Below are 49,879 nucleotides of genomic sequence, written 5' to 3'. Positions count from 1 at the left end.
TCTTCCTCTCGCCCCACCACCTTCCCCCCGCCCCCCCCCCCCCCCTCACCCTCTAACCTTCATCCCCGGTGGCCGCGCCCCCACCGCCCCGCGCCCACGGTCGCACACATGTGGGTACCGAACGGGGCGCCGGGACAGGCGCCCCGTTCGGCAGAACCGCTCGCGCCTGCCCGGAGCCGACTCCCGGGCAGGCGCGCTTCATGACTCCGGCCAATGTATTCCGGACAGAGTTGCGCTTCCCTCACCAGAATCTAGACGACCGTACTAGACTAGCGTCTATCGCAGCATCGGGCAGCTGCCCTCATGAGCCGATGCGCGAGGCAGACCCGGTCGGCGCCCGCAGACGGACCGATCCGACAGACATCCCACCCCCCGCCCCGCGCACACGGTCACGCCTCCTCCTCATGGTTGGCCGTCACCAGCCGGCTATCGACAACGGAGGCCAGAGTGCCGGTACGACCAGAGCACGGCGTCACCTCACGCGTCACCGAGGACGGGTACCTCGAATTCCTCACCACGGCGGACGGCACCAGCTACCGGTGCAGCCCCGTCGCCGCAGCCATGTGGATCGCTTTGCGCCAGCACAACGGCCAACTCGTCCCGGCGGCCGAGATGCTGGCCGAGCTCTGGTGTACGGACCCGGAGAACACCCGTACCGATATGGACATCTGGGTGAGCGAACTACGGGACGCCGGCCTGGTCCGCGACGAGCCCTGAGCGGGCGGCGGCACCACACCTGCCGGGGCGGCGCGACACCCACCGGGCCGGCGCGGCATCCGCCCGGACGGCGGCGCGGCACCCGCCCCCGTCCGGGCACCCGGTCACCCCTCGATCTCCATCAGACAGCCGGGCCCGAACCCACGGCAGCGCCCTGGTGCAGCACCAGAATGGCCCGCATCGCCTCGGCCAGGTCGCGCCCGGAGGGCGCGGTCTCCGGCGAGAACAGCCAGAGCGACATCACCCCGTTGAGCAACGCGGCGTAGAACCGGCCGAGGGTGACCGCCATCTGCTCGTCGACCTCGCTCTCGTCCACGCCGTGGAAGAGCGCCACGAGCGCCGACCAGCCGAACGGCTGCGCCTTGGAGAGCCCCTGCCGCATCTGCGGCAGGTTCTCCGCATGCACGGCGACCTCCACGCTCAGCGCCCACAGGGGTTTGCGCTCAGGGAAGATCTCGACGATGCGGTTCCAGACCATCTCGAAGCGCTCGATCGTGGACTCCGCGGATTCGAGGTCGGCCCCGATCGCGGTGTCCGGCCCGAACTCGTCCGCCCACTCCTGCATCGCCTGGACGTAGGCCTGCACCAACAGCGCGTCCTTGGAACCGTAGTGGTAGCCGATGGACGCCAGAGCGGTGCCGGATGCCGCCACGATGTCCCGCGCGCTCGTACGGGCGAACCCCTTCTCCAGCAGACAGCGCTTCGCGCCTTCCAGGAGATCTTCACGGTGACCCACAGCACCACCCTTGACTCGAAGCTGTCGGGGCATCTTAGACCGACCGAACTCCGGTGGAACTGCGAAGTGTTGACCTGGCCGCCGAACACAACGGCGCCTCGCCGAGCGTGCAACTTGTGGCCACTAGAGGATACGCCGAGCGTGCGCCACACTCATAGGCGTGTAGCGTACGCACACGCGTTCCATATACGCCACACGTGTTCCATCAGGGCATTTCCCAATGCTCGGGACAAGACAATCTGCAGCGTGGGCCTCGGGGGACAGAGTGGAATTTGCCGAAAGAGAGCCAGAAGTCCAGATACTGCGCACCGCGCTCGGTGAGAGCCGGGGCGGCGCAGCCCGCATCGTCCTCATCGAGGGCGCTGCCGGATGCGGCAAGAGTGAGCTCGTCGACACTCTCGCCGAATGGACCGAAGCGGGCGACGACCTGTCCTTGCGGGCGTTCGGCTCACCGACCGAACGGGAGCTGCCGCTCGGCCTGATGCGACAGCTGACCGGAGACGCACCGGCCGGCGCGCTCCCCGAGGTCTCCACAGCACCGGACGGCCAGCCGCAGGTCAGCGCGATGCGGGAGTTCCAGGCGGCGCTGGAGCGGCTGAGCGCCGCCACGCCCCTCGTCATCTCCGTCGACGACGTGCACCACGCGGACAGCGCCTCCCTGCGCTACCTCCAGCACATCGTCCGGCACTGCCGCTCCACCAGGATGCTGCTCGTACTCACGACTCCCCTGCACCAGGACGGCCAGGACGCCTCCTTCGGTACGGAGTTGCTCCGCAGCCGCAACGTGCGGCGCATCCGGCTGCGGAGGCTGAGCCCCGAGGGATGCCGGCGCGTCGCGGCCGGCTCCCACGGCCCCACACCTCGCGAGGCGCTCTCGGGTGAGCTGCACGCGATCAGCGGGGGCAACCCCTTGCTGCTGCGCGCCCTCCTGGAGGAGTACCGCTCCGCCCCGGCCGGCACGGACAGCTTCCTGCCCGAGCAGGGCGGGCTGTTCGGGCAGGCGGTCCTGACCTGTCTGCGGCACAACGGACCGCACATGCTGGACCTCGGGGCGGCGCTCGCGGTGCTGGGCGACGCCTACACGCCGGAACGGGCCGGCAGGCTCCTGGGCGTCCCGGCGTTCGCCGCCGCACAGTCGGTCGCCTCGCTCTCCGCTTCCGGGATTCTCGACGGTCACCGCTTCCCGCACCCGCACACCGAACGGGCGATCCTGGATCAGGTGCCGGCCGACCGACTGGCCGGTCTGCATCTGCGCACCGCCGAACTCCTGCATCTGGAAGGCGAATCCGTAACCGATGTCGCCAGGCATCTGCTCGCCGCCACCCACATGGGGGGCTCGCTCAACGCCGCCCCCTGGGCCGTGGACGTGCTGCGGGAGGCCGCCGAGGACCTGCTGACGCGCAGCGACCCCGCCCGAGCCACGGAAGCACTCGAGCTCGCCCACGAACTGAGCCTCGACGAGCAGCAGCGGGCCGACATCAAGACCCGGCTCGCGGCCGTCACCTGGCGGGTCAATCCGGGACGCGCGGAGAAGCACCTGTCCGCCCCGCTCGCGGTGCTCCGCTCCGGCCGACTGGCCGTGGAGCGTCTGGCACCGCTGGCCGGACTCCTCACCTCGCAGGGCCGCATCGCCGAGGCCGCCGAGGTGATGTCCATGATCCTCAGGGAGACCGTGGCGGGCGGCGCGGGCGGCCACGAGGGATCCGGACACGGACCCCGCCCGGACGAGATGCCGAGTGCGCCCGTCATGCGGATCGAGAATCCGCGGGGCCCGGGCGAGGGAAGGCCCTCGCCCGGCACCGAGGAGAGCGCGGAGGCCACGGTCGCCGAACGCTTCCTGCGCACGACCGTCCTCACCGACGAGACGCTGGAACCGGTCATGCGCGCCCTGCGGTCCCTCTCCTACTTCGGTCACCCCGAACGGGCCGCCGCCTGCTGCCGCGAGCTGATCGCCGAGGCCGAGCGGCAGAACGCCCCCGCGTGGCAGGCCCTGTTCTCCTCGGCGCTCGCGGCGGTGCTTCTGCGCCTGAGTGATCTGCACGCCGCCGAGGAGTACGCGCGCCGGGCGCTGGACTGCCTGCCCGAGCAGAGCAGCAGCGCGTTCATCGGGAGTCCGACGGCCACACTGATCCGGGCGCGCACCCTCATGGGCGACCACGCGACGGTGGCCCGCCAGCTCCACCAGCCCGTGGCGGACACGCTGTTCAAGAGCACCCACGGCCTGTCCTACCTGCGCGCCCGTGGCCTCTACCTCATGGCGACGCACCAACTCCACGCGGCGCTCGGCGACTTCCTGGAAGCGGGCCGGCTCGCCAAGAGCTGGGGCGTGGACCGGCCGGCGATTCTGCCCTGGCGCACGGACGCGGCCGACGTACTGTTCCGGCTCGGCGAGACGCAGCGGGCCAAGGCGCTCGTGGAGCAGCAGTTCGCCGATCCGGACGCGCGCAGGCCTTGGGTACGCGGTATCAGCTTGCGTCTACGCGCGGTGACTTCGGATCCGCGCCAGCAACTGGCCCTGCTCAATCAGTCGGTCGAGGAGCTGAGCCGTTCCGGCGACCGGGTGGAGCTGGCCCGTTCACTCGTCGCGCTGGGCCGTTCCCTGCGGGCGGTCTCCGAGCCCGCCCGTGCGGACGCGGTGCTCCGCAGGGCCTGGAACCTGGCCCGCGAGTGCGGTGCCGAGTCGCTGTGCGAGGAGATCTCCCCCGAGCTCGGCCCGGAGGACCGGATGCACCGGCGCAGCGCACCGGAGGAGTGCCGCTCCGAACTCGACACCAAGCTGAGCGACTCCGAGCGCCGGGTGGCCACCCTCGCGGCAAGCGGTTACACCAACCGCGAGGTCTCCCTGAAGCTGCACATCACCGTCAGCACCGTGGAGCAGCACCTCACGCGCGTCTACCGCAAGCTCAACATCACACGTCGGCAGGACCTTCCGGTGGACCTCCACCTCACGGTCTCCACAGCCGAAGCGGTCTGATCCGCCGCCGCGCTCCCCGCTGCGGCAGCTCCTGCCCCGCCCCGGACCCGCGCGGCTGCTGATGCCCGGGCCCGGGGACGGCGGGGCGACGTCACGGACGTTCTCGGAACGCCGGACCATGAGGCGCGGCCCCGCCCCACCCCACCCCGGCCCGGCCCGGCCGCGATCGCGCTGCGGGCCGAAGCGAGCGCACCGAAGCGAGCGCACGGGAATGCCGGGAAACCCTCTTCCCTTCATGCGGCATGCCCAAACGGTGTCACACTCTGAACACAAGTAAAGGGACAGTAAATGAAATGCATTAATTGAGTAAATACTGTTGGGTAAGCAACCCCCTCGGTTACGCTCGTGCCGACCAATCCTGCTCCGAATACTCTTGAGTAAATTCCGGACCAGGAGATTCCGCCCTGACTCAGCACCACCGAAACGACCCCGCCCGAGCCTCCTCGCGTTAATTTTTGCCAACCCTTCCGACGCTTTCCGTATCCCCTCCCGCCACTGCACGGACTTACCCTCGGATCACTCGTGAGCGAATTCACGCTCCATTTCTCTTCACGAAATCCAGATGCCCTAGAGTTGATGCCCAATGACCTGCGGGCAAAAGGGGGAGCAGCGAATGCCGGCAGCCAGAGGGTCCCGCTCGGTCGGGGAATGCACGCCACTGGACCACAGCGCATCGACGCAGGGATTCAGCGGGGAAGCGACCCGGTTCGAGCACGAGGACGTCGCCGAGAGCCTGAGCCTGAGTCCCGAGCAGTCGATCGGCGCGGAGCGGGTGCTGCGCCTCCTGGGCCTGATCCGGCCGGACGCCGCCGAGGACGAGCGCGTCGCCCCGGTGGACGCGGAGGAGACCGGGGCACAGCTGGCACGGGCGCTCGGAGCGCGGCTGCGCGACCGTCGCACGGGCCGCCCCCGTGACCACGAGGAGGGCCGGCCGGACCCGGCGGGGCCGCTCTCCATGGCCCCGCCACCGGCGGACGGTTCCGCCGGCATCACGGCCCTGCATACGCTGATCAGCCACATGAGCGCCCGCTGCCAGGAGGAACTCCTCCTGGTCCTGCCCAGCGGCGCTCGCCCCTGCCGGGACTTTCCGGCTGCCCGGACCATCGCCCTGGACCTGCTCGACCGCGGAGTGCGGGCCCGGCTGATCTACCAGCACGCCATACGCGGCGACCTGGTGACCCGGGCCCTGGTGCGGGAGCTGACCCAGCACGGGGCGGAGGTCAGGACCAGCGCCGAGCTGATCGATCCGCTCGTCGCCTTCGACCGTGAAGCGCTCGTTCTGCCCCACTCCCCGGGCTCGTCCCGGGGAGTGGGCATGACGACGGCGGCCGCGGTGCGGGACCCGGCGATGGTCGCGTTCGCCTGCGCCGCTTTCGAGAACCTTTGGAACACGTCAAGCCCGCTCATTCCCGACGCAAAGGATACTCCGCACACCATCGATGCCCTCAAGAAGTCGATAGTGCGCCTTATGGCGATGGGGCACAAAGACGAAATGGTGGCTCGACGGCTCGGCATATCGGTCCGCACATGCCGCCGGCATATTGCGGAAATCATGGATGCCCAGGGAGCGATCAGCCGCTTTCAAGCAGGTGTTCACCTGACCCGGGCGGGCCTCGTCGACGACCCCTTTCCACCGCTCCGGACTTCCGGGACAAGGAAAGAGTCCGACCTGTCGGATAACTGCGGGGGAACGGACGGTGCCACATCTTCGGCATACATGCCCGGAACATCACCCACGTAACGAACCGGACCGTCGCACACGTATCGAATACGGGCCGAAATATCGCTTCACATCACTCCTCGGCCGCCGCTCCCCGTGAACGGCGGCGGCTCCCGGGACCACACCGTGATCCCGGGAGCCGCCGCCGTTCACGCGCCCGCAGACACTCACGCGGGCCCGCAGACACGCACGGGCCCGGTGACCAACGGCATCTGTCCGTCGGCACCGGGCCCGTGCATGTCCGTGCGTGTCGTGCGTGTCCGTCCGTGCTGCAAGCCTTAAGCGGTCCACTCCGACCAGCTCATGTTCCAGCCGTTGAGGCCGTTGTCCGGCTGGATCGTGTCGTCGTGGGAGTTCTTGACGATCACGACGTCACCGATCAGCGAGCTGTTGAAGAACGAGGCCGCCGGGGTGCTCGGGTCACCGGCGCCACGCGCGTCCTGCAGACCGACGCAGCCGTGGCTGGTGTTGGTGGTGCCGAAGATGCCCGAGCCGCCCCAGTAGTTGCCGTGGATGAAGGTGCCCGACGTGGACAGGCGCATCGCGTGCGGCACGTCCTTGATGTCGTACTCACCGCCGAAGCCGACGGTGTCTCCGTTCATCCGGGTCACCCGGAGCTTCTCGCTGATGACCATCTGGCCGTTGTACGTGGTGGTGGCCGGGGCACCCGCCGAGACCGGGATGTCCTTGATCTGCCGGCCGTCCCGGACCACCTTCATCCGGTGCGAGTCCGCGTCGACGGTGCTGACCTGCCGGCGTCCGATGGTGAACGACACCGTCTTGGCCTGCTTGCCGTAGACCCCCGGGCGTCCCTCGACGCCGTCGAGGTCGAGCTTCACGGTCACCTTGGTGCCCGCGGCCCAGTAGTCCTCGGGACGGAAGTCCAGACGGTCGTTGCCGAACCAGTGGCCCTCGATCTCCACGGCGGGCTCGGCCTTCACCTCGATGGCCTTCTCGACGGCCTCCGGGTCGGTGATGCCCCGGGTGAAGTGGATCGAGACCGGCATACCGACGCCGACCGTGGAACCGTCCTCCGGGGTGTACTGCCCGATGAAGGTGTTCTGCGGGACCAGCGTGGTGAAGGTGGTGTCCTTCGCCGACTCACGGCCCTTCGCGTCCTTGGCGACCGCATGGACCTTGTACTTGGTCGCCGAGGCCAGGTGCCGGTCCGGCTCCCAGCTCGCACCGTCCGCCGCGATCTTCCCCGCGACCTCGGCCCCCTTGGGATCGGAGACCTTGACCGTGGCCAGCTTCCCCTGCTCGGCCGAGATCTTCAGTGCCCCGCTCGTGGCGACGGAATCGGACCCGTCCTTCGGCACGATGTTCACGACGGCCTGCGAGGCGGTGGTGTCCCCCGTCCCCGCCCCGTCCGCCTTGCCGCCCTTGCCCCCGCCGTCGGTGTCTCCCCCACCGCACGCCGTCACCAGCAACAGCAGCGCACCCAGCACCAGAGCCGGCAGGCCGGTGGCACCACGCCCCCGCCGCCTGCCGTTCGCCCCGGCCGATGCCCCCGATATCGGCTGCCCGTTCAATGTGGTCGTCTCCCCTCACACGGCCTGGCCCAGCCAAGGCCCCGGGGGCCCGCAGGCCCCCACCCCCGCACGCTGCACATGCGCGCTCATCGAAAGATAATCACACCACCCGTAGGCGGATCGCCCCACTATTGTCACCGTTCCGTCCCAACTCGGCGCAGCAGTTCGCCTGGTCGCGGGCGGTTCGGCCGCCATGGAGCCGGTACGTCGGACGGCGCGGCCGGGAGGGGCCGCGCCGTCGATGAGGAACCGGGGTCGAACGCCCGCGTGTCAGCGGAGTGCGGAACCCGCCTTCCACTGCTTCCAGTCCATGTTCCAGCCTCCCAGGCCGTTGTCCGGAGCGACCTGCTTGTCCTTGGAGTTGACGACCTCGACGACGTCGCCGATCAGTGTCCGGTCGAAGAACCAGCCGGCCGGAGCGGAGCTGCTGCCGCCCTGCACGTCGCGCAGTCCGATGCACCCGTGGCTGACGTTCGTCGAACCGAAGATGTCCTCGTCGGACCAGTAGTTGCCGTGCAGGAAGGTGCCGGACTCGGTGAGCCTGATGGCGTGCGGGACATCCTTGATGTCGTACTCGCCGCCGAAGCCGACGGTCCGCCCGTCCATCCGCGTCACCTCGTGCATCTCACTGACCACCATCTTGCCGTTGTACGTGGTCGTCGTCGGCGAGCCCGCGGTGATGGGGACGGTCGAGACGAGCTGCCCGTCCCGGCGCACCTCCATCGTGTGCGCGGCCGAGTCCACCCGGGACACCTGCTCCCGGCCGACCGTGAAACGAATCGTCTTGCGCTGGCTGCCGTACACGCCCGGCGCGCCCTCCACATCGCGCAGCCCCACCTCGACGGTCACCTCGGTGCCCGGCTGCCAGTAGGAGGCGGGGCGGAAGTCGAGGCGGTCGTCGCCGAACCAGTGCCCCGCCACCTCGACCGCCGGATCGGAGGTCACGCGGATGGCCCGCTGCACGGCCGCCCGACGGGTGACAGGACGGTTGAACTTGAAGGAGACGATCATGCCGGTGCCGACCGTCGACCGGTTCTCCGGCTTGAAGTACCCGATGAAGCGGTGCTCGGGGACCGCCGTGGTGAACGTGGTGTGCCGGGCCGAGCGGTGCCCCGCCCCGTCCGACGCCACCGCGTCGACGCTGTACTTGGCGGCGAGCCCGAGCCGGCCTGCCACCCCCTGCGGGGACCAGGACAGCCCGTCCTCGGCGATCAGGCCCCGTACTTCCTGCTTCTGCGCGTCCTCGATCCGGGTCACCTCGACGCTCTCCAGCCGTCCGTCCGGGACCTTCACCTCGACCCGGCCGTCCGGCGCGACGTCCTCGGCCCCGTCCCGCGGAGTGATCCGGATGGCCTCCTGCGGCGAGCGGGATTTCCCGCCGATGATCGAATCCGTACCCGAGCAGCCGGTCAGAACGGCCAGTACGGCCAGTACGGCGAGCAGTCCCGACCGGGCCGTCACGGCCGCCGGGCTCGCCCCTGTCTTCTTCGCTACGTGGTTCACGTCCCCCCCAACGACGCGGGCGGTCCGGGGGAAACGTGAGTGCGGGCCCCGTCGTGGGCAGAACAAAGGGGACGACCACACTCGGGGAGCCGCGGCCGGGACGCCGCGCGCCGCCCTTTCGGTGCCGGTCCCCACGAGCCGCGGGAGGCGAGCAGGTGTCGAGCGCAGCCGAGCAGGAGGCAGTGCCGAGGACGGACACGGGACCGGATTCGGGACCGGCCGGGGCGGCGGTGGAGCGGGAGCCCGCCGCCGGATCCGGGCGGACCGCCGAGCCGGCCCAGCGGCCGCCCGCCGTGTGGCCGGGGGCGCCGACACCCCTGGGCGCCCGCTTCCGGGTGGGCCCCGACGGGGTCGCGGGCACCAACTTCGCCCTCTGGGCGGGCGGGGCGGAGGCCGTCGAGCTCTGCCTCTTCGACGAGGACGGCACCGAGACCCGGCTCGCCCTGACCGAGCTGACCCACGAGATCTGGCACGGCTTCGTGCCAGGTGTGCGGCCGGGCCGGCGCTACGGCTACCGGGTGCACGGACGCTGGGACCCGTGGACGGGCGCCCGGTGGAACGCGGCGAAGCTGCTCCTCGATCCGTACGCCCGGGCGGTGGACGGCGATTTCACCCTTCCGGCGGAGGTGTACGGCCATGTGAGGGACTGGCCCCAGCAGCATGTCGCCGACACCGTGCGCGACGAACGGGACTCGGCTCCGTACGTCCCCAAAGGGGTGGTCGTCCATGACGACGACGACTGGGCCGAGGACCGCCGGCCCAAGACACCGTGGGCGGACTCCGTCATCTACGAACTGCACGTCCGCGGCTTCACCGCCCGCCACCCGGGTGTCCCCGAGGAGCTGCGCGGCACCTACGCCGGACTCGCGCACCCCGCGGCCATCGGCCATCTGAAGCGCCTCGGAGTGACGGCCGTGGAGCTGCTGCCGGTGCATCAGTTCGCCCACGAGGACCATCTGCTGCGGCGTGGGCTGCGCAACTACTGGGGTTACAACTCCATCGGCTACTTCGCCCCGCACGCCGGATACTCCGCGAGCGGCACGGCGGGCGGGCAGGTCGGCGAGTTCAAGCGGATGGTGCGCGCCCTGCACGACGCGGGCATCGAGGTGATCCTCGACGTCGTCTACAACCACACGGCCGAGGCCGGTGAGCTCGGCCCGATGCTGTCGCTGCGCGGCATCGACAACCGCGGCTACTACCGCCTCCAGTCCGACGCCCGCCGATACGCGGACTACACGGGGTGCGGCAACACCCTGCACGTGGTGCAGCCGAACGTGCTGCGGCTGATCACGGACTCGCTGCGGTACTGGGTGACGGAGATGGGTGTCGACGGATTCCGCTTCGACCTGGCGGCGGCGCTCGCCCGGTCGATGCACGACGTCGACATGCTGTCCCCGTTCCTCGCGGTGATCGCCCAGGACCCGGTGCTGCGCCGGGTGAAACTGATCGCCGAGCCGTGGGACGTCGGCAACGGCGGCTACCAGGTGGGGGCCTTCCCGCCGCTGTGGACCGAGTGGAACGACCGGTACCGGGACGCCGTACGGGACTTCTGGCGCGGTGCCCTGCCCGACGTACGCGATCTCGGCTACCGGCTGACCGGATCGAGCGACCTGTACGCGTGGGGCGGCCGCCGGCCGTACGCCTCGGTCAACTTCGTCACCGCACACGACGGCTTCACCCTGCGCGACCTGGTGAGTTACGAGCAGAAGCACAACGAGGCCAACGGCGAGGGCAACCGGGACGGGACCTCCGACAACCGTTCCTGGAACTGCGGCGCCGAGGGCGAGAGCGACGACGACGGTGTCAACGCGCTGCGCCGCCGCCAGTTGCGCAACCTCCTCGCCACGCTGCTGCTGTCGACCGGGGTGCCGATGCTCGTCGCGGGCGACGAGATGGGCCGCACCCAGGGCGGCAACAACAACGCCTACTGCCAGGACAACGAGATCGGCTGGGTGGACTGGTCACTGCTGGAGCAGCCGCAGTGGCGGGAGCTGACCGAGCTGACGGCCCGGGTGCTCACGCTGCGCCACACCCATCCGGTGTTGCGCCGCCGGGCGTTCTTCTCCGGTCGGGCGCAGGCACCGGACGGGCTGCGGGACCTGGCGTGGTTCACCCGGCAGGGCGCGGAGATGACGGAGGGGGACTGGTACGCACCGGCCGCGACGGTCGGGCTCTACCTCTCCGGCCGCGACATCCCGGGCCGCGACGCCCGGGGCGAGCAGGTGACCGACGACAGCTTCCTCGCCGTCCTGCACGCCGGTCACCGCCCGGCGGAGTTCCTGCTGCCGGGACCGCCTTGGGCCGACGCGTACGAACTGGTCCTGGACACCTCGCGGGAGGACCAGTCCGCCGCACCGGGCACGCTCCACCGGGGCGGCGCGCTCATGACGGTGCCGGCGAGGTCGGTGCTGCTGCTGCGGGTGACGGGGTGAGACAGCGGGTCAGCGGTTCAGCCGGTCAGCGGTTCAGCCGGTCAGCCGGTCAGCCGGTCAGCCGGTCAGCCGGTCAGCCGGTCAGCCGAGGATGCCGCGTTCGTAGGCGACGGCGACCGCCGCGGCGCGGTCCTTGGCACCCAGCTTGGCGAAGACATGGGTGAGATGGGTCTTCACGGTCGCCTCGCTGATGAACAGTTCGGCGGCGATCTCCCGGTTCGTCGTCCCCTTGGCGACGAGTCCGAGCACCTCGCGCTCGCGCGCGGACAGCGACTCGTGGCCGGGCGCGGCCGGGGTGCGCACCCGTGAGATCAGCCGGGACGCCACGGCCGGCGACAGGACCGTGCGGCCGTCGGCGGCGGCACGGACGGCGGCGAAGAGCTCGTCGCGCGGCGCGTCCTTGAGCAGATAGCCGGTCGCGCCCGCCTCGATCGCGGGCAGGGTGTCGGATTCGGTGTCGTACGTGGTGAGGACCAGGATCCTGGAGCGGGCGCCGCGCCGGGTCAGTTCGGATATCGCCGCGACACCGCCGCCGCCCGGCATCCGCAGGTCCATGAGGACGACATCGGGGTCGAGCCGGACGGCCATGTCGACGCCCTCGACGCCGTCGGCCGCTTCACCGAGCACCCGGAAACCGGCGGCCGACTCGAACATGCCGCGCAGTCCGTCCCGCACGACGGGGTGGTCGTCGACGACGATCAGTGTGATGACGCGTGCGGGTTCCCGGTCCATGGCGGTCCACCGTACTGTGCGGGCGCGGGTGGTGCCTCAGTCGTGCCGGACCATCGGGACCCGGGCGCAGACGGCGGTGCCGAGGTCCGGTCCGGTCTCCACCTCGACCGTGCCCGCGATGCGTTCGGCGCGGACCCGCATGCCGCCGAGCCCGAATCCGCCGGCGCCCCGGTACGGCGGCAGCGCGGCCGGGTCGAAGCCGCGGCCGTCGTCCCGTACGTCCAACGAGACCTCGTCGCCCATAAAGGACAGGGTGACGCCGGCCCGGGACGCCCCGGCGTGCCGCGCCGCGTTGGCCAGGGCCTCCTCCGCGATGCGCAGCAGGGTGGCACCGACCTCGTCGTGCAGGGGTTCGACGGTGCCGGTGACGGTGAACTCGGCGCGGACGCCGGACCGTTGCGACCAGGTGGTGACCGTCTTCTCCAGGGCGCGGGGCAGGTCGTCGTGGACCAGGGCCGCCGGGACGAGATCGTGCACCGAACGACGTGCCTCGCCCAGGCTGTGCCTGGCCAGCGCGGCGGCCCGGGCCAGGTGCTCCCGGGCCAGCGCGGGGTCGGTCCGTCCCGTGGAGGTGACGACCTGGAGCTGGGCGATGATGCCGATGAGCCCCTGGGCGAGGGTGTCGTGGATCTCGGCGGCCAGCCGGCTCCGCTCGTCGGCCACCCCCGCCTCGCGTGCCTGCACGAGGAGTTGGGCGTGCAGCCCGGCGTTCTCGGCCAGGGCCTGTTCGAGCTTGGCGTTGGCGGACTCCAGCGCGGTGATGGTGTCGGTCTGGGTACGGGACTGCTCGGCCTCCCGGTCGCCGATCTGGGCGAAGACCATGGTGAGGGTCACGTGCACGGCCAGCACGATGACGAAGACGACCCAGTTCATGAGGGTGACGGGCGGCAGGCCGTTGCCGGACTGCGAACCGGCCATGATGACGGCCGTGATCAGCAGCCCGGCCCGCACGCCGCGTCGCGGGAGGACCCGGCCGGCGTCGAAGTAGCCGAGGACGGCATAGATCGAGAAGAACGGGTTGCACCAGGTCAGCCCCAGGGCCAGCAGCGTGCGGACGACGAAGTAGCAGAGCGCGGCCGGCGATCCCGGGGCGGTCCGGGTACGGCTCCACCAGAGCTGCAGGAGGAGTGCCGTGGGGAGCAGCACCGCGGCAGCGTACACATCCGCGCGGGACATGATGAGCCCGCTGGTCACGGCCGAGACCACGGTGGCCAGGCCCAGCAGACCGTACGGTCCGTGCCGGAAGAACCGCTCCCACCACTGTTCGGCCGTCGTCACACCGGTCATGCCCTTCTCCCCCGTGTTCATGGGTGAAGTCTCCCCCGCGGCGCCTACTCCCATCGGAACGTACGGATGGCGGCCACCGCCGCCAGTACGGTCCACAGAGCCACCACCGCGAGATACGCCCAGCTCGGCCAGGCGCCGGTGGCCGCGCGGTCCAGCACCTGGGACGCCGCGCCGAACGGGGTGACCTGGACGATGCGCCGGAGCGTGTCGGGCATGGTCTGCACCGGCACCCAGACGCCGGCGGTGAACATCATCACGAAGAAGACGACCGAGCCGATGGCGGCCGAGATCTTGGTGGTGCGCGAGACGGCGCAGACCAGCGCGCCCAGCGCCAGCACACAGGCGACGGCCAGCAGCAGCCCGAGCAGATAGCCGAACGGCTGACCGGGCAGCCGTACTCCGAAGGCGATCCGGCCGACGGCGGTCACCAGCAGGGTGGAGCCGAGCGCCGCGGCTCCGTGCAGGACGATCTGCGCGCCGAGCAGGGCGGAGGGCCGCACGGGGGTGGTGGACATGCGGCGCAGGATGCCGCGTTCGCGGTAGCCGGTGAGTACGGGCGGCATCGCCTGGAGACCGGCCATGATCATGGCGAGCAGTACGGCCACGGGTACGTACAGGTCGATGACCCGGCGCCCGCCGAGCGCGTCGTCGTGCTCCCGGAAGGACGGGATCAGGCCGAGGATCGTCATGAGTACGGTCGGGAAGGCGAGGATCCAGAACAGGCTGCCGGGTTCGCGGAGGAAGAGCCGGGCCTCGGACCTCAGGACCGCGAGTGAGGCGCGCGAAGAGGCGGTGCGGGGCACGGGAACGGTGTTCGCTGTGGCCATCTCAGGCTGCCTGTTCTGTCAGGCCGCGCTCGTCCGCGGGGCCGGGGTGTTCGGTGAGGCCGAGGAAGGCGTCGTCGAGCGTGGCCTCGGCGACACGGAGCCGTTGCGCGGTGACACCGAGCCGGGCCAGCAGCGAGATGACGGCGTTGACGGTCTCGTCGGTGCCGTTGATGACGATCCGCCCGTTCCTGTTCTCGCACGACACGGCGCCGGGCAGTCCGGCCAGTTCGGCGTCGGGGAGCGGCTCGGACGGGGTGAAGGAGATGGCCGTCGAGCTGCCGGCCGCGGCGATCAGTCCGGAGGGGGTGTCGAGGGCGGCGATGCTCCCCCTGTCGATCACGGCGATACGGTCGCAGAGCCGCTGGGCCTCCTCCATGAAGTGGGTGACCAGAAGGACCGTGACCCCGCTGTCGCGTACCTCTTCGATCAGCTGCCAGGTGTCGCGCCGGGCCCGCGGGTCCAGTCCGGTGGTCAGCTCGTCGAGGACCACGACCCTGGGGCTGCCGACGAGGGCGAGCGCGATGGAGAGGCGTTGCTTCTGGCCGCCGGAGAGCCGGCCGAACCGTGTGGTGAGTTTGGTGTGCAGCCCGAGACGTTCGGCGAGCGGGCGCCAGTCGGCGGGCTGCGGGTAGAAGGCGCTGTACAGCTCCAGCGCCTCGCCCACGGTGATCTTCGGCTGCAGTTCGCTCTCCTGGAGCTGCGCGCCCAGCAGAAGTGTCACGCGGTCGTGGTCGGCGACGGGGTCGAGACCTGCGACCCGGACCGTACCGGCGTCGGGGACCCGCAGTCCCTCGACACACTCGACCGTGGTGGTCTTGCCCGCGCCGTTGGGGCCGAGGATTCCGAAGATCTCTCCCTCGTCCACGGAGAAGCTCATCCCGTCGACCACGGGGCGGCCGGCGTAGGTCTTGCGCACCCCGTTCAGTTCGATGATTGCCATGCCCGTGAGCATCGCGGGCGAAGGCCCCTCGGCGGCATCCCCCATCGCGCTCGAACCGGCATCCGCCGATCGGTTGACACCGCGCTACGACCGGGCGCCGCCCGGCCCGGCTCCCTCAGGCGCCTGCGCCGGTACCGGCCTTCTCCCCCGCCCCTGAGAGCCGTTCCTCCAGCCGTGTCAGGGCCGCCCGCTCGCCCTCCTTCCTGATCGAGGAGAGCCGGGCGTCGGCCGCGAGCATCGGCAGCATCCACAGCAGGCCCCACGGCCCGAACCCGTCGACCACCCCGGTCGTCCGGAGCAGCGCCCCGGTCAGGGCCGAGAGCGCGACGGAGGCCGCCCAGACCCGACCGCGGTGGCGGGCGATCCAGCGCAGCGGGGCGTTCCCGGGGCCGGAGAGGGCGTCGAGTGTGGCCGCGAGCACGGCTGCGCGCCGGTCCTCGGGCGATGCCCGCGCCGCTTCTGCGGCCCGCGCCCGCGCCCGCGCCCCGTCGATGTTCTGCGTCCGCAGGGCGTCCGCCACATCCCCTGCCTGCGCCTCGACCGCCTGCCGCTTCACGGCGCCCTGGGCCGCGGCCATCCGCAGATCCTCCCAGTAGCTGCGGCACGCCGGACGGCACCGAGTCCTCCCGCCAGGAACAGTTGCTCGCACCGCTCGTTGTACACATCGGCCTCGGTCATGTGTCCCGCCCCTGGTTGCTCACACGGTGGTGGGCACGGTGCACACCGCCCCTCTCCCGGGGCCGGACAAATATGCGGATGCGGTCGGCCGTCCGTCCGTCCGTCAAGCCTTAGCGGGGCGAGGAAAACCACATGAGCGATGTCAGTGGCGAAACGTAGGCTCGCTCCTGATGCCCGAAGAACATGTAGAGCCCAAGGACCGGTCCGCCGCGCAGTCCCTGCTGCGGCTGTGGCCGTATGTGAAGCCGGTACGGAACCGTATGGCCGGCGCCGCCCTGATCGCGATCGTCGCGTCGTGTCTCGGCCTGGTGATCCCGCTCGTACTGAAGTGGATCGTCGACGGCCCGGTAGCGCACCGGGACCCGGGCGGCGTCTGGCTCGGCGCACTGTTCCTGCTGCTGCTGGGGATCACCGAGGCGGTCCTGTTCGGGGTGCGGCGGTGGATGGTGGCGCGTCCGCTGGCCGGCGTCGAGGCGTCGATGCGGGCCGACCTCTACCGGCATCTGCAGCGGCTGCCGGTGGCCTTCCACGACCGTTGGTCCTCGGGTCAGCTGCTGTCGCGCGGCACCACGGACCTGATGCTGCTGCGGATGTTCCTGGTCTTCCCGCTGACCTTCCTGCTGGTCAACACCACCACGATCCTGGTCGGATTCGTGATCCTGCTGATGCAGGAATGGACGCTCGGCCTGGTGCTGCTCGCCCCTGTCGTGCCGCTGGTGATCATCTGCTCCGTCTTCGAGACCAAGTACTCGGTGGTGGCGCGCAGGGCCCAGGACCAGGTGGGCGATCTGACGACGGTGGTCGAGGAGAGCGTGCTCGGCGTCCGCATCATCAAGGGCTTCGGCCGGCACCGCAGCCAGGCCCTCGCCTTCCGGGCGCTCTCCGAGCGGCTGCGCACCACGGAGATCGGCAAGGCGCGGCTGCTCGCGGGCATCTGGGCGCTCATCACGACGATTCCCGAACTCGCGATCGGGGCGGCGCTGGTGCTCGGCACGATCGAGGTCGCGGACGGCGGTCTTTCGGCGGGCACCCTGGTCGCCTTCCTCTCCACCGCGCTGGCGCTGCGCTGGCCGGTGGAGTCGATCGGCTTCCTGCTGGCCATGAGCCAGGAGTCGGCGACGGCGACGGAGCGGTTCTTCGAGGTGATGGACGTGGCGGAGGAGGCGGACACGGCCGTGCCCGGCGGCGCCGACCGGAACGAGCACCCCGAGGCCGGCGGCATGGTCTTCGAGAGTGTCGGGTTCCGCTACCCGGACGCGGACGAGGATTCCGTACCCGTCCTCACTCGGATCGATCTGCGGATCCGGCCCGGCGAGACGATGGCCCTGGTCGGGGCCACGGGATCCGGGAAGACCACGCTCACCGCGCTCGTCCCCCGGCTGCACGACGCCACGTCCGGCAGGATCACGCTGGACGGCGAGGACATCACCACCATGCCGCGCGAACGGCTGCGCGAGCTGGTGTCGGTGGCGTTCGAGGAGCCGACCCTTTTCTCGGCGAGCGTCGGGGAGAACGTGCTGATGGGCGCGGGCGGCGCGGGCGAGCAGGAGCTGCGGCGGGCGCTGTCGGTCGCGCAGGCCGACTTCGTCCACGACCTGCCGCACGGCATCGGCACCCAGGTCGGCGAGCAGGGCCTCAGCCTCTCCGGCGGACAGCGCCAGCGCCTCGCACTCGCCAGGGCCGTCGTCGGCCGGCCGCGTTTCCTGGTGCTCGACGACCCGCTCTCCGCGCTGGACGTGCACACGGAGACGCTGGTCGAGGCGGCGTTGAGGCGCGTGCTGGAGGAGACCACGGCGATCGTGGTCGCGCACCGCCCGTCCACGGTGATGCTCGCGGACCGGGTGGCCCTGTTGTCCGAGGGCCGCATCACCGCGGTCGGCACCCACCAGGAACTGCTGCGCAGCAACGCCGAATACGCCTGGCTGATGTCCGGGGCGGGCGTCCCGGACGGCGGGGAGCCCACCGGGGCGCCCCCTTCGGGCACGACGGCCGATGACCTTCCGGGCGTGCACGCCCCCGCAGAGGAGAGCAGCACCCGATGACGAGCACCACGACCGGGCGTCCCACCGAACCGGGCGACGGCCGGGACGAAAGAGACAACAGGGCCGAGAGGGACGAGAGCGGGAATCCGGCGGGCCCCGGAACAGTGGGGGGCACGCCCGTCGAGCGGCCCGGGGACCCCTTCGACCGCGACGACCTGCCCACTCCGCCCGGCGCCACGCGCACGCTGCTCGTCTCGCTGCTGCGGCCGTTGCGGGGCCGGGTCGTGGTCGCCGCCCTGTTCCTGCTGATCCAGCAGGCCGCGGTCCAGGCGGGGCCGTTGCTCGTGGCGTACGCCATCGACAGCGGGGTGCCCGCGTTCCGGGACAAGGACTACGGGCCGCTGATCGCGGTGGCCCTCGGCTACGCACTCTGCTCGGCCGGCGCGGGCGCCATGCAGTACGCCTTCATCCGGGCCTCCGCCCGGGTCAACCAGGACGTGCTGCTCGATCTGCGCGGCCGGATCTTCCGTCACGCGCAGGCGCTGAGCGTGGACTTCCACGAGCGGTACACCTCGGGGCGGCTGATCTCCCGTTCCACCACCGATGTGGAGTCGCTGCGGGAGCTGCTCAGCGAGGGCCTTCAGGAACTGATCGGAGTCGTTCTCTCCTTCGTCTCCATCTCCCTGATGCTGCTCTGGCTGGACTTCGGCACGGGCGCCGTCGCGGTGCTGTCCTTCGTGCCGCTGTACCTGCTGGTGCGGCTGTACCAGCGCCGGGCCGCGGTGATCTTCGCTTCGCGGTCGACGGCGATCGCCGCGGTCATCGTGAAGTTCGCGGAGACGATGAACGGGATCCGTCCGGTCCAGGCCTTCCGCCGCGAGCCCGTCAACGACGAGGTCTTCCGGAAGCTGAACCACGAGCACCGGCGTACGAACGGCGACGCGATGCTGGAGAACGCGCGATACGTCGTCGGGTCCCGGCTGGTCGCCAACACCGCCGTGGCCGGAATCGTCCTGTGGGGTGCCTACCGCGTCGCCTCCGGAAGCCTCGCCCTCGGTGTGCTGGCCGCGATGGTCCTGTATCTGCGACGGCTCTACGACCCGATCGACCGGCTCAGCATGTTCCTCAACTCCTACCAGTCGGCGGCGGCCTCGCTGGAGAAGATCGCGGGACTGCTGGCCCAGACGCCGACGGTCCCCGAGGCGCTGGAGCCGCGGGAACTGCCGGCGCCGGTGAGCGGGCACCCCGGTCGCGAAGTGGTCTTCGACGGGGTGCGTTTCGCCTACCGGACGGGTGGAGAGGTGCTGCCCCGCTTCGATCTGACCGTGCCCGCGGGCCAGACGGTCGCCGTGGTCGGTTCGACGGGCGCGGGCAAGTCGACGCTGGCCAAGCTGCTGGCCCGCTTCTACGACCCCACGGAGGGCCGGGTCCTGCTGGACGGCACCGACCTGCGGGACCTCGCCATCCCTGAACTGCGGCGCGGGGTGGTCATGGTGACCCAGGAGGCCTTCCTGTTCTCCGGCACGGTCGCGGAGAACATCGCGATCGGCAGCCCGGACGCGACCCGCGAGGAGATCGAACAGGCCGCCAAGGCGATCGGCGCCCATGACTTCATCGCCGGCCTGCCCGACGGGTACGACACGGACGTGCGCAAGCGGGGCGGCCGGATCTCGGCCGGTCAGCGCCAGTTGGTCGCGTTCGCCCGCGCCCTGCTCGCCAATCCGGCGGTCCTGATCCTCGACGAGGCGACGAGCTCCCTGGACATCCCGGGTGAGCGGGCGGTGCAGCGGGCGATGGACACCGTGCTGCACGGCCGCACCGCGGTGGTCATCGCCCACCGGCTGTCGACCGTGGAGATCGCGGACCGGGTCCTGGTGATGGAACACGGCCGCATCGTGGAGGACGGCGCCCCGGCGGACCTCATCGGCGGCACGGGCCGGTTCGCCGGCCTGCACCGCGCCTGGCGGGAGAGCCTGGCCTGAGGACGCCCCCGCGGACCACGGCTGCCCGGCGGCGGGCGGTCGTGGACCGCCGGCGACGTGTGCGCGGAGCCGCCGTCCCGCCGGGCCGCGGAGCGGGCCGGCGAGGCCCGGGACGGCATGGAACGAGCCACAGTTGCCGGTCGTCTCGCCAGGTGGTCACTTCCCGGTTCTTCACACTCTTTTCGAACACGACGCATTCGCGCTCGACCGCAGCTCCCTCCTCGAAATCGGGCCCCGACGGCCCCCGGACGACATCGCGGTGATGATCGGCGAAACGTCCGCTTAACGAACATGACCATTCCGGCAACGGACGAATTCCGGCCAAGTTGTTGACGCGGTCCTGACAGAGGTCGCTCTCGGCTGACACTCTTCACCCCGTTCTGCTCACTGCCTGCACTGCCCGGACGGTCACCCAGCCGCCGGTACCCCCCTCGCAGAAGGAGTCCGCGTGAGATCCACGCTCAGCCGTCGTACCACCGCGACCGGCGCTCTGATAGCCGCAGCAGCCCTCCTCGCCGTAGGAGTCCAGACCGGAACAGCCACAGCCACACCGGGCGGTGCCGCGCAGGCCGCCCCGTCGGCCTCCCAGCCCAACCCCGGTGCGCTGGCCAAGCAGCTCTCACCCTCGCAGCGCGCCGAGCTCATCCGCGAGGCCACCGCGAGCAGTGCGGCCACCGCGAAGGGCCTCGGCCTCGGCTCGCAGGAGAAGCTCGTCGTCCGGGACGTCATCCAGGACAACGACGGCACCACGCACACGCGTTACGAGCGCACCTTCGGCGGGCTCCCCGTCCTCGGCGGCGACCTGGTCGTCAAGGAGTCGAAGGCCGGCGCGACCGAGAGCGTCACCAAGGCGTCCAAGACGACCTCGGCGCAGCTCAAGGCCGTCGACACGACCGCGGACATCGCCCCGGCGACCGCCGAGAAGCAGGCCGTCGGCCTGGCCAAGGCGGACGGCTCGTCCAAGACCGCGGCCGACAAGGCCCCCCGCAAGGTCGTCTGGATGGCGTCGGGCACGCCGCAGCTGGCCTACGAGACCGTGGTCGGCGGGCTGCAGGAGGACGGCACCCCGAACGCCCTGCACGTCATCACCGATGCCACCTCCGGCGCGAAGCTCTACGAGTGGCAGGCCATCGAGAACGGCACCGGCAACACCGAGTACAGCGGCACGGTGACCCTCGGCACCTCGGGCACGTACAACCTGACCGACACCGCCCGTGGCAACCACAAGACGTACAACCTGAACCACGGTACGTCCGGCACGGGCACCCTCTTCTCCGGCTCCGACGACGTCTGGGGCAACGGACTCGCCTCGAACGCGGAGACCGCGGCGGCGGACGCCCACTACGGTGCGGCCGAGACCTGGGACTACTACAAGAACGTCCACGGCCGGACCGGCATCAAGGGCGACGGCGTCGGCGCGTACTCCCGCGTCCACTACGGCAACAACTACGTCAACGCCTTCTGGGACGACAGCTGCTTCTGCATGACGTACGGCGACGGCAGCGGCAACGCCGCGCCGCTGACCTCGCTGGACGTGGCGGCCCACGAGATGAGCCACGGTGTCACCTCCAACACCGCCGGCCTGATCTACAGCGGTGAGTCCGGTGGCCTCAACGAGGCGACCAGCGACATCTTCGCCACCGCCGTCGAGTTCTACGCGAACAACTCCACCGACGTGGGCGACTACCTCATCGGCGAGAAGATCGACATCAACGGCGACGGCACCCCGCTGCGCTACCAGGACAAGCCGAGCAAGGACGGCGCGTCCAAGGACGCCTGGTACTCCGGCATCGGCAACGTCGACGTGCACTACTCGTCGGGTCCGGCCAACCACTTCTTCTACCTCCTCTCGGAGGGAAGCGGCGCCAAGACCATCAACGGCGTCTCCTACGACTCCCCGACCTCGGACGGCCTGCCGGTGACCGGCATCGGCCGTGCCAAGGCGGAGCAGATCTGGTTCAAGGCGCTCTCCACCAAGTTCACCTCGACGACCAACTACGCGGCCGCCCGCACGGGCACGCTCGCTGTGGCCGGTGAGCTGTACGGCACGACCAGCGCCGAGTACACCGCCGTCGCCAACGCCTGGGCCGGCATCAACGTCGGTACCCGCCCCGGCGGCGGCACCGACCCCGGCGGCAAGGTCTTCGAGAGCGCCACCGTGGTCTCCATCCCCGACCACGGTTCGGCCGTCACCAGCTCGGTCGCCGTCACCGGTGTCACCGGCAACGCGCCCAGCACCCTCAAGGTCGGGGTGGACATCACCCACACCTGGCGCGGTGACCTGGTCATCGACCTCGTCGCCCCGGACGGCACCGCCTACCGCCTGAAGAACTCCTCGTCGAGCGACTCCGCGGACAACGTCCAGACGACGTACACCGTCAACGCCTCCTCGGAGGTCGCGAACGGCACCTGGAAGCTGAAGGTCCAGGACGTCTACTCCGGCGACACCGGCAAGATCAACAGCTTCAAGCTGACCTTCTGACCGGCTGAACCGGCACCACCGCACGACACGCACCTGACGCACTGCCCCGCCCGGGAGGAGACCATTCCTCCCGGGCGGCTGTGTGCGGTCAGTTCGGGTTGTCCGCGTGGGTCAGGGTCTCCCAGGCGACGAACAGGTTGTTGGACCCGGCGGGCCGCTGCTGCTCGGTGAGGGTCTGGGTGTTGGTCATCGCGATGCCCATCCGGTTGTGCAGCGCGTTGAAGCCGACCTCGGTGACCGGCCCGAGGCTGTCCTTGAGGCTCCCCCCGCACAGCGACGACGGAACGGCCGCCCCCAGCTGGTACTTGGCGTGCAGACCGAGGGCGTGGCGCAGCCGGTCGGCGATCTCCGGGTAGAGGTCCTGTCCCTGGATCCGGCCGGTCTCGGCGATGTGGGAGATGGCGGAGAGACCGTACCCGGTGTGGGTCAGGTCCCGGCAGGTCTCCTGCGAGAGGCCGTCCATATACGTCGACTGGCCCTGCCAGTAGTTGATGATCTTGTCGCGGGTGTCCAGGCCGCTGCCCGGGGCGACCTTCGGCAGAGAGCCGTCCGCGGTCACATAGATGTACGCGGGGACACGTCCGCGGAACTTGGTGACGGCCTTGTCGTACGAGGTGCGGTCCTCGAGGAAGACGGAGATGCCGATCGCGGCCTCCGTCATGCTCAGTTCCCAGTTGCCGTTGCTGTTCGAGCCGTTGATGACCTTCGGCAGGTACACGGTGCGCAGCATGGTGGCGAAGCGGCCCGCGTTCGGCCAGCTGCCGTACGTGTACTTGATGATCTCGGCGGCCCGGGGCCAGGACGAGCCGGCCCACCCGGTCTGGAGGGGGGCGTTGCTGTTGGTGTGGTCCTGGATCACGGCCGACCAGGCGTCCATGATCTCGACGGCCTTGGCGGCGTAGCGGCTGTCCTGGGTGATGTACCAGGCCAGCGAGAGGGTGTAGGCGGCTGTCGCGTCCTCGCGCTCGTCGGTGCAGCCGTAGTTGGGGTTGGAGTACGAGCCGCACTCCACGACGGCGCGGGGTTCGGCCGTACGGCTGAGCGAGGCGTACTTGCTCGCCATCATCTGGTCGTACGCGCCCTTCCAGGGCTGCGCACCGGCCTGCACCCTGCCGCGCACGAAGTCGAGCTGGGGGCGGCTGACGAGCACGCCGGGATGGGTGAAGGCCGCCGGCGCGGCAGCCCGTACCGCCGCCGGGGACGCGTCCGGGGCGGCTCGTCCGGCCGAGGCCGGGGCCATGAAGAGGCCGGTGATCAGTGCCGCGAGAGCGGTGGCGAGGCCGAGGCCGCGCCCGATGGTTCCGGTGCGCATGTGGGGGTGCCTTCCGGTGCGGAGGAGGTCCACAACTCGGCCCGAACCAGGGTCTGTTCATGTCCATGAACATTGGGTCGAGCTGTGAACGCTGCAATGAGTGAGGAACCTAAAGGCATCCCATGAACACGTCAAGGTCTTGTGTTCAGGAAGCGAAGGCCCCGCACCCGGGCAGCCGAAGGGCCCGGCACCCCTGGGGTGCCGGGCCCTAGTGACACGGACCGTCAGCGCATCAGCACGCCCGCGCCCTCGCCGGTCGATTCCGTCGGCTGTGCCACCAGGCCGAGTTCGGCGCCCGAGGCCAGCAGCCGGTGGGCCGGCAGCACCCGCACGGTGTAGCCGTACGGGCCGGTGCGGTCGAGGGCGAGCGGGCCGTCGTACAGCCAGCGGCCCTCCAGGTCCTGGCCGCCCGCCGGTTTCAGCGGGAAGACCTGGGCGTCCGAGATCGCGTCGGCGGAGTCGACGCGGCCGGCCACCGCCTGCACCTCCACGTCGTCAGGATCAAGCGCCCCGAGGGTGATCCTGACCCGCAGCGCCAGAGTGGAGCCCAGCTCGGCCGAGCTGCCCGCCTCGGTGGGCGTCACCGCCTCCACATGGTCGACGGCCACCCGCGGCCAGGCGACCCGGACCCTGGCCTTCCAGCCGGCGAGCTCCCGTGCCGTGGCGTCGTCCAGTGAACGCCGGGCCCGGGCCGCGGGGGTGTACAGCCGCTCCACGTACTCACGGACCATCCGGTCGGCGAGGACCTTCGGGCCCAGCGTGCCCAGGGTGCTGCGGACCATCTCGATCCACCGCCCGGGCAGCCCCTCCTCCCCCTGGTCGTAGAAGCGCGGCGCGACCCGGTCCTCGATCAGCTCGTAGAGGGCGCCCGCCTCCAGGTCGTCACGCCGGTCCTCGTCCAGCGCGGAGCCGTCGGCCGTGGGGATGGCCCAGCCGAAGTCCGGCTCGAACCACTCGTCCCACCAGCCGTCCAGGACCGACAGGTTGAGGCAGCCGTTGAGTGCCGCCTTCATCCCGCTCGTACCGCATGCCTCCAGCGGGCGCAGCGGGTTGTTCAGCCAGACATCGCAGCCCGGGTAGAGCTTCTGGGCCATCGCCATCCCGTAGTCGGGCAGGAAGACGATGCGATGGCGCACCCTGGGGTCGTCGGCGAACCGGACCAGCTCCTGGACCAGGCGCTTTCCGCTGTCGTCGGCCGGGTGCGCCTTGCCCGCCACGACGATCTGGATCGGGCGCTCGGGATGCAGGAGCAGCCTCCGCAGCCGGTCCCGGTCGCGCAGCATCAGCGTCAGCCGCTTGTACGAGGGCACCCGGCGGGCGAACCCGATGGTGAGCACGCCGGGGTCCAGCACCCCGTCGATCCAGCCGAGTTCGGCAGCCTGTGCGCCGCGGTTGAGCCAGGAGGCACGCAGCCGCTCCCGCACCTCGGTCACCAGTTGTTCGCGCAGGGTGCGCCGCAGGTCCCAGAGCTGCCGGCCGGGGATCTGCCCGACGGAGTCCCACCGGCCGGGGGTGCCCCCGGACTCGGTGCGCAGCCGGTAGACCTCGGGCGCGACCCAGGTGGGTGCGTGGACCCCGTTGGTCACTGAGGTGATCGGCACCTCCGGGGCGTCGAAGCCCGGCCAGAGACCGGCGAACATCTCCCGGCTGACGGCGCCGTGCAGGGTGGAGACGCCGTTGGCGCGCTGGGCGAGCCGGAGCCCCATGACCGCCATGTTGAAGACGCCCGGATCACCGCCGGCGTAGGTCTCCGTGCCCAGGTGCAGGATGCGGTCGGCCGCGACGCCGGGCAGTTCGCCGTCGTCGCCGAAGTGACGGGCGACCAGTTCGCGGTCGAACCTGTCGATGCCGGCCGGGACCGGGGTGTGGGTCGTGAAGACGGTGCCGGCGCGGACGGACTCCACCGCGGAGTCGAAGTCCAGGCCGGTTCCGGAGAGCTCCCGGATCCGTTCGAGTCCGAGGAAGCCGGCGTGACCCTCGTTGGTGTGGAAGACCTCGGGGTCCGGATGGCCGGTGAGGCGGCAGTAGGTCCGCACCGCGCGCACCCCGCCGATGCCAAGCAGCATCTCCTGGAGCAGCCGGTGTTCGCTTCCGCCGCCGTAGAGCCGGTCGGTGACCTCGCGTTCGACGGGGGCGTTGTCCTCGACGTCGGAGTCGAGCATGAGCAGCGGCACCCGGCCCACGTGGGCCTGCCAGATCTGGGCGTGCAGCGAGCGGCCGCCGGGGAGGGCGAGGACGACCTGGCTGGGCGTCCCGTCGGCCTCGCGCAGGAGCGTGAGCGGGAGTTCGTTCGGGTCGAGGACGGGATAGCGCTCCTGCTGCCAGCCGTCGCGGGAGAGGCTCTGGCGGAAGTAGCCGTGGCGGTAGAGCAGGCCGACGCCGATGAGCGGAACGCCCAGGTCGCTGGCGGCCTTCAGATGGTCTCCGGCGAGGATGCCGAGCCCGCCGGAGTACTGCGGCAGGGCCGCCGTCACTCCGAACTCGGGCGAGAAGTAGGCGATGGCGGCGGGGGGCCCGTCGCCCTGGGCACGTTGTTCCTGGTACCACCTGGGGCCCTCCAGATACTCCCGGAGATCGGCGGACACCTCGGCCAGACGGTGCAGGAACTGCTCGTCCCGGGCCAGCTCGGCAAGGCGCCCGGCGGACACGGCACCGAGCAGGCGCACGGGGTCGCACTCCGCCGTCCGGCCGGCCACCGGGTCGACGGCCTGGAAGAGCTCACGGGTCTCGGTGTGCCAGGACCAGCGCAGGTTGCGCGCGAGATCGCTGAGCGGTTGAAGGGGATCGGGGAGGACGGGACGCACGGTGAATCGACGAATGGCCTTCACGTATTCCACCTTTACAGGGGACGTACGAATCCGAGGGGACGCACCGCTGTGTGCGCCGCTCCGTCACCCTCGACGGTAGCGGTGCGCGGCGTCCGGCAACCACGGCGCGCGACGGGCTCGAGGTGTGCGACCCCGGGCGGTCCGGCCGCCCCTGCCGCCGTCGCCTCGCGCGTCCCGTCGACCACCGCCCCCGGATCCGGCACCTCTCGCGTCCCGTACCTCACCGCACGCGGATCCAGGCACATCCGTCACAGGCGTTATGGCCGATTCCCTCACCTCGTGCGGCCTTGTGGGCCTTCGCATCACAGGGAAAGCTGCCCTGTGGCGCCCGTACCGCCCCGCGTGCGCCGGTTCCGCTCAATCCCGCTCACGCGCGGCGGAGCCCGGCGCATTCGGACTGTCACAGATACGCCCGAGTAGTTAACACACCGCCGGATTGGCCCACCGAGATCCGTGGGAAGGCTTCTCCGGTACCCGGACGCATGCATTCGGACGAGAGCCGAAAGCGATCCGTAACCGCCCCGTGCACGATTCATCCCCCGTCCACCGGCGATCCGCACACGGTTCGTATGCAATCGGTGCGGACGTCGTACGCATTCGGTCCACACCGGTGCGCCGGACCGTCCACCTCATCCATTCGAGTGCCATTCGAGTGAACGCGGACAGGAGCGGCCATGCCCACACCCCATCAGTCATCGACGGAGCAGCTAGAAAGGACCGAACCCCACCGTCGCGGCGCGCGCTTTCAGCCCTCCGCGCCCCTTTCGCGCCCTGTCGAGTCCGAGCTCCAGCCCCCAGGTGATTTCATGATCGGTCGCATTCCCGTCCTCGATGTCCAGCCGCTCGTCGACTGCGGCAGAAGGCCCGCCAAGGCCGTCGCCGGAGAAACCTTCCAGGTCACCGCGACCGTCTTCCGCGAAGGCCATGACGCGGTCGCGGCCGACGTCGTGCTGCGGGACCCGAGCGGGCGCCCCGGCCCCTGGACGCCGATGCGCGAGCTCGCTCCGGGCACCGACCGCTGGGGTGCCGACGTGACTCCTGAGGCGGAGGGCCGCTGGACGTACACCGTCGAGGCCTGGAGCGACCCGGTCACCACGTGGCGGCACGCGGCGCAGATCAAGATCCCGGCGGGGATCGACACCGCACTCGTCCTGGCGGAGGGCGCCGAACTGTTCGAGCGGGCCGCCGAGGGCGTACCCAAGCGGGACGGGCGCGAGTCGGTGCTGGCCGCGGTCGACGCCCTGCGCGACGAGTCCCGGCCGGCCGCTGCCCGGCTGGCCGCGGCCCTCGCCCCCGAGGCGTCCGCCGCGCTGGCCCGTCACCCCCTGCGTGAGCTGGTCACCGCGTCACGCCCGCACCCCCTCGTCGTCGAGCGCCGGCGCGCGCTGTTCGGCTCCTGGTACGAACTGTTCCCCCGCTCCGAGGGGGCGAGGTTCGAACCGGTCAAGGCGCCCCGGAAGGGTCGTACGGCCAAGGGGGCCGCCGCCCCGAAGCCGCCCCGGATCATCAGCGGCACGTTCCGCACGGCGGCCGAACGACTGCCCGCGGTCGCCGCCATGGGGTTCGACGTGGTCTACCTCCCGCCCATCCACCCCATCGGCACCACCCACCGCAAGGGTCCCAACAACTCCCTCTCTCCCGCGCCGCACGACGTGGGTGTGCCGTGGGCGATCGGTTCGGCCGAGGGCGGTCATGACGCGGTCCACCCCGATCTCGGCACCCTGGAGGACTTCGACCACTTCGTCGAGACGGCCCGCACCCTGCGTATGGAGATCGCACTGGACTTCGCCCTCCAGTGCTCGCCCGACCATCCGTGGGTGGAGAAACACCCCGAGTGGTTCCACCACCGCGCGGACGGCACCATCGCCTACGCGGAGAATCCGCCGAAGAAATACCAGGACATCTATCCGATCGCCTTCGACAAGGATCTGCGGGGGATCGTCACGGAGACCGTGCGTATCCTGCGATTCTGGATGGACCACGGCGTACGCGTCTTCCGGGTCGACAATCCGCACACGAAGCCGGTGATCTTCTGGGAGAAGGTGATCGCCGACATCAACCGCACCGACCCCGATGTGATCTTCCTGGCCGAGGCGTTCACCCGCCCGGCGATGATGCGCACCCTTGCCGCCGTCGGATTCCAGCAGTCGTACACCTACTTCACGTGGCGCAACACCCGGCAGGAAATCACGGAGTACGTGACCGAGCTGTCCGGTGAATCCGCCTCCGTCATGAGGCCCAATTTCTTCGTGAACACCCCCGATATCCTTCCCGGTCATCTCCAGGAGGGCGGCAGGCCGGCCTTCGAGGCACGGGCGGTGCTCGCGGCGACCCTCTCCCCGTCCTGGGGGGTGTACGCGGGGTACGAGCTCTGCGAGAACACCCCCGTCCGCAACGGCAGTGAGGAGTACCTCGACTCGGAGAAGTACGAGATCCGCCCCAGGGACTGGGAGGCCGCCGAGCGCGAGGGCCGGTCGCTGGCCCCGCTCATCACCACACTCAACCGGATCAGGCGCCGTCATCCGGCGCTGCAGCAGCTGCGTGACGTGCACTTCCACTCGTCCGACAACGACGCCCTGATCGTGTACAGCAAGCGCTCCGGTTCGAACATCGTTCTGACTGTCGTCAACCTCGACCCGCACCACACCCAGGAGGCGACCGTCTCGTTGGACATGCCGCGACTCGGCCTCGAACGGCACGAGAGCGTGCCGGTGCGCGACGAGCTCACCGGCACTTCCTATCACTGGGGCAGGACCTTCTATGTGCGTCTGGAGCCGGGCGTCACGCCCGCGCACATCGCGGTCCTGCGACCGTCCCCGCCGACCGGAGGGTCACCCACACCATGATCGTCAATGAGCCCGTCCACGACAAGTTCGAGGACACCCCGGCCAAGGACCGCGATCCCGACTGGTTCAAGCGTGCTGTCTTCTACGAGGTCCTCGTCCGGTCCTTCCAGGACTCCAACGGCGACGGCATCGGAGATCTGAAGGGAATCACCGCCAAGCTGGACTATCTGCAGTGGCTGGGCGTCGACTGCCTCTGGCTGCCGCCGTTCTTCAAGTCACCGCTGCGCGACGGTGGTTACGACGTCTCCGACTACACAGCCGTGCTGCCGGAGTTCGGCGACCTCGCCGACTTCGTCGAGTTCGTCGACGCCGCGCACCAGCGTGGCATGCGCGTGATCATCGACTTCGTCATGAATCACACCAGCGACCAGCACGACTGGTTCCAGCAGTCCCGTACCGACCCCGACGGTCCGTACGGCGACTACTACGTCTGGGCCGACGACGACAAGCAGTTCCCGGACGCCCGGATCATCTTCGTCGACACCGAGACGTCCAACTGGACGTTCGACCCGGTGCGCAAGCAGTACTACTGGCACCGGTTCTTCTCGCACCAGCCCGACCTCAACTACGAGAACCCGGCGGTGCAGGAGGAGATCATCTCCGCGCTGCGCTTCTGGCTGGACCTCGGCATCGACGGCTTCCGGGTCGACGCCGTGCCCTACCTCTACCAGCGCGAAGGCACCAACTGCGAGAACCTCCCCGAGACCCACGGCTTCCTCAAGCGGGTCCGCAAGGAGATCGACGCCAACTACCCGGACACCGTGCTGCTCGCCGAGGCCAACCAGTGGCCCGAGGACGTCGTCGACTACTTCGGCGACTACCAGGCCGGCGGCGACGAGTGCCACATGGCGTTCCACTTCCCGGTGATGCCGCGGATCTTCATGGCCGTACGGCGCGAGAGCCGCTACCCGGTCTCGGAAATCCTGGCCAAGACACCGGCGATCCCGTCGAGCTGTCAGTGGGGCATCTTCCTGCGCAACCACGACGAGCTGACGCTCGAAATGGTCACGGACGAAGAACGCGACTACATGTACGCGGAGTACGCCAAGGATCCGCGGATGCGGGCCAACATCGGGATCCGCCGCCGCCTCGCGCCCCTGCTGGACAACGACCGCAACCAGATCGAGCTGTTCACCGCCCTGCTGCTGTCCCTGCCCGGCTCCCCGATCCTCTACTACGGGGACGAGATCGGGATGGGCGACAACATCTGGCTGGGCGACCGGGACGCCGTACGCACCCCGATGCAGTGGACGCCCGACCGCAACGCCGGTTTCTCCTCCAGCGATCCGGGGCGGCTCTACCTCCCCACGATCATGGATCCGGTCTACGGCTACCAGGTCACCAACGTCGAGGCGGCGATGGCCTCGCCGTCGTCGCTGCTGCACTGGACACGGCGGATGATCGAGATCCGCAAGCAGAACCCGGCGTTCGGGCTCGGCTCGTACAACGAACTGCCCTCCTCCAACCCCGCCGTGCTCGCCTTCACCCGTGAGCACGGGGACGATCTCGTGCTGTGCGTGCACAACTTCTCGCGGTTCGCGCAGCCGACGGAGCTCGATCTGAGGTCCTTCAACGGGCGTCATCCGGTCGAGCTGATCGGCGGGGTGCGCTTCCCCGCCGTCGGTCAGTGGCCCTACCTGCTGACTCTCGCGGGACACGGCTTCTACTGGTTCCGGCTGCGGAAGGACGCACCGCCGAGCTGATGCGGCCCAAGGGCTGTCCCGCAATCCGTGGTGGATCGGCGCGCGGCGTCGGATGCGGTGCATCGCAAGGCGGAGGAGCGTCCGCATACTGGATGTATTCGGACGTTCCGACAACGCGGCGAGGTGCCGTAGCTGTCGTCGCGCGCCCGCCAGGGAATACGGGACAGCCCTTGGGCGTCCGGCACCACCGGCGGGGCGGTTTCCGCCGCCCCGCACGGGGCACTCTTCCCCCCATATCGAGCACTTCCGTAGCCTTCTTGGATCTTCCTGGCGTTTCGATCACTCCGAGTCGAGTCCGTACGGACCATCCTGACCCGACACGTCCCGCACAGCCGGACAGCCAAAGCCGCAATCCGGGACACTCTTCGCATCCTGTGGTGTGCCCGGGGAAAGGACGCGATGCCATGTCGGAGGCTGCATCCGCTCAGGTCACCCTGGCGAACAGCACAGCCCTGCTCCCGTCTCTCGGACCGCTGCTGCACGAATGGCTGCCCCGGCAGCGGTGGTTCGCGGGCAAGGGGCGGCCCATCACCGCCTTCTCGCTCGTCTCGGCGACCGAAATACTGCCGGTGGACCCCGGCGCGGCCGAAACCGGTCCCGGGCTCCTCCACCTCCTGGTGAGAGTCCATCAGCCCACGATGCCGGCCCAGCCTCCCCCGGACTGCTACCAGTTGCTGCTCGGTGTACGGTCCACGCTGCCCCCGCGGCTGGCGCCCGCCCTCATCGGGCAGGTGCCGGACGGACCACTGGCCGGCCACACCGTCTACGACGGCCTCCACGACCCCCGCCTCGCCTCCCTGCTGCTGGAGCGGCTGCGCACACCCGGCGGGCTCGGCGGCCTGCGCTTCGGCCGGGGAAAGGAGCCGATCCCCGCCGGGCTGACCCCCCGGGTGCTGGACACCGAGCAGTCCAACTCCTCGCTCGTGTACGGCGACTCCTACATCCTCAAGATCTTCCGCCGGGTGTTCCCCGGCACCAACCCCGATCTGGAACTGCCCCTCGCGCTCGCCCGTGAAGGATGCGGACGCGTCCCCGCACCGGTCGCCTGGTTCGAGGCCGCCGCGCCGGAACGTCTCACGCTCGGCGTGCTCCAGCCCTTCCTGCCCGGCGCCCAGGACGGCTGGCAGCTCGCCCTGCGCGCGCTGGCGGCGGGCGACGACTTCACGCACGAGGCCCACGCCCTGGGCCGGGCCACCGCCGAGGTGCACACCGCGCTCGCCGCCGCCCTGCCCACGCCGTCCCTGCAACGCGCCCAGACCGATCAGCTGGCCGCCGCCATGGTGCGGCGGCTGGAGGCGGCCGCCCACGCGGTGCCCGAGCTGGTCCCGTACGTACCCGGACTGCGTGCCGCCTTCGACGCCGTGACCGAACCGGGCCACCGGAGCCACGGCTGGACCGCCCAACGGGTGCACGGTGATCTCCACCTCGGCCAGACACTGCGCGGGACCGACGGTTTCTGGTCACTGATCGACTTCGAGGGCGAACCGGCCCGCCCGCTCCCGGAGCGCCGCAGCCCTCAGCCGCCGGTGCGCGACATCGCCGGAATGCTCCGCTCCTTCGACTACGCGGCCCGCTCGCACCGGCCCTGGAACGCCGCATGGGCGGCGCGCTGCCGGACCGCCTACTGCGACGGTTACGCGCAGACCACGGGCGTCGACCCCCGGGACGAGCCGGAGCTGCTGCGCGCCCACGAGACCGACAAGGCGGTCTACGAGGTGCTGTACGAGGCCCGCCACCGGCCCGACTGGCTGCCGGTCCCGATGGCCGCGATCCACCGTCTGGCGGCCGACGCCGACTGACGCGGCAAGGCACTCCCGTACCGCATCCGGCCCGCCGGCCCCCCTTTCCGCCCGCCCCGCCCCATCCACACCCTCCGAGGAGGCTGTCCCTGTGACCGCCCGCAAGCCGTCCCGCAACGCGTCCGATCCCGCCCAGCCCACCATCGACGCCCCTCTCCCCGTGGCCCCCCTCTCCTCGGCCCCCGCCGAGCACGCGGACGCCGCGGCCGGCCCGGCCACCGGGACCCTCGCACCGGTGGAGGCGGACGCACCGCCCGCCGGGGCCGCAGCACCACCGGTCAAGCGGGCGAAGCGGACGGCTGCCCCGCCGCGTCCCCGCCGCGCGGGCGGGCAGGGGGTCCGCCCGGCCCGGGTGCTCGACGACGGGGACCGGGCACGGCTGCTGGCGGGTGAGCACCACGCCCCGCACGAACTGCTCGGCGCCCACCAGATCCGCGGCGGGGTCACCTTCCGGGTGCTGCGCCCGTTCGCCCGCTCCGTCACCGTGCTCGCCAAGGGGCTGCGGGCCCAGCTGCTCGACGACGGCGACGGGTTCTTCTCCGGGCTCCTGCCGATGCCCGCGGTCCCCGAGTACCGGCTGCTGGTGGCGTACGACGACAACGAGATCGAGATCCACGATCCGTACCGCTTCCTGCCCGCGCTCGGCGATCTCGATCTGCATCTGATCGGCGAGGGCCGGCACGAGGAGCTGTGGACCGCGCTCGGCGCCCGGACCATGGAGCACCAGGGCGTCACCGGCACCCGGTTCACCGTGTGGGCGCCCAACGCCCGCGGGGTGCGCGTCAGCGGGGACTTCAACTACTGGGACGGCACCGGATTCCCGATGCGTTCGCTCGGCTCCACCGGGGTGTGGGAGCTGTTCCTGCCGGCGATCGGGGAGGGGGCGCTGTACAAGTTCGACATCTGCCGCCCGGACGGCTCGCACACGCTGCGCGCCGACCCGATGGCCCGCCACGCCGAGGTCCCGCCGTCCAACGCCTCCGTCGTGACGGCCGCGCACCATGTGTGGCAGGACCAGGAGTGGATGGCCCACCGCGGGGACGTACCCGTGCACGAGGCGCCGCTCTCGGTCTACGAGGTGCACCTGCCGTCCTGGCGCCCCGGCCTCACCTACCGCCAGCTCGCCGAGCAACTCCCCGCGTACGTACGCGATCTGGGCTTCACGCACGTGGAGCTGATGCCGGTCTCCGAGCACCCCTTCGGCGGCTCCTGGGGCTACCAGGTCACCGGCTTCTACGCCCCGACGTCCCGGATGGGCTCGCCCGACGACTTCCGCTTCCTCGTCGACGCGCTGCACGGAGCCGGGATCGGCGTCATCGTCGACTGGGTGCCCGCGCACTTCCCGCGTGACGACTGGGCGCTCGCCGAGTTCGACGGCCGCCCGCTGTACGAGCACTCGGACCCGCAGCGGGCCGCCCACCCGGACTGGGGCACGCTCGAATTCGACTACGGCCGCACCGAAGTGCGCAACTTCCTCGTCTCCAACGCCACTTACTGGTGCGAGGAGTTCCACATCGACGGGCTGCGGGTCGACGCGGTCGCCTCGATGCTCTACCTCGACTACTCACGCGAGGACGGGGAGTGGTCCCCGAACGAGCACGGCGGCCGCGAGAACCCGGACGCCGTCGCCTTCCTCCAGGAGATGAACGCGACGGTCTACCGCCGCAACCCCGGCGTCGTGACGATCGCGGAGGAGTCCACCGCCTGGGACGGCGTCACCCGCGCCACCCATCATGTCGGCCCCGGCGGGTTCGGCGGTCTCGGGTTCGGCCTGAAGTGGAACATGGGCTGGATGCACGACTCGCTGGAGTACGTGTCGAAGGAGCCGGTGCACCGCAAGTACCACCACAACGAGATGACCTTCTCGATGGTGTACGCGTACAGCGAGAACTACGTCCTGCCGATCTCGCACGACGAAGTCGTGCACGGCAAGCGGTCGCTCGTCAGCAAGATGCCCGGCGACTGGTGGCAGCAGCGCGCCAACCACCGCGCCTATCTCGGCTTCATGTGGGCCCACCCCGGCAAGCAACTCCTCTTCATGGGGCAGGAGTTCGCGCAGGGCGCGGAGTGGTCGGAGGGGCACGGCCCGGACTGGTGGCTGCTCGACCCGTCATACGCGGCGGAGAGCGACCACCGGGGCGTCCGGACGCTGGTCAGCGATCTGAACACGGTGTACGGGGCGACGCCCGCGCTCTGGCAGCGCGACACCGTCCCCGAGGGCTTCAGCTGGATCGAAGGCGGCGCCGCGGAGGACAACGCCTTCGCGTTCGTGCGCTACGACGCGGCCGGATCGCCGCTGATCGCCGTCTCCCACTTCTCCCCGGTGGTGCGCCACGACTACCGCATCGGTGTGCCGGACGGGCCGGAGGCCTGGGTGGAGGTCCTGAACACGGACGCGGCGCAGTACGGCGGCGGCGACGTGCGCAACGAGGAGCCGCTGAAGCCGGAGGCGGTGGGCGCACACGGCAGGGACACCAGCATCACGCTGACGCTCCCGCCGCTGGCGACGGTGTGGCTGCGGCCCGCCTGAGCGGGCGGCGCCGGAGTGAGGGCAGGGCCGGTGGGGGCGGGGTGCGCCCCCACTCCCCCAACCTGCCCCCACTCCCCCAACCTGCCGACAGGCCGACAGGCCGACAGGCCGACAGGCCGACAGCGGACCGTTGACCCGGTCGTCGAGCAACACGAAGCTGCGCTGGATGTGGCGCCTTCCTTGCTGCTCGAAGCCCCAGTCGTAGGCGACGACGCCCCCCACCTGAGGGCCCGCGGCCCGAAGTCGGCCGTCCCGCAGGACGGTCACCAGCTGTCCCGGGCGTGCCATCGAGTCAGCCGCGGCGCCCAGGCTGCCATGGGGCACCACGGCCGCCGGAAGGCGCCGCCGACGGTCCGCGCCGTCGAAGACCACGGTGTACGTCCGGACCCCCTGCGGGCGACGTCGGAGCGAGGCCGGGACCGCACCGCGAAGGGTGTGGCACGGACCCCCTTCCGAGAGCTGTCCGCCGGGGCGTGGGCCGGTCCTCAGAACGCCGCCGGCAGCACGTCCTCGAGCTCCTGGAGCAGACGGCGCTTGGGGCGGGCGCCCACCATCGACTTCACCGGTTCGCCGTCCCGGAAGACCATCAGGGTCGGCATCGACAGCACGGCGTAGCGGCCCGTGATCTCCGGGTTGTGGTCCACATCGATCTGCACCACCTTGAGCCGGCCGGTCTCCTCCTCGGCGATCACGCCGAGCACCGGGGCCAGCTGACGGCAGGGGCCGCACCAGTCGGCGGTGAATTCGACGAGGACCGGCAGACCGGCTGCCAGCACCTCGGCGTCGAACGTCGTGTCGGTGACCTCGGCGACACCTTCTGCGTGGATCATCCTTCGTCCTCCCAGTTCAGTTCACAACGTGGTTCGGGCCCGCCCGGCAGCTCGGCGGACGTCTCGATCTCGGCGCGGGCCAGCTGGGCACCCACCTCTGTGCGGACCGACTGCAACTGGCCGATGAGCGCGTCCAGCTCGCCGAGCTTGCGCCGGTAGACGGCCAGCGAGGCCGGGCAGGCGTCGCCCGCCGAATGGCCGGCGCGCAGACAGTCGACGAAGGGGCGGGTCTCCTCCAGATCGAACCCGAAGTCCTGAAGGGTCCGGATCTGCTGGATGAGCCGCAGGTCGCCCTCTTCGTAGGTGCGGTATCCGTTGTCCGCACGGCGTGCGGACAACAGCCCCCGTGACTCGTAGTACCGCAGCGTCCGTGTCGTCGTCCCGGCGCGTTCGGCCAGCTCCCCGATTCGCATACCCCGACGGTAATCCTTGACGTCGGCGTCAAGGCAAGGGCGGACAGGCACACGAAGGCGGCCGGTACGGGAGTCCCGACCGGCCGCCACGGCAACGCGTTACACCTTCGCGAGCGAGGGCTGCTCCTCGCCGCCGTCCCTGGCCTCCGGGACGTACGGCTCGGCGGGGCCCTCGTCCGCGAGCATGCTCTCGTCGAACGGAAGCGCTCCGGAGAGGACCTGGTCCACCCGTGCCCGGTCGATCTCCTTGGTCCAGGTGCCGACGAGCACCGTGGCCACCGCGTTGCCCGCGAAGTTCGTCAGGGCGCGGGCCTCGCTCATGAAGCGGTCGATGCCGACGATCAGGCCGACGCCGTCCACCAGCTCGGGACGGTGCGACTGGAGGCCGCCGGCGAGGGTGGCGAGGCCTGCGCCGGTGACGCCCGCCGCACCCTTCGAGGCGATCACCATGAAGACCAGCAGCGAGATCTGCTCGCTGATGCTCAGCGGGTCGCCCGTCGCGTTGGCGATGAACAGCGAGGACATCGTGAGGTAGATCGCGGTGCCGTCGAGGTTGAAGGAGTAGCCGGTCGGCACGGTGATGCCGACGACGGGCTTGCTGACGCCCATGTGCTCCATCTTCGCGATGAGGCGCGGCAGCGCCGACTCGGACGAGGAGGTGGAGAGGATGAGCAGGAACTCCCGGCCCAGGTACTTCAGCAGGGAGAAGATGTTGAGCCCGGCCACCAGGCGCAGGATCGTACCCAGGATCAGGAACACGAAGAGCGCGCAGGTGATGTAGAAGCCGATCATGATGACCGCGAGGGACTTCAGCGCGTCCACGCCGGTCTCGCCGACCACGGCCGCCATCGCGCCGAACGCGCCGACCGGGGCCATCCACATGATCATGGCGAGGATACGGAAGACGAGACGCTGGATGTGGCCGATGCCGCGCAGGACCGGCTCGCCGGCCGATCCCATGGCCTGCAGCGCGAAACCCGCGAGCAGGGCGATGAGCAGGGTCTGGAGAACCTCGCCGGCGGTGAAGGCCGACACCATGGTGTCGGGGATGATGCCGAGCAGGAAGTCCGCTGTGGACTCGCTGTCCCCCGCCTGCGCCTCACCCGCGGCGCGGGTCGCCTCGGTGATGTGGAGGCTGGAGCCGGGCTCCAGGATGTTGCCGACGACCAGGCCGATGGCCAGGGCGACGGTCGACATCACCAGGAAGTAGCCGAGGGCCAGACCGCCGACGGCGCCGACCTTGGCGGCCTTGCGGACCGAGCCGACGCCCAGCACGATCGTGCAGAAGATGATCGGCGAGATCATCATCTTGATGAGGTTGACGAAGCCGGTTCCGATCGGCTTGAGCTCGACGGCGGTGTCCGGAGCGACGAGGCCGACCACAATGCCGAGCCCCACCGCCGCGATCACGGCAAGATACAGATACTTCGTACGGTCCCGCTTGGCGGCGGCCACTCCCACGGGGGTCTCCTCGGCTCGTTCTTGTCCCTCCCCCGTCCCTGGGGGCCCCGGCGACTATCCCGCCTCTTGTGACGCCGGTCACCCTTGCGTGCATTTCGTTCATTTGTTTTCAGCCAGGCAGACTGTGAGGATGCGCTTCCCCCGTACCCGCCCGCGCAGCCTGGCGGGCCAGCTCTTCGCCATGCAGGTGGTGCTGGTCGCGGCCGTGGTGGCGGGGTGCGCGTTCTTCGCGTACGTCTCGGGCAGCGGTCAGGCCAAGGAGACCGCGACCCGGCAGGTGCGGGCGGCCGCACTGGCGATCGCCGGTTCGCCTTCGGTACGGGAGGCGATCCGCACCCCGGACCCGTCGGCCGTGCTCCAGCCGTACGCGGAGCAGGTCCGCAAGGACACCGGGATCGCCTTCGTCACCATCATGGATCCGCACCGGGTCCGCTGGACGCATCCGGACGCCGACCAGATCGGCGCGACCTTCCTCGGGCACACCGCACGGGCCCTGCGCGGCGAGACCTTCTCGGAGACGTACACCGGCACGCTCGGCCCCTCGATACGGGTCGTCACGCCGATCCGGGACGGCGGCAGGATCGTCGGCCTCGTCAGTGCGGGCATCACGGTCGAGCGGGTCTCCTCGCAGGTGCGGGCCCAGCTGGGTGCGCTGGGGCTGGCGGCGGGCGCGGCGCTGGCGCTCGGCGGTCTCGGCACGTACGTGATCAACGCCCGGCTGCGGCGGCACACCCACGGGATGAACGCCGCCGAGCTGAGCCGGATGCACGCCTACCACGAGGCCACCCTGCACGCGGTGCGCGAGGGGCTGCTCATGCTCGACGGGCAGCGCAGGATCGCCCTGATCAACGACGCGGGGCGCGAGCTGCTGGGCCTGGCTCCCGGCACGGTCGGGCGCCGGGTCGCCGAACTCGACCTGCCGGCCCCACTGACCGGGGCCCTGCTCGCCTCCGAGGAGCGGGTCGACGAGGTGCATCTGACGGCGGACCGGGTGATCGTGGTCAACACCCGTCCGGTGGTGGGCGGGGAGCGGCGCGGCACCGTCGTCACCCTGCGGGATCACACGGAACTCCAGGCGCTCTCCGGCGAACTGGACTCCGAGCGCGGGTTCACCCAGGCCCTGCGCTCGCAGGCGCACGAGGCGGCGAACCGGCTGCACACTGTGGTCTCGCTGATCGAGCTGGGCCGGGAGCAGGAGGCGGTCGGCTTCGCCACGGCGGAGCTGGAGCTGGCCCAGGTCCTCACCGACCGGGTCGTGGACGCGGTCGCCGAACCGGTGCTCGCGGCACTGCTGCTCGGCAAGGCCGCGCAGGCGAACGAGCGCGGGGTGGAGCTGGTGCTGGCGGACGACAGCCTGATCGACGACGGCTCCCTGCCCGCGACGCTGCCGCAGCGCGACCTGGTGACCATCCTCGGCAATCTGATCGACAACGCGGTGGACGCGGCGTCGGAGGCGGTGACCGGTACCCCCGGCACCGGTTCCGACGGCGTCCCCGTCCAGCGCACGGGTCCCCGGCCGGCCCGCGCCCGGGTCACGGTCACCGCACTCGCCGGCGACGGGGAACTCCTGCTGCGCGTCGCCGACAACGGGGCGGGCGTCGGACCGGCCGACGCCGCGGAGGTGTTCCGCCGCGGCTGGTCGACGCACGGCGCCGGCCGCGGGCTCGGCCTGGCGCTCGTCCGGCAGGCCGCGCACCGCAACGGCGGGGCCGTGGTGCTGGAACAGGGACCGGACGGCGGCGCGGAGTTCACCGTGCGGCTCCCGCTGCCGCGGGACAGCGGCGCCCGGAAGGAGGCGGCCCTGTGAACCCCGTGATCCGGGTGCTCGTCGTCGAGGACGACCCCGTCGCCGCCGACGCCCATCAGCTGTACGTGGACCGGGTCCCGGGATTCTCCGTGGCGGCCGTGGCGCACACCCGCGCCGAGGCGGTGCGGGCCCTGGACCGTGTCCCGGTCGACCTGCTGCTCCTCGATCTGTATCTGCCCGACGGGCACGGGTTGCAGCTCCTGCGTGCGCTGCGCGCGGCCGGGCACGCGGCCGATGTGATCGCGGTGACCTCGGCGCGCGATCTGGCCGTGGTCCGCGAGGGGGTCTCGCTCGGCGTCGTCCAGTACGTGCTGAAGCCCTTCACCTTCGCCACGTTGCGCGACCGGCTCGTCCGCTACGCCGAGTTCCGCTCCACGGCCGGTGAGGCGAGCGGCCAGGACGAGGTGGACCGAGCCCTGGCCACCCTGCGCACCCCGCAGCCGGCCCGCCTGCCCAAGGGCCTCAGCAGCCCGACCCTGGAGGCGGTGACCCGTGTGCTGCGGGCGGCCCCGGACGGCGTGACGGCGGCGGCGGCCGGACTGGAGCTCGGCATCTCGCGCATCACCGCTCGCCGCTATCTGGAACACCTCGTGACGGCCGGCCGGGCGGTACGCAGCCCGCAGTACGGACAGATCGGACGCCCGGAGCTGCACTACCGGTGGCTCGCGGAAGGGCGCTGAGCGGGGTCCGCGGCGACCCGGAGGAGGCCCCCCGGCCTGGACGTTCCTACGAGCCGTGATCTGGGGCGAACACACCGTAGTCATATGCCCCCCGGCCTCTTACGGTGGGGCCGTGCACCCCACCCCGCCTTTCAACGCCCCCGCCGCGCGCAGACTGCGCGAGGCCCTGGGGATGACTCCCGGCCATGTCGCCTACGGTCTCGGCGCCCAGTACGGACTCCGGATCAGCGCCGAGACGGTCGTCGACTGGGAGCGCGGGCTCGCCCGGCCGACCGAGTACGAACTCACGGCTCTGGCAGGGGTCTTGTGGTGCGCCCCGGGCGAACTCCTCACCGCTGCCAGAACGCTCCGCGAGCACCGGATCGCCCGGGATCTGACCATGGACGAGCTGGCGGGGCAGCTGGGGATGTCCGTGTCCGCGTATCTGCGGATGGAGGAATCGGGCAAGTGGCGGGGCAACGAGCGCCAGTCCGCCGCCCTCAGCGAGGCGCTGGGACTCGGCGCCGCCGCGTTCGTGACGGTCTCCGGACGGGACGAGGAACTGGCGGAGCTGCTGTGCAGCGCGGTGAAGACCCGCTGGCAGGCGTACGTACGACCGGTGTCCAAGCTCGCGCCCCTGGGCCGCCCTCAGGTCCAGAGCGCGCTGGAGCGGCTGCACGCCGACTATCAGGCGCTGATGGCGTCCACGCTCAGCTGGAGCAGCACGGGCACGGAGCGGGCGGGCGCCACCGGGGACGCCGGGCGGGCGTTCCTGGCGGGGATCGTGGACCGGTTCTGGGAGACGGCGGAGGCGTAGTGGCCCGTCAGGCGGGGTCCGCCGCGCTCCCGGCCCGCAACCGGCCCTGGAGGACGGCGAAGGCCGTACAGCTGACGGGCAGGACGACGGCCGCGGTGACCAGGATGCCGACGGCGACGGGGGCGAGGATGCCGGCGTAGTACGCGGCGAAGAAGTTGCCCGTGGCCTGTTCGAGGAGGTCCCGCACGAGGGGCCGCAGCGGCAGGGCGAGTTGCACGACCAGCCGGAGCACCCCGGCGGTGACGGCGGCCAGCGGCAGCGCGAGGGCGAGGACACGGAACGCCCCGGCACGCGTCCACGCCATCGCCCAGGAACGGCGCAGGGCCGCGCGGGCACCGAGACCGTCGGCGGCGGCGGCCGGGGCGAGCGTGAGGGCGAGGCGCAGCACCACGGCGAGGAACGCGGCGGGCACGGGAGAGAACTCGACGAGGGTGTGGGCCCACGATCCGCGTTCCAGAATCTGATCCTCGGTGTCGAGATGAAGGCCCGTGAGACGGTCCGCCACGACAGCGACGAGCAGTGGCAGGGGCCACACGATCAGGCCGCGCAGCACGTACACGGCGAGCACCGGCCGCAGCCGCGCGGAAGGCCCGCGGGACTCCGCCGCCACCGCCCGCGAGCAAGCGGCTTGCAGGGCCGCGCTGCCGGTACCGAGGAGAAGCAGGAACAACGGGAGCGTCCAGAGGGCGACCGGCACCAGGCCGCTGAGGTCGTGCAGGTAGGGGTCCTCGATCTGGTGGTACCGGATGCGTTCGTTCCGCATGTGGGTGAACAGCGGCCACGCGAGCGCGAATATCGCGGCCGTCATCAGCAGCCCGGCCAGTCCGGCCGCACCGGCGACCCGTAGGGTCGCACCCGCCAGGACGCCCCGGTTGTGCCGCAGGACCTCGAATACCGAGGCGGCCGGACCGCGTTGCCCGCTCCCGATCGCCGTCGGCGCCGTGCGGTCGTGCTGTGTGCGCATGGGACGAGCCTTCTGTACGTACCGGATCCGTTCGCTCCGGTGAAGGACGCCGAACGGACCCGGTGCGGTTCTCCGGACGCGCCCTGCTTCGGCGTGGCCCGCCGGGCGACGCGCGTACTACCCGACGGCTGGTGCGTTTTCACGGCTCCCGGCGAAGACACTGTGCCGATGGAACGAGTACGCCTTGCTGACCGCCTGGACGAAGTCGGCCAGGGCCGGCGCCGCCCGCGGAGCGACACCCCCGAGGTGTGGTCGGCGGATCGCCGGACGGGTGCCACCGTGCCGTCAACGAATCCGTCTGGCCAGCACCTGCCCCGGCCAGACGCCGGACAGGAAGCGTTCCGTGGCGGTGAAGCCGTTGCGCACGTAGTACGCGACCAATTCGCCTCCGCCGCCCGCCCAGCAGTCGACCCGCAGCAGTTCCACCCCGGCCCGCCGGGTTTCCTCGGCGGCATGGGCCAGCAGAACCGCCCCGATGCCCAGGCCCGCGTGTTTTCGGTCGCTCACCAGCAGCCGGACGTACCGCTCCGGCACGTCGGCCGGTGCGATCGGTATCTGTGGGCCGGGGCCGGTGTCCAGCACCAGGGCTCCGGCTGTCGCGCCGTCCAGCTCTGCGATGTACGAGGTGTTCTCGGTCGTGTAGCGCCGAACCCGTTCCGGCCCGCCGGGCTTCTGGGAATACGGCGTCGTACCCCATTGCCCGGTGTTTCCGCGAGCGTTCATCCAGGCCACCGCGGAGTCGAGCATGCCGAGAACAGCCGGTGCGTCGGCCGGGCCCCCCGGCCTGATCCGTAGGTCGTGCGCGTTGAGGGTCACGGCCGGAGTCTATGGACCGTCCCGTAATCCGTGGTGGATCAGCGCGCGGCGTCGGATGCGGCGCATCGCAAGGCGGAGGAGCGTCCGCATCCCGGATGTATTCGGTTGCTCCGGCAACGCGGCGAGGTGCCGTAGCTGTCGTCGTGCGCCCGCCGGGGATTGCGGGACAGCCCTCAGGGAGACGCACGACTCGGCGGAGCGTAATCGCAGCGGCGGAGAACGGACGGGCCCCGGCCGTCCCACCTGGGACTGCCGGGGCCCGATCGTCGCCATGCCGGTACCGGCACCGGCTCAGAAGACCGATTCGGCCTCGTGCATCCGGGCCACCGGCACCGTCTTGAGCTGGGTGACCGCGTCCGCCAGCGGCACCATCTCGATGTCGTTGCCGCGCAGGGCCGTCATGTTCCCGAAGTCGCCCCGGTGCGCAGCCTCCACCGCGTGCCAGCCGAAGCGGGTGGCGAGCACCCGGTCGTACGCGGTCGGGGTGCCGCCGCGCTGGACGTGGCCGAGGATGACCGGGCGGGCCTCCTTGCCGAGGCGGGTCTCCAGTTCCACGGCGAGGCGGTTGCCGATGCCCTGGAAGCGCTCGTGGCCGTACTGGTCGATCTCGCCCTTGGCGTACGGCATGGAGCCCTCGGCCGGGTGCGCGCCCTCGGCGACGCAGATGACCGCGAACTTCTTGCCGCGCGCGAAGCGTTCCTCGACCATCTTGACCAGGTCCTCGACCTGGAACTTCCGCTCGGGCAGGCAGATTCCGTGCGCACCGCCGGCCATGCCGGACTCCAGCGCGATCCAGCCCGCGTGGCGGCCCATCACCTCGACGACCATGACGCGCTGGTGGGACTCGGCGGTGGTCTTCAGCCGGTCTATGGCCTCGGTGGCGACGCCCACGGCTGTGTCGAAGCCGAAGGTGCGGTCGGTGCCGGAGATGTCGTTGTCGATGGTCTTCGGGACGCCGACGACGGGCATGCCTGCGTCCGACAGCATCCGGGCGGCCGTGAGGGTACCCTCACCGCCGATCGGGATCAGTGCGTCTATCCCGTAACGGCGGCTCAGCTCGGCGCAGTTCTCCGCCGCCTCGCGCAGCCGGTCGCGCTCCAGGCGGGCCGAGCCGAGGATGGTGCCGCCGCGGGCGAGGATGCCGCTCACCGCGTTGAGGTCGAGGGGACGGAAGTGGCCGTCGAGGAGGCCCTTGAACCCGTCCTCGAAGCCGATGACCTCATCGCCGTGACCCACCACGGCACGGTGCACGACCGAGCGGATCACTGCGTTCAGGCCTGGGCAGTCGCCGCCTGCGGTGAGAACTCCGATGCGCATCGTGCTGTATCTCCTGTTCGCTAGACCCTCATCCGCCGGGAAGGCCCTGGGGCCGTCCTGTGCTGTGCGGGCCGGGGCAACGGCGTCATCCCCCGTACCGTGAGTCCAGAGGATTGTCCCACGTCAGGTCCGTACCTCGCGCTTTCGGCTGCTCCATGGGCGTCCGGACCGGCTGCGGTGGTGGCTACGACGGCCGCGACCAGGGGCTTTCGTCCGGCGGGCGGCCTCTCGGTCCCCGCAGGTATCGTCAAACAGGCGATACCACTCGAACCGGACAACATACCGGACAAGAGATGACGGGAGAGCACGCGTGACGCGCAGCGTGTACGTGACCGGGATCGACCGGGGAGACGGCCGACAGGTCGTCGACCTGGGAGTCATGGAGCTCCTGACGCGCCAGGTGGACCGGGTCGGGGTCTTCCGGCCCCTGGTCCACGACGACCCCGACCGGCTCTTCGAACTGTTGCGGGCCCGCTACCGGCTCTCCCAGGACCCGGGCACCGTCTACGGGCTCGACTACCACGAGGCCTCCGCGATCCAGGCAGAACAGGGTACCGACGAACTGGTCTCGCGGCTCGTCGAGCGCTTCCACCGGGTGGCCGCGGACTACGAGGTCGTCCTCGTCCTCGGCACCGACTTCGCCGCCACCCAGCTCCCCGACGAGCTGGCGCTGAACGCCCGCCTCGCCAACGAGTTCGGCGCCTCGGTGATCGCGGTGGTCGGCGGCCAGGCCCAGGACGCGGAGTCGGTGAAGGCCGAGACGCGCAACGCCTACCGCGCGTACGCCGGGCTCGGCTGCGACGTGCTGGCGATGATCGTGAACCGGGTGGCCTCCGCGGACCGCGACGTCATCGCGGAGCGGCTCTCGGCGACGCTGCCGGTGCCCTGCTCCGTGCTGCCCGACGACCCCGCCCTCTCGGCGCCCACGGTCGCGCAGATCACCGCGGCGCTGGGCGGCACGGTGCTGCTCGGTGACGACGCGGGGCTGGCGCGGGACGCGCTGGACTTCGTGTTCGGCGGTGCGATGCTGCCCAACCTGCTGAAGGCGCTGACGCCGGGGTGCCTGGTGGTGACCCCAGGGGACCGTTCGGACCTGGTGGTCGGATCGCTCGCCGCGCACAGCGCCGGGACGCCGCCCATCGCGGGCGTGCTGCTGACGCTGAACGAGCGGCCGGGCGAGGAGATACTCAAGCTGGCCGCACGACTCGCACCGGGTACCCCGGTCGTCTCGGTGGCCGGCGGTTCCTTCCCCACGGCCGGGGAGCTCTTCGCCCTGGAGGGCAAGCTGAACGCGGCGACGCCGCGCAAGGCCGAGACGGCACTGGGACTCTTCGAGCGACATGTCGACACAGGCGCCCTCCTCGACGGGATCTCGGTCGCCCGCAGCGGCCGGGTCACGCCGATGATGTTCGAGCACGAGCTGCTGGAGCAGGCGCGCGCGGACCGGCGCCGGGTGGTGCTGCCGGAGGGCACGGAGGAACGGGTGCTGCGCGCCGCCGACGTGCTGCTGCGGCGCGACGTCTGCGACCTCACGCTGCTCGGCGACCCCGACGTCATCCGCAAGAAGGCCGCCGACCTGGGCATCGACCTGGCCGGCACCCAGCTGATCGACCCGCAGACCTCCGAGCTGCGCCAGCCGTTCGCGGAGCGGTACGCGCAGCTGCGCGCCCATCGCGGGGTGACGGTCGAGCTCGCGTACGACGTCGTCTCGGACGTCAACTACTTCGGCACCCTGATGGTCCAGGAGGGGCTCGCGGACGGCATGGTCTCCGGGGCCGTGCACTCCACGGCGGCGACGATCCGGCCGGCCTTCGAGATCATCAAGACGAAGCCAGGGGACCCCTCCCGGGGCGAAGCCTCTGGGGGAGCCTCGATCGTCTCGTCGGTCTTCTTCATGTGTCTCGCCGACAAGGTCCTGGTGTACGGCGACTGCGCGGTCAACCCGGACCCGAACGCGGAGCAGCTCGCGGACATCGCCGTGCAGTCCGCGGTCACCGCCGCCCGCTTCGGCGTGGAACCCCGGATCGCGATGCTCTCGTACTCGACCGGCACGTCGGGGTCGGGCGCCGACGTCGACAAGGTCCGCGAGGCGACGGACCGGGTGCGCGAGAGCCGCCCGGACCTGATGATCGAGGGCCCGATCCAGTACGACGCCGCGGTGGAGCCGAGCGTCGCCGCGACGAAGCTGCCCGGCTCCGAGGTGGCTGGCCAGGCGACGGTGCTGATCTTCCCGGACCTGAACACCGGCAACAACACCTACAAGGCCGTGCAGCGCTCGGCGGGCGCCGTGGCCGTCGGCCCGGTCCTCCAGGGGCTGCGCAAGCCCGTCAACGACCTGTCCCGGGGCGCGCTCGTCCAGGACATCGTCAATACCGTGGCCATTACGGCGATCCAGGCACAGGGCGAGGAGCGACCCGCATGACCACTCCGACCACCGAAGGCACCACCTCACGGCCGGGCCGGGTGCTCGTCCTCAACTCCGGATCCTCCTCCGTGAAGTACCAGCTCCTCGACATGCGCGACCACTCCCGGCTCGCGTCCGGCCTGGTCGAGCGGATCGGCGAGGAGACCTCCCGGCTCGTCCACACCCCGCTGGCCGGCGGCGGTGGCGAGAGCCGGGAGCGCACCGGCCGGATCCCCGACCACGAGGCGGCGCTCAAGGCGGCGGCCGAGGAGCTGGCGGCCGACGGGCTCGGCCTGGACTCCCCCGAACTGGCGGCGATCGGCCACCGGGTGGTGCACGGCGGGCTGCGGTTCACCGAGCCGACCGTGATCACCGACGAGGTGCTGAAGGAGATCGAGCGCCTGGTGCCGGTGGCGCCGCTGCACAACCCGGCGAACATCACCGGCATCCGCACCGCCCAGGCGCTGCGCCCCGACCTGCCGCAGGTCGCGGTCTTCGACACCGCGTTCCACACGACGATGCCGGAGTACGCCTCGCGGTACGCGATCGACGTGGAGACAGCCGACGCCCACCGGATCCGCCGCTACGGATTCCACGGCACGTCGCACGCGTACGTCTCCCGCAAGGCGGCCGAGCTGCTGGGCAGCGCCCCCGAGGACGTGAACGTCATCGTGCTGCACCTGGGCAACGGCGCCTCGGCCTCGGCCGTGGCGGGCGGCCGGTGCGTGGAGACCTCGATGGGACTGACCCCCTTGGAGGGGCTGGTCATGGGTACGCGTTCCGGAGACATCGATCCGGCGGTCACCTTCCACCTCAAGCGGGTGGCGGGCATGTCGGCGGACGAGATCGACGTACTGCTGAACAAGAAGAGCGGGCTGGTCGGCCTCTGCGGCGACAACGACATGCGGGAGATCAGGCGCCGGGTCGACGAGGGCGACGAGCGGGCCGCGCTCGCCTTCGACATCTACGTGCACCGGCTGAAGAAGTACATCGGCGCCTATTCGGCGGTCCTCGGGCGGGTGGACGCGGTCGTGTTCACGGCCGGGGTCGGGGAGAACTCGGCTCCGGTACGGGAGGCTGCCATCGCGGGTCTGGAGGAGCTCGGCCTCGTGGTGGACGCGGATCTCAACGCCGTACGGTCCGGCGAACCGCGGCTGATCTCGCCGAATTACGCACGGGTCGCGGTCGCCGTGGTGCCGACGGACGAGGAGCTGGAGATCGCCGGCCAGACCTTCGCACTGGTCGACAACTGAGCACCCCCGCGCCCCTTTGTATCTTCCACCAGACGGAATATTCCGCAGCGAAACAAACCGATAGGATCCGCCTCATGCGCCGTTCCAAAATCGTCTGCACCCTCGGTCCCGCCGTCGACTCCCATGAGCAGCTCGTCGCTCTGATCGAGGCCGGCATGAGCGTGGCCCGATTCAACTTCAGTCACGGTTCCCACGCGGAGCACCAGGGTCGTTACGACCGGGTCCGCAAGGCCGCCGCCGAGACCGGCCGGGCGGTCGGCGTGCTCGCCGACCTCCAGGGCCCGAAGATCCGCCTCGCGAAGTTCGCCGAGGGCCCCGTCGAGCTGGTCCGCGGGGACGAGTTCGTGATCACCGCCGAGGACGTCCCCGGGGACAAGTCGATCTGCGGCACGACCTACAAGGGCCTGCCCGGCGATGTCGCCAAGGGCGACCCGATCCTGATCAACGACGGCAACGTCGAGCTGAAGGTCGTCTCCGTGGACGGCCCCCGCGTCCGCACCATCGTCATCGAGGGCGGGGTGATCTCCGACCACAAGGGGATCAACCTGCCGGGTGCGGCGGTCAACGTCCCCGCCCTGTCCGAGAAGGACATCGACGACCTGCGCTTCGCCCTGAAGATGGGCTGCGACCTGGTCGCGCTCTCCTTCGTGCGGGACGCGAGCGACGTCAAGGACGTCCACAAGGTCATGGACGAGGAGGGCCGCCGGGTCCCCGTCATCGCCAAGGTCGAGAAGCCGCAGGCCGTCGACAACATGGAGGGCATCATCGCGGCGTTCGACGGCGTGATGGTCGCCCGTGGCGACCTCGCCGTCGAGTACCCGCTGGAGAAGGTCCCGATGGTGCAGAAGCGCCTGGTGGAGCTCTGCCGGCGCAACGCCAAGCCGGTGATCGTGGCGACCCAGATGATGGAGTCGATGATCACCAACTCGCGCCCGACCCGCGCCGAGGCGTCCGACGTCGCCAACGCCATCCTGGACGGTGCCGACGCGGTCATGCTGTCCGCCGAGTCCTCCGTGGGCGCGTACCCGATCGAGACGGTCAAGACGATGTCGAAGATCGTCGTCGCCGCCGAGGAGGAGCTGCTCTCCAAGGGCCTCCAGCCGCTGGTGCCGGGCAAGAAGCCCCGCACCCAGGGTGGTTCGGTGGCCCGCGCGGCCTGCGAGATCGCGGACTTCCTGAACGGTGAGGCGCTGGTCGCCTTCACCAAGTCCGGCGACACCGCCCGCCGCCTCTCCCGCTATCGCGCCGCCCAGCCCATCCTGGCCTTCACCACGGACGAGTCGACCCGCAACCAGCTGGCCCTCAGCTGGGGCGTCGAGGCCTACGTGGTCCCGCACGTGGACAACACGGACGCCATGGTGGACCTGGTCGACGCGGAGCTGCTGAAGCTGAACCGCTACAGCAACGGCGACACGATGGTCATCACGGCCGGCTCGCCTCCCGGCATCCCCGGCACGACCAACATGGTGCGCGTGCACCACGTGGGCGGCCAGAGCCGCGACCTGAGCAGGAGCTGGTGGGCTTGACGTAGCCCTTCGGGAAGCGTGCCATCAGTTCACTCCGGTGGGAGGGATCGGCCGTCCCGGCACTTGGGGA

At 70.7% G+C, this 49,879-nt stretch carries 33 protein-coding genes; 17 read left to right on the top strand and 16 right to left on the bottom strand.

Annotated elements, in window-relative coordinates; translation table 11 throughout:
• Positions 1 to 447 precede the first annotated feature (447 nt).
• On the top strand, positions 448 to 717 hold the full coding sequence (locus tag ABT025_RS29170) for a PqqD family protein (protein WP_351000804.1): 270 nt from the start codon (positions 448 to 450) through the stop codon (positions 715 to 717).
• A 121-nt stretch (positions 718 to 838) separates the two neighbouring features.
• Here ABT025_RS29170 and ABT025_RS29165 read toward each other — a convergent pair whose 3' ends face one another.
• Positions 839 to 1,453 (bottom strand): TetR/AcrR family transcriptional regulator, encoded by a 615-nt coding sequence (locus ABT025_RS29165; protein ID WP_351000801.1) that lies wholly within the window; start codon positions 1,451 to 1,453, stop codon positions 839 to 841.
• A gap of 265 nt (positions 1,454 to 1,718) precedes the next feature.
• On the opposite strand from ABT025_RS29165, the gene ABT025_RS29160 reads away from it, so the two are divergent.
• The gene (locus ABT025_RS29160) at positions 1,719 to 4,427 is read left to right on the top strand and encodes an AAA family ATPase (RefSeq protein ID WP_351000798.1); all 2,709 of its coding nucleotides are present in this window, start codon (positions 1,719 to 1,721) and stop codon (positions 4,425 to 4,427) included.
• Positions 4,428 to 5,040: 613 nt separating this feature from the next.
• The gene (locus ABT025_RS29155) at positions 5,041 to 6,168 is read left to right on the top strand and encodes a hypothetical protein (RefSeq protein ID WP_351000795.1); all 1,128 of its coding nucleotides are present in this window, start codon (positions 5,041 to 5,043) and stop codon (positions 6,166 to 6,168) included.
• A gap of 257 nt (positions 6,169 to 6,425) precedes the next feature.
• Here the strand turns inward: ABT025_RS29155 and ABT025_RS29150 are convergent, their stop codons facing one another.
• Positions 6,426 to 7,679: a L,D-transpeptidase gene (locus ABT025_RS29150; protein ID WP_351000792.1), complete on the bottom strand. Its 1,254-nt coding sequence runs from the start codon at positions 7,677 to 7,679 to the stop codon at positions 6,426 to 6,428.
• Positions 7,680 to 7,949: 270 nt separating this feature from the next.
• Positions 7,950 to 9,182: a L,D-transpeptidase gene (locus ABT025_RS29145; RefSeq protein WP_351000789.1), complete on the bottom strand. Its 1,233-nt coding sequence runs from the start codon at positions 9,180 to 9,182 to the stop codon at positions 7,950 to 7,952.
• 155 nt (positions 9,183 to 9,337) lie between these two features.
• On the opposite strand from ABT025_RS29145, the gene glgX reads away from it, so the two are divergent.
• Positions 9,338 to 11,614: a glycogen debranching protein GlgX gene (gene glgX, locus ABT025_RS29140; protein ID WP_351000786.1), complete on the top strand. Its 2,277-nt coding sequence runs from the start codon at positions 9,338 to 9,340 to the stop codon at positions 11,612 to 11,614.
• 81 nt (positions 11,615 to 11,695) lie between these two features.
• On the opposite strand, the gene ABT025_RS29135 is transcribed toward glgX, so the two are convergent.
• From ABT025_RS29135 to ABT025_RS29115, 5 genes are all read right to left on the bottom strand, one after another.
• Entirely contained in the window at positions 11,696 to 12,346 is a 651-nt protein-coding gene (locus ABT025_RS29135; RefSeq protein WP_351000783.1) for a response regulator, read from the bottom strand.
• 36 nt (positions 12,347 to 12,382) lie between these two features.
• The gene (locus tag ABT025_RS29130; RefSeq protein WP_502972053.1) at positions 12,383 to 13,654 is read right to left on the bottom strand and encodes a sensor histidine kinase; all 1,272 of its coding nucleotides are present in this window, start codon (positions 13,652 to 13,654) and stop codon (positions 12,383 to 12,385) included.
• A 23-nt stretch (positions 13,655 to 13,677) separates the two neighbouring features.
• Positions 13,678 to 14,460, bottom strand: a complete 783-nt coding sequence (locus ABT025_RS29125; RefSeq protein ID WP_351000780.1) for an ABC transporter permease — start codon at positions 14,458 to 14,460, stop codon at positions 13,678 to 13,680.
• Position 14,461: 1 nt separating this feature from the next.
• Complete coding sequence (locus ABT025_RS29120) at positions 14,462 to 15,400, bottom strand: ABC transporter ATP-binding protein (protein ID WP_351000778.1); 939 nt, start codon at positions 15,398 to 15,400, stop codon at positions 14,462 to 14,464.
• A gap of 115 nt (positions 15,401 to 15,515) precedes the next feature.
• Complete coding sequence (locus ABT025_RS29115) at positions 15,516 to 15,977, bottom strand: hypothetical protein (RefSeq protein WP_351000775.1); 462 nt, start codon at positions 15,975 to 15,977, stop codon at positions 15,516 to 15,518.
• Positions 15,978 to 16,248: 271 nt separating this feature from the next.
• Between ABT025_RS29115 and ABT025_RS29110 the strand changes: the two genes are divergently transcribed.
• The 3 genes from ABT025_RS29110 (at position 16,249) to ABT025_RS29100 (ending at position 22,524) form a co-directional block, all read left to right on the top strand.
• Complete coding sequence (locus ABT025_RS29110; protein ID WP_351000772.1) at positions 16,249 to 18,120, top strand: ABC transporter ATP-binding protein; 1,872 nt, start codon at positions 16,249 to 16,251, stop codon at positions 18,118 to 18,120.
• On the top strand, positions 18,117 to 20,042 hold the full coding sequence (locus ABT025_RS29105; protein WP_351000769.1) for an ABC transporter ATP-binding protein: 1,926 nt from the start codon (positions 18,117 to 18,119) through the stop codon (positions 20,040 to 20,042). The genes ABT025_RS29110 and ABT025_RS29105 overlap by 4 nt, the downstream gene beginning before the upstream one ends.
• Before the next feature lie 448 nt (positions 20,043 to 20,490).
• Positions 20,491 to 22,524: a M4 family metallopeptidase gene (locus tag ABT025_RS29100; protein ID WP_351000766.1), complete on the top strand. Its 2,034-nt coding sequence runs from the start codon at positions 20,491 to 20,493 to the stop codon at positions 22,522 to 22,524.
• Positions 22,525 to 22,612: 88 nt separating this feature from the next.
• On the opposite strand, the gene ABT025_RS29095 is transcribed toward ABT025_RS29100, so the two are convergent.
• Both ABT025_RS29095 and glgP read right to left on the bottom strand, forming a co-directional pair.
• Positions 22,613 to 23,836, bottom strand: coding sequence for an alginate lyase family protein (locus ABT025_RS29095; RefSeq protein WP_351000763.1), 1,224 nt, complete (start codon positions 23,834 to 23,836; stop codon positions 22,613 to 22,615).
• A 224-nt stretch (positions 23,837 to 24,060) separates the two neighbouring features.
• Positions 24,061 to 26,664: an alpha-glucan family phosphorylase gene (gene glgP, locus ABT025_RS29090; RefSeq protein WP_351000760.1), complete on the bottom strand. Its 2,604-nt coding sequence runs from the start codon at positions 26,662 to 26,664 to the stop codon at positions 24,061 to 24,063.
• An 806-nt stretch (positions 26,665 to 27,470) separates the two neighbouring features.
• Here glgP and ABT025_RS29085 point away from each other — a divergent pair.
• The 4 genes from ABT025_RS29085 to glgB all read left to right on the top strand — a co-directional run bounded on the left by ABT025_RS29085 (position 27,471) and on the right by glgB (position 35,542).
• Complete coding sequence (locus tag ABT025_RS29085) at positions 27,471 to 29,510, top strand: alpha-1,4-glucan--maltose-1-phosphate maltosyltransferase (protein ID WP_351000757.1); 2,040 nt, start codon at positions 27,471 to 27,473, stop codon at positions 29,508 to 29,510.
• Positions 29,507 to 31,213: a maltose alpha-D-glucosyltransferase gene (gene treS, locus ABT025_RS29080; protein WP_351000748.1), complete on the top strand. Its 1,707-nt coding sequence runs from the start codon at positions 29,507 to 29,509 to the stop codon at positions 31,211 to 31,213. The genes ABT025_RS29085 and treS overlap by 4 nt, the downstream gene beginning before the upstream one ends.
• Before the next feature lie 404 nt (positions 31,214 to 31,617).
• On the top strand, positions 31,618 to 33,012 hold the full coding sequence (locus tag ABT025_RS29075) for a maltokinase N-terminal cap-like domain-containing protein (RefSeq protein ID WP_351000745.1): 1,395 nt from the start codon (positions 31,618 to 31,620) through the stop codon (positions 33,010 to 33,012).
• Positions 33,013 to 33,103: 91 nt separating this feature from the next.
• The gene (gene glgB, locus ABT025_RS29070; protein WP_351000742.1) at positions 33,104 to 35,542 is read left to right on the top strand and encodes a 1,4-alpha-glucan branching enzyme; all 2,439 of its coding nucleotides are present in this window, start codon (positions 33,104 to 33,106) and stop codon (positions 35,540 to 35,542) included.
• Positions 35,543 to 36,027: 485 nt separating this feature from the next.
• Here the strand turns inward: glgB and trxA are convergent, their stop codons facing one another.
• The 3 genes from trxA to ABT025_RS29055 all read right to left on the bottom strand — a co-directional run bounded on the left by trxA (position 36,028) and on the right by ABT025_RS29055 (position 38,246).
• The gene (gene trxA / locus ABT025_RS29065; protein ID WP_351000740.1) at positions 36,028 to 36,372 is read right to left on the bottom strand and encodes a thioredoxin; all 345 of its coding nucleotides are present in this window, start codon (positions 36,370 to 36,372) and stop codon (positions 36,028 to 36,030) included.
• Complete coding sequence (locus tag ABT025_RS29060; RefSeq protein WP_351000737.1) at positions 36,369 to 36,785, bottom strand: MerR family transcriptional regulator; 417 nt, start codon at positions 36,783 to 36,785, stop codon at positions 36,369 to 36,371. The genes trxA and ABT025_RS29060 overlap by 4 nt, the downstream gene beginning before the upstream one ends.
• A 99-nt stretch (positions 36,786 to 36,884) precedes the next feature.
• Positions 36,885 to 38,246 carry a cation:dicarboxylate symporter family transporter gene (locus tag ABT025_RS29055; protein ID WP_351000735.1) on the bottom strand — a complete coding sequence of 454 codons (1,362 nt, stop codon included), beginning with the start codon at positions 38,244 to 38,246 and terminating at the stop codon, positions 36,885 to 36,887.
• A 130-nt stretch (positions 38,247 to 38,376) separates the two neighbouring features.
• On the opposite strand from ABT025_RS29055, the gene ABT025_RS29050 reads away from it, so the two are divergent.
• The 3 genes from ABT025_RS29050 (at position 38,377) to ABT025_RS29040 (ending at position 41,529) form a co-directional block, all read left to right on the top strand.
• Entirely contained in the window at positions 38,377 to 40,053 is a 1,677-nt protein-coding gene (locus ABT025_RS29050; protein WP_351000732.1) for a sensor histidine kinase, read from the top strand.
• Positions 40,054 to 40,058: 5 nt separating this feature from the next.
• Positions 40,059 to 40,733: a response regulator gene (locus ABT025_RS29045; protein WP_351000810.1), complete on the top strand. Its 675-nt coding sequence runs from the start codon at positions 40,059 to 40,061 to the stop codon at positions 40,731 to 40,733.
• A gap of 172 nt (positions 40,734 to 40,905) precedes the next feature.
• A complete protein-coding gene (locus ABT025_RS29040) occupies positions 40,906 to 41,529 on the top strand; it encodes a helix-turn-helix domain-containing protein (protein ID WP_351000807.1) in 624 nt (207 codons plus the stop codon).
• 7 nt (positions 41,530 to 41,536) lie between these two features.
• Here ABT025_RS29040 and ABT025_RS29035 read toward each other — a convergent pair whose 3' ends face one another.
• The 3 genes from ABT025_RS29035 to ABT025_RS29025 form a co-directional block, all read right to left on the bottom strand.
• Positions 41,537 to 42,493 carry a hypothetical protein gene (locus tag ABT025_RS29035; RefSeq protein ID WP_351000730.1) on the bottom strand — a complete coding sequence of 319 codons (957 nt, stop codon included), beginning with the start codon at positions 42,491 to 42,493 and terminating at the stop codon, positions 41,537 to 41,539.
• Between the two features lie 285 nt (positions 42,494 to 42,778).
• Positions 42,779 to 43,240, bottom strand: coding sequence for a GNAT family N-acetyltransferase (locus tag ABT025_RS29030; protein ID WP_502972054.1), 462 nt, complete (start codon positions 43,238 to 43,240; stop codon positions 42,779 to 42,781).
• A gap of 360 nt (positions 43,241 to 43,600) precedes the next feature.
• On the bottom strand, positions 43,601 to 44,626 hold the full coding sequence (locus tag ABT025_RS29025) for an ATP-dependent 6-phosphofructokinase (RefSeq protein WP_351000723.1): 1,026 nt from the start codon (positions 44,624 to 44,626) through the stop codon (positions 43,601 to 43,603).
• A 310-nt stretch (positions 44,627 to 44,936) separates the two neighbouring features.
• Between ABT025_RS29025 and pta the strand changes: the two genes are divergently transcribed.
• The 3 genes from pta to pyk all read left to right on the top strand — a co-directional run bounded on the left by pta (position 44,937) and on the right by pyk (position 49,809).
• Complete coding sequence (gene pta, locus ABT025_RS29020; protein WP_351000721.1) at positions 44,937 to 47,048, top strand: phosphate acetyltransferase; 2,112 nt, start codon at positions 44,937 to 44,939, stop codon at positions 47,046 to 47,048.
• Positions 47,045 to 48,283, top strand: coding sequence for an acetate kinase (locus ABT025_RS29015; protein WP_351000718.1), 1,239 nt, complete (start codon positions 47,045 to 47,047; stop codon positions 48,281 to 48,283). Before pta ends, ABT025_RS29015 begins: the two co-directional genes overlap by 4 nt.
• A gap of 74 nt (positions 48,284 to 48,357) precedes the next feature.
• Complete coding sequence (gene pyk, locus ABT025_RS29010; RefSeq protein WP_351000715.1) at positions 48,358 to 49,809, top strand: pyruvate kinase; 1,452 nt, start codon at positions 48,358 to 48,360, stop codon at positions 49,807 to 49,809.
• Positions 49,810 to 49,879: the final 70 nt, after the last annotated feature.

Source organism: Streptomyces sp. NPDC002809, from assembly GCF_040295435.1.
Taxonomy (GTDB): Bacteria; Actinomycetota; Actinomycetes; order Streptomycetales; family Streptomycetaceae; genus Streptomyces.
This window is presented reverse-complemented; position numbering and strand designations above follow the sequence as displayed.

Excerpts from the sequence above, each read along its gene's own strand:
- ABT025_RS29015 (WP_351000718.1), top strand. The coding sequence starts at position 47,045 with ATGACCACTCCGACCACCGAAGGCACCACCTCACGGCCGGGCCGGGTG.
- ABT025_RS29120 (WP_351000778.1), bottom strand. The coding sequence starts at position 15,400 with ATGGCAATCATCGAACTGAACGGGGTGCGCAAGACCTACGCCGGCCGC.
- pyk (WP_351000715.1), top strand. The coding sequence starts at position 48,358 with ATGCGCCGTTCCAAAATCGTCTGCACCCTCGGTCCCGCCGTCGACTCC.
- ABT025_RS29115 (WP_351000775.1), bottom strand. The coding sequence starts at position 15,977 with ATGGCCGCGGCCCAGGGCGCCGTGAAGCGGCAGGCGGTCGAGGCGCAG.
- ABT025_RS29095 (WP_351000763.1), bottom strand. The coding sequence starts at position 23,836 with ATGCGCACCGGAACCATCGGGCGCGGCCTCGGCCTCGCCACCGCTCTC.
- ABT025_RS29030 (WP_502972054.1), bottom strand. The coding sequence starts at position 43,240 with ATGCTCGACTCCGCGGTGGCCTGGATGAACGCTCGCGGAAACACCGGG.
- ABT025_RS29040 (WP_351000807.1), top strand. The coding sequence starts at position 40,906 with ATGACTCCCGGCCATGTCGCCTACGGTCTCGGCGCCCAGTACGGACTC.
- ABT025_RS29130 (WP_502972053.1), bottom strand. The coding sequence starts at position 13,654 with ATGAACACGGGGGAGAAGGGCATGACCGGTGTGACGACGGCCGAACAG.
- treS (WP_351000748.1), top strand. The coding sequence starts at position 29,507 with ATGATCGTCAATGAGCCCGTCCACGACAAGTTCGAGGACACCCCGGCC.
- ABT025_RS29105 (WP_351000769.1), top strand. The coding sequence starts at position 18,117 with ATGACGAGCACCACGACCGGGCGTCCCACCGAACCGGGCGACGGCCGG.
- trxA (WP_351000740.1), bottom strand. The coding sequence starts at position 36,372 with ATGATCCACGCAGAAGGTGTCGCCGAGGTCACCGACACGACGTTCGAC.
- ABT025_RS29060 (WP_351000737.1), bottom strand. The coding sequence starts at position 36,785 with ATGCGAATCGGGGAGCTGGCCGAACGCGCCGGGACGACGACACGGACG.
- ABT025_RS29135 (WP_351000783.1), bottom strand. The coding sequence starts at position 12,346 with ATGGACCGGGAACCCGCACGCGTCATCACACTGATCGTCGTCGACGAC.
- ABT025_RS29155 (WP_351000795.1), top strand. The coding sequence starts at position 5,041 with ATGCCGGCAGCCAGAGGGTCCCGCTCGGTCGGGGAATGCACGCCACTG.
- ABT025_RS29025 (WP_351000723.1), bottom strand. The coding sequence starts at position 44,626 with ATGCGCATCGGAGTTCTCACCGCAGGCGGCGACTGCCCAGGCCTGAAC.
- ABT025_RS29085 (WP_351000757.1), top strand. The coding sequence starts at position 27,471 with ATGATCGGTCGCATTCCCGTCCTCGATGTCCAGCCGCTCGTCGACTGC.
- ABT025_RS29125 (WP_351000780.1), bottom strand. The coding sequence starts at position 14,460 with ATGGCCACAGCGAACACCGTTCCCGTGCCCCGCACCGCCTCTTCGCGC.
- ABT025_RS29035 (WP_351000730.1), bottom strand. The coding sequence starts at position 42,493 with ATGCGCACACAGCACGACCGCACGGCGCCGACGGCGATCGGGAGCGGG.
- ABT025_RS29075 (WP_351000745.1), top strand. The coding sequence starts at position 31,618 with ATGTCGGAGGCTGCATCCGCTCAGGTCACCCTGGCGAACAGCACAGCC.
- ABT025_RS29050 (WP_351000732.1), top strand. The coding sequence starts at position 38,377 with ATGCGCTTCCCCCGTACCCGCCCGCGCAGCCTGGCGGGCCAGCTCTTC.
- ABT025_RS29110 (WP_351000772.1), top strand. The coding sequence starts at position 16,249 with ATGCCCGAAGAACATGTAGAGCCCAAGGACCGGTCCGCCGCGCAGTCC.